We start from the raw sequence: 57466 nt of genomic DNA, 5'->3' as shown, positions 1-57466 counted from the left end.
CGGCTCTGCGCCAACAGGTCCAGATCGGCGCGGTCATAGGCGATATGCTGAAGGCGGATGCCCTGATCGGCGGCCAGTGCATAAAGGCGCGGTGCCAGATCCGGATCGCGCGCGATCTCGCGTAGCGAGACGCTGGCCCAGGCCGGGCGCAGCGCGTTAAGGCAGGCGAACTGCTCGGCCGGGCCGTAGATGCCCGCCGCTTCGGTGGTGATCTGCACTGCCATGGTCGGCACCGTGCGCGCCAGTTCACCCAGCGCCTCGCGATAGCGACCCGCATCCAGCGAATGCGCGCCATCGACGTCACGGATATGCAGATGCAGCGCGCCTGCCCCTGCAGCATGGCAGAGGATGGCCTCTGCTACGATATCTGCCAGGTCGAGCGGCAGTCGGGCATGATCGGCCTTGCCGCGCCGCGCCCCATTGGGGGCGACCATTATCAGGGGGTGGGTCATTTAGCCTCCGCGTGTATCAAAGACAAACTAGACCAATCGTCCAAACCTCACTTGATCCTTTACGACACATCAATTGACCTAATTCGACGATCTGTCCTGCGACGGCAGCAGACCGAACACCCGCTTGTAGGCACGCCCGAACCCCGCGGGACCATATCCGTAATCGAGCGCGATCTCGGTCAGGCTGCGCCGCCCGGTTTGCACCTCGGCCCGCGCCTCGGTCAGCCGGAGTTCCGTGTAAAGCTCATTGGGCGTTTTGCCGAACTGCCGTGCAAATACGCGCTCCAGCTTGCGCTCTGTCACCCCCTGAACACGCGCGATGTCGGCGACCCGCATCGGCGAATACAGGTTGGCCCGCATCAGGCGCAAGGCGGCAAAAGCTATCGGATCATCCGTTTCGAACCGCATTTCAAGCGCGCGCCTTTGCTGGACCTGACCGCCGCGGACCGCGTCGATTACCAACCGGGCGGCGATTTCGTCGGCAACCTCGGCGCCCAGATCACGCCGCAACACACTCAGCATCATGTCGGTCGCAGCGCCCCCTCCCGCACAGGTCATCACCGCCCCGTCTACCAGAAATAAAGAGGCACTGACTTTAACCTCTGGGTGGCAATCGCGAAGATAGGCCACGTCTTCCCAATGGGCGGCCACACGGCGACCGTCCAGAATGCCCGCCTGTGCCAGCCGCACCACGCCCGACGAGATGCCCCAGACCGGATGTCCCCGGCGCACCCATCCCCGGATCAGTGCCGCCAGCGCCGGTTCCTCGCTGCGATTGGCGCGGACGCCCGCCACCACCACAACAACAGACCGGTGCGGCACCTGCGCGGCCCCAAAATCGGGGATCAGCCGGAACCCGTTCGAGGCCGCCACAGGCTCACCCGACAAGCTGGCGGCACTGTAAGCATAGCCCGAGCCCGGCCGAACCCGCTCGACCAGGCGCAGCACCTCGACCGCCGACGAAAACGCCTGCATCGTGAAACCGTCGTCGAGGACAAAGACGAAATGCTTGCCTTCTTCGGGTCTTGTCATGGCGGTTTCCCGGTTTCTTTCGATCCGTTCAAACTAGACCCGGCCACTGCGGGGTGAAAGCCCGCATGAAGCCTCCGTTGGCAAGGCTACGGTTTGCTTGAGAAATCCGGCCTTTGCCGTCATTGTCGTTTCAAACCCGGATCGACTCGGACCGCATCCCGGCGGACCAGGTCGATAGCGGCCCAGACACTTTTGAAGAGGTTCTCTGATGCAAGGCAATTTTACCTTATTCGGTTTCTCCGGCCCGGGTGCGGGGGTTCGAGCGGCAGCCCTCTCGCTGGCATTGGGCCTTGGTTTTTCCTGTTCCGCAGCGGCGCAATCGACCGAGCAGCCCGCGCCAAAGGTATCGGTGGCCGCCGCATACTCGCAGGACATCACGCAAGAAGCGGTTTTCATCGGACGGGGCGATGCGATCGACAAGGTCGATATTGTCGCCCGCGTGAACGGCTTTTTGCAAGAGCGCATGGTCGAGGACGGTAGTGTTGTGGCCGAGAATGACCTGCTGTTCCGCATCGAGCCCGACCTCTACCAGGCGACCCTCGATGCTCGCAAGGCGGACCTGGACAAGGCCCAGGCGAACCTGGAATTGGCAAAGGTGGAATTGGCCCGCAAGGAAGAATTGTTGCGGCGCGAGGCAACCCCGGCTTCCGAGGTCGATATCGCCCGCGCCAACGAACTGGTGGCCGAAGCGGCTGTGAAATCGGCGCATGCGGCGGTCCAGCAGGCCGAGCTTGACCTCAGCTATACCGAGATCCGCGCGCCTTTCTCCGGTCGTATGGGCCGGGTCACCACATCCCAAGGTGATGTGGTTGGCCCGAGCAATCCGCCGCTTGTGACCCTGGTGCGCGAGGCACCGATCTATGTCAGTTTTGCCCTGAATGAAAAACAGCTGGTCAATGTCCTTCAGGAACTGGGGGAAACCACCGACAGCCTGGCCCAAAGCAAGCGCAGCCCGGACGTGCATGTCACCCTGCCCAACGGCACCAGCCTGGACGAAACCGGACGCATCGTGTTCATCGACAACCGGATCGACCCGCTGACCGGCGCGATCGTCCTGCGGGCCGAATTTGCCAATGAGAAACGGCTGATCGTCGACGGGTCCTTTGTGCATGTGCGCATTTCGGCGCTGGAGCCGACAAGACAGGTCCTGATCCCCCAGGCGGCATTGCAGCGCGACCAGCGCGGCGAATTCGTTCTGGTGGTCAACGACAAGCAGATGGTCGAACAACGTTATGTCACCACCGGCGACACGGTCGGCAACGCCGTCATCGTGCTGGACGGCATGCGCGAGGGTGAAAGCGTCATCGTGGAGGGCCTGCAACGCGTGCGGCCCGGCGTGGCCGTCGACGCGGTCGTCGCCGCCGAACAACCCAAGGATTAAGCCATGTTCTCGGCGCTTTTCATCAGCAGGCCGAAACTGGCCTTTGTCATCTCTCTGGTTCTGACCATCATGGGGGCCATCGGGTACATGGCCTTGCCGGTCGCCCAGTTTCCCGACATCACGCCGCCGGTGGTCAGTGTCTCGGCCAACTATACCGGCGCTAACGCGGAAACGGTTGAAAACGCGGTGGCCGCTCCGATCGAGGCACAGGTCAACGGCGTCGACGACATGCTGTACATGACATCCAGCTCGGCCGACAACGGATCGTATTCGCTGAGCGTGACCTTCGAGGTGGGAACCGACCCCGACATCGCCTCGGTCAACGTGCAGAACCGGGTGGCACAGGCGCTGTCGGCGCTGCCGACCGAGGTGACGAACTCGGGCGTTGTGACCCAGAAATCCTCGACCAACATGCTGATGGTGGTCACCCTCACCTCGCCCAATGACACATATGACAGCGTATTTCTGTCGAACTATGCCTCGATCAATCTAAAGGACGCGCTGGCGCGGGTTCAGGGGGTGGGCAAGGCCGATGTGCTGACCGACCTCAAGTATGCCATGCGCATGTGGATGGACGCCGACAAGATGGCGGCACTGGGGATCACGCCCGGCGATCTGATCGCCGCCATCCGGGAACAGAATCTCGAAGTGTCGGCGGGCCAGATCGGCGCACCACCCGCGCCCGAGGGCCAGACCTTTCAATACACGATCAAGTCCAAGGGCCGTTTGAGTTCGGTCCAAGAGTTCCAGAACATCGTGGTGCGGACCGGCAACGCCGGGGCCATTGTGCGGGTCGGTGATATCGCCCGGGTCGAGCTGGGGGCCCAGTTCTATAACGCGTCCGGGTATTTCCAGGGCAAACAGGCGACAATCCTGGCGATCTACCAGGCGCCGGGCGCAAACGCGCTGGCGGTGTCCGAGCGTGTCACGGCCGAGCTGGAACGGCTCTCGCGCGCCTTCCCCGCCGATGTCGAATACGAAATCCCGTTCAACACCACGGACTTTGTCGAACAATCGCTGAATGACGTGGTCACAACGCTGATGCTGACCTTTGTTCTTGTGGTGTCGGTGGTGTTCGTCTTCCTGGGAAGCTGGCGGGCCACGCTGGTTCCGGCGGTGGCGATCCCGGTCTCTCTGATCGGGACCTTCGCTTTCCTTCTGGCCTTTGGCATGTCGCTGAACACCATTTCGCTCTTTGCGCTGGTGCTGGCCATCGGCATCGTGGTGGACGATGCGATCGTGGTGGTCGAGAACGTCGAACGTATCATCGCCGAAGAGGGGCTGAGCCCGCCCGAGGCGACGCGCAAGGCGATGGGACAGATCACCGGCCCGGTGATTGCCACCACGCTGGTGCTGCTGGCGGTGTTCGTGCCGGTCACCTTCATGCCCGGTATCACCGGGCGGCTCTACTCTCAGTTCGCTGTTACGATCTCGACCGCGGTCGTGATCTCCTCGATCAACGCGCTGACCCTGTCGCCCGCCCTGTGCGGAATGGTGCTCAAGGCTCGCTCAGGCCCGCCCAAAGGTCTGTTGGCGCTGTTCGAAGGCGTCATCGGCAAGACCCGCGACGGCTATGTCGCCATCGTGCGCAAGCTGCTGATCTTGCCGGTCGTCTCGCTCGGCATCATCGCGGCGCTGGGTGTGGGTACCGGGACCTTGTTCGGCAATACCTCTAAAGGGTTCCTGCCGCTGGAGGACAACGGCTATCTCTTTGTCGACGTGCAACTGCCGGATGCGGCCACGCTGGCACGGACCGAAACGGTCACCGACCGGCTGAACGAGCAGTTCCGGGCCATCGACGGTGTTGCCAATACCGTTCTGGTCAACGGGTTTTCGATGCTGAACGGCGTGACGCCCAATGGCGCGATGATCATCGTCAACCTCAATAACTGGAGCGAACGGCAAGAGGAGCATCTGAGCGCAAACGCCATTCTGGACCAAATCCTCACCATCGCCTGGGGCGAAAGTGCGGCCTCGATCGTGGCCTTCAACCCACCCCCGATCCAGGGTCTGGGCATGTCGGCAGGGGTTGAAATGGAGGTGCAGCAAACCGGCGGTGGCTCGGCCCAGGATCTGGCCTCGGCCGTCGGTTCGCTGGTCTATGCCGCCAACCAGCGCCCCGAGATTGCGCAAAGCTACACCACGTTCCGCGCGAACGTGCCGCAGCTCTTTGTCGATCTGGACCGGGAAAAGGCGAAGACACTGGAAGTCTCCGTGGCCGAGGTTTTCCAGACCATGCAGGCGCATCTGGGGTCGTATTACGTGAACGACTTCAACCTGTTCGGACGAGTCTACCGGGTGATGATCCAGGCCGAGGGCAGCTATCGCGACAAGGTCGAGGATATCGGCAACCTCTACGTCCGCTCGACCAAGGGCGAGATGGTGCCGCTGGGCACGCTTGTCGATGTCGAAAACGTGCTCGGGCCCGTGCTGTTGAAACGGCACAACCTGTTCCGGTCCGCGACCGTGACGGCAGTTCCCACCCCTGGTCTGTCCACGGGCGACGCGATCCGGGTGATGACCGAGGAAACGGCCAATGCCCTGCCGCCCGGATATGCCTTTGAATGGACCGGCACCGCGCAGCAACAGTTGAGTTCGAGCGGAATGGTCCAGGTGATCCTGGGTCTGGCGGTGCTGTTCGGCTACCTGTTCCTGGTCGGGCAATACGAAAGCTGGTCGATGCCGGTCTCGATCCTGCTGTCGGTCATCGTCGCGATGTTCGGCGCGGTGCTGGCGGTCGCCATCGTCGGTTCGGACATCAACCTTTATACCCAGATCGGCATGATCATGCTGGTCGGCATGGCGTCAAAGAACGGTATCCTGATCGTGGAATTCGCGATGGAACAGCGTGCCAAGGGGATGAGCATCCGAGAGGCAGCCGCCGAGGCCGCGCACCAGCGCTTTCGTGCGGTGATGATGACGGCGCTGTCCTTCCTGCTGGGCGTGGTGCCGTTGCTGACGGCGAACAGCGCCGGAGCCGCCAGCCAGAAAGCTATCGGCACCGCCGTCTTTGGCGGCATGCTGGCCGCGACGGTGATCGGCGTTGTTCTGGTGCCGGTGCTTTATGCGGTGATGCAGGGCGCCCGTGAATGGGTGAAAGGCAGCAAGGACCCCGAACCGCCCACCGATACGCCGACCCCGGCCGAGTGACCCCGATGCCCCGCTTTACGGCGGGGCATCCTCCATCAGGACAACGTTTCGCGCCATAGACCCATGATCGACGTTCTGCGCCACCGCGCCTATCGCCACCTCTTCGCTGCTCAGGTGGTGGCGCTGACCGGAACCGGACTCACCACCGTCGCGCTGGGGCTTCTGGCCTATGACATGGCCGGAGACGAGGCCGGCCTTGTGCTGGGCACCGCCCTGACCATCAAGATGCTGGCCTATGTCTTTCTGTCCCCCGTCGCAGCGGCGGTGACCGAGGCCATGGACCGGCGTCGCGTTCTTGTGACGCTTGACCTGATGCGCGCCGCCGCAGCGCTGAGCCTGCCGTTCGTGACCGAGATTTGGCAGGTCTATGTGCTGATCTTCGTGCTTCAGGCGGCCTCGGCCGGGTTTACGCCGACCTTTCAAGCCACCATTCCAACCCTTCTGACCGACGAAGAGGATTATACCAAGGCGCTTTCCCTGTCGCGGCTGGCCTATGACCTGGAAAGCCTGGTCAGCCCGGCCCTGGCGGCCGCCCTGCTGAGCGTGGTGACCTTTGACACGCTGTTTGTGGGAACCACATTGGGGTTTTGCGGCTCGGCCCTGTTGGTGGCCAGCGTTTCCCTGCCCAGAATCGTCGCGAGCAAGCGCCGCGGCATCTGGGACCGCACCACCCGTGGCCTACGGTTGTACCTTGCCACACCCCGCCTGCGGGGGCTGCTGGCGCTGAATTTCGCCGTGGCCATGCCGGGCGCAATGGTGCTCGTCAACACGGTACTGATGGTAAAAAGCGGGCTGGGCGGGTCGGACCGGATGGTCGCGCTGGCGCTCGGCGCCTTTGGCGGCGGCTCGATGCTGGCCGCGATTGCCCTGCCCCGGCTGCTGACGCGCCTCAGCGACCGTTGGGTTATGCTGGCGGGAGGGGTGGCAATGGCTGTGACCGGACTGGCGCTGGCGCTCTGGGTGAGGCTGTTTGACCTGTCCTTCCCGCCGCTTTTGCTGGCCTGGTTCGTCAGTGGCATCGGGTTTGCGACCGCGCTGACCCCTTCGGGTCGGCTCTTGCGCCGCTCTGCCGGACCCGAGGATCTGCCCGCACTCTTTGCCGCCCAGTTTGCGCTGTCGCATGCCTGCTGGCTGCTCGCCTATCCATTGGCCGGTTGGCTGGCCACCGTCACCACGCCCGAGTTCACGCTGGCGGTTCTGGCCCTTTTCGGCCTGGCGGGATGCCTGTCAGCGGCCCGTCTTTGGCCCCGCGCTGATCCCCGCCATAAGCGATCATGACAACCTGTGTTCTCGGCACAGCACGAGTACCAACGCAATCCGCGTCTCAGACCACAACGACCCCCTACCCTCAGCGCTGTTTGTCCTGGATAAACCCACCCACCGCGCGCATGTTCTCGGGACCAATCTCGGCCCGGGCATCCGCCATCAGGTCGGCCAGGCTCTGCCCCCGCAGCGACGCGCGCCAGGCCTCTTCGGCGGTCATCATGCGGCGCTTGATGAAACAGTCCCGACGATAGGCGCAGGGGTCGTTGCTGGTCACATCGCCCTTGCGCCGGATTTCACGACAGACAAAGGCCGGTCCGGGACCATCCACCGCCTCGACCACGTCGAGCAGCGAGATCTGCCCCGGCGCGCGGGCCAGACGGAACCCGCCGCGTGGCCCCGGCACCGCCTCGGTCACACCTGCGGCGGTCAACGCGCGCATATGCTTGAGCAGGTAGCTTTCCGACAGGCCGTGCAAGGCGGCCAGATCACGGCCGGATAGGACCTTGTCCTCGGGAAGCTCCGCCAGAACCGCCACACAATGCAGCGCCGCCTCAACCCCATCTCCCAATCGTCGCATGCCGTCCCTCCGCCCTGTCTTGCCGATACCTGCTTGCCCTTGCCAATCATAGATATAAACTATCGATGATTTTTCTGCAACACATGACCCGAAAGGACATCCGCCCATGCGCTTTGACTTCAGCAAGCAGACACCACAGATTTACGAGGCCATGCTGGCCCTGAACACCGCCATCTCCCAGGCCAATCCCGACAGCCGCCTGGTCCACCTGACCAAGATCCGGGTGTCGCAGATCAACGGCTGCGCCTATTGCGTCAACATGCATGTGAAAGAGGCGCAGCGGGACGGTCTGCCGGATATGCTGCTGCATCTGATCGCGGTCTGGCCGAAAACAAGCGCCTTCACTGCCCGAGACCGGGCGGCGCTGGCCTGGGCCGAGACGCTGACGCGGCTGGAGCGGTCCGAGGTTTCAGATGCCGATTATGCGGCGGTGCACGCAGAACTGTCGGAACAGGAAGTGGCAGCGCTCACCGCTTCGGTCGCAATGATGAACCTGTGGAACCGCATGGGCACCGGCGCCCGCCTTCCGGTCTGATCCTTATCCACCGGCATTCGCCTGTCAACGCGGGCGCTGCCGCGAAAAAATCTGATCCAAAGGGATGAATGGTGCGGTCGAGACGCATATATGTTTGCAAACACCACCCCACACTATCACACACAATATATTGATATATAATCTTTTATATGCAATATTCACCCAAGACTCGCCGATTTTGATCCGGTTTGAGCGTGGGGCAAGTGTGGGGCAAAATGTGGGGAAACTGACAGCGCAGACGATCAAGGGATTGGGCGACGGAACGCATCAGGATGGCAGCGGTCTCTTCTTGAAGATACGCGGCAAAAGCAAAACTTGGACATACCGTTATCAGTTGGAAGGGCGGCGGCGCGACATGGTCTTGGGGAAATATCCAGACATGTCCCTTAAGGAGGCCCGAATGGCCCGTAACGATGCTTACAGAGCGAAGGAAAACGGGGTCGATCCGATTGATGCCCGCTCATCGCATCGTGAAATCGCCACGGTCTCGGAGATGGTGTCCGAAGCGTTCAATGCAATCCGGGGCGATCTGAAGCGTGGCGGCAAGGCAGGTCGCTGGATGTCACCCATGAACACACACATCATTCCGAAGCTGGGTGACAAGGATGTCACGTCGATCACAGGAGCCGATATCCATGCGACCCTTGCGCCGATCTGGCGAACGAAGACCAGCGCTGCTGAAAAGGCGCTGCAACGCCTCGGGATTGTTCTTCGTCATGCTGCTGCGAAGTATCCCGGACAGATTGACATGTCCGCCACGGTCAACGCGCGAACCTTGCTGGGTTCTCAGGCCCACAGGGTCGAGCATATCCCGGCCATGCCTTGGGCGGACGTGCCAGCCTTCTATGCGCGCCTTGGCACCACCGGCGCGGGACTGGCCCTGCGAATGTTGATCCTGACAGCGGCCCGATCCACGCCGGTCAGGCTGGCCACGGTCGATCAGTTCGATGCGGATGTATGGACGGTGCCGGGCGAAAACATGAAATCGGGCGACCCGTTCCGCATACCGTTGTCGAGCGAAGCGCAGCGGATCGTGACACATGCTGCTCCATTGGCGCGGGGCGGGTATCTGTTCGTCGGCCACCGGGGGAAGCCTCTAAGTGACATGAGCATGACGCAAGTCATGAAGCGCGCCGGGTTACCATATCGCCCCCATGGCTTCCGCAGCAGTTTTCGGGACTGGTGCGCCGATCACGGTGAGGACTGGAACCTTGCCGAGGTGGCACTCGACCACAGAGTCGGCGGCAAGGTCCAGCGCAGCTATCAGCGCTCGGACCTGCTCGACCGTCGTCGCCCTCTGATGGAACGCTGGGGAGCGTGGGTAGCGGGTGAGCAATCACCCCATCAGCATCGCAACCGCCAGCCAACCGACCAACGCACCGCCGACGATCTGTGAAAGAAGAATCACCACCCGTAACGGTGTGGACGGTGTGGCGATCACCACCGTCACGGCCTTTGAAGGCGCGAAACAGCAATCGTCCGCAAAACCATTGCCAAGGACCGCCAAGAACAGCACGATGTCTGGTACAGGCAGTCACTTGGGGCTAATCCGTTGAACCCGCGAAACTCATTCCAATCGAGGGTACGCCGTTCATATTGGATTTGGCTCGTGGGATTGGCGTTCCCTTTCTTGGTGGCAACGATTTGGGTACTACTGCCATTTCCGGTTTTCATCCTTCCCGATAAAGCCACCCTTTGGTTAGTGAATGTCACCGGTTTGAATTTCTTGGGGGGGCGCCTGCCGTATGTTCCCGGACTAATGCTGTCTTTGCCCGCAATCATATTCTTTGCACTTTATTCCCAAGGCACCAAATGGCACCGTTTAGCATTGTTGATGTTGTATTTGGCTGCGCTTGTATTGATTTGGATTCCTTTGAGGTTTTGGATGTTCTTTATAGCGACCAACTTTTAGCGAGCAGTCGCGCGATCCGTCTTATCGAAACCTTATAACACTCAATTATTTGATTTTTTTCAGGGGTCACTGGGAAGCGTGATCTGTACGCTGCTTCGTCACCCCATCGCCCAAGCAATCGTCAACCAACCGACCAACGCACCGCCGACGATCTGTGAAAGAAGAATCACTGCCCGCAACGGTGCGGACGGTGCGACGATGACCGTCACGGCCAGTTGCGGGTTTTGGCGGTTTCGGATCGTCACGTGTTGTGAAAGATAATGAACGTAGGCTACGTTTTTTGCGAGATGCCGACTTTCGCTGAATTTAACCAATCACTTTGCCAAGAACCAAACTAAGGATTTGCTTTCAAAAAAATTTAGGCTCTGGACCTATAAATCGATCCCTGCGCCAACGGCAGCTTCAACCGAGAGCCGACACTGGCGAAATACACGGCTATGACCGAGTTGCGGACGCAGCGGACGTGAGCACGCCGACAGTTGCGCGACATGCAATCACAAAATTGCTAAGGTGCCTCAGGTACGATGGTTAAGGCTTTAGGATGTCGGTCGCCCAATTTCTGGAGAGTGTTGGCCTGGGACAATACGCGGACGTCTTCGAAAAGGAGGCGATCGACGCCGATACTCTCGCGGATCTGGATGACGGGGATCTGCGCCATCTTGGCCTGCCGCTAGGGCATCGAAAAAAGCTGCTGCAAGCGCTTGCCTCCGATCCGGCAGCGCCAGAGTTCGGTCAAAGCGCATCAGAATTTCGGCGCGTATCGGTGCTGTTTTGTGATCTGGTCGGGTCCACGGAACTCTCCCAGAAAATGACCGCTGAGGAATTTCGCGACCTGCTGGCAGCGTTTCAGCGGGCCAGCGTCAGAGCGGTCGAAGCCCGCGGTGGTCATGTCGCCAAATATCTTGGCGACGGTTTGATGGCCTATTTTGGTTATCCGCGCGCCTACGAAGATGACGCGGTCAGGGCCGTTGAGGCTGCGTTCGACATGCTGGAAGGCGTTCACCGCATCGACACGCCAACGGGCAGCGTTCTTCGAGCGCGAATTGGAATCCATTCAGGCCCGGCCATTGTCGGCGAGATGGGCGCCGGGCTCTCGCGTGAGAAACTGTCCGTTGTGGGGGAAGCGCCGATCATAGCATCAAGACTGGAACAAATGGCCGAGGCGGATGAAATCCTCATTAGTGGCGAGGTCTGCCGTCTAGTCGAAGGATTCGTATTATCTGACGCACTGGGCGAGCGTCGGCTCAAGGGGGTCGACAGACCGATCATGGTCCATCGGCCGTTAGGCCGGACGGAGGCCAGAAGCCGGTTCGAAGCGACGCGAGGTCGAGGTCTCACGAGAATTACTGGGCGATCCGAAGAGATCGCCCTCATTCGCTCCCGTTGGAACCGGGTGCGTCAAGGCGATGGACAGGTATTCGTGCTGAGCGGGGAACCCGGCATTGGTAAATCGCGGATCGTGACCGATCTCCACGATCATGTTCTGGAGAGTGGCTGCAAGCCGATTGTTGTCCAATGCTCCGAGCAGCATGGCGGCAGCGCTCTCTACCCATTCATAGATGCGCTGGACCGGGCCGCAGGCGTCATCATGAGAGACGACGCAGCGACGCGACTTGCGAAGCTTTTGGATTTTGTCGGCTCGCTCCTGGGTTCAGACGCCGCGGAGCTCATGCAGGACTACCTTTCGGCCTCCGGCGAAGGGGCGACCGGAGAGGACGCCGCCAGGAGGCGGCGTGGCGCCATCGAGGTCTTGCTGAAATGGATGTGCTCAGGAACCGTCGACGGTTTTGCGTGTATCATCGTCGAAGATGTTCATTGGTCGGACCCCAGTTCGCGCGAACTGATTGGTGAACTGGCAGGCCGTTCCCGCGAATCCCCGATACTCCTTGTCGTCACTACCAGGCTGGCGTTTGCGGCGGACTGGGCGTCCCAGCATAACGCAACGATGCTGTCGCTGAACCGGCTCGGTCGCTCGGAGAGCCAGCTCATTGTCGATGAGCAGTTCCGCGGCCTTCAGGGTAAGTCGGAACAGATGCGTGACATAATTGATCGAGCCGAAGGCGTACCGCTGTTCCTGGAGGAACTGAGCCGCGCCGCGAAGGACATGGAACACAGCGGCAAAGAAAATACCGTACCGGCAACATTGCATGGGTCCCTGACCACTCGCCTGGACGGACTTGGAAAGGCAAAGCATATCGCCCAGGTCGGCTCGGTTCTCGGCCGGCGTTTTCCAGGCTTCATCCTTTCCGAGATATCCTGCGTCGAGGGCGTCGAACTTGAAGAATTGGCTTCGCGATTGGTTGGGGCGGACATCTTAGTTAGGCACGGCGCGTCGGCGGATGCGGAATACAGCTTTACCCATGCGCTTGTGCAGGACGCGGCCTACGCCAGCCTGCTGAACCGCGATCGCAGACGGCTGCATGGTAAGGTCGCGGACCACCTCTCCAGTCTACCTGCCGCCAGATACTTCCCGGTTGAAACGATTGCGGGTCATCTCTTCCGCGCCGAGCGTTTCGGTGAGGCCGCCAAACAGTGGCTTCTCGCCGGACGCGACGCCCAGAAGAGATCGGCTGACCATGAGGCTGTCGAGCATTTTTACGATGGCCTTCGCGCGTTAGAGGCAGTCCCGCCCTCTCGCCAGCGTGATGAGAGCGAGCTTGAGATCGTACGGGCGCTCGCGCCGCTCGTACTTGTCGTCAAAGGCTGGAGCTCGACCGAAACATCCGAGATCTACGCAAGGGCGCGGGTCCTGAGCCAGAAGCTTGATGAACCGGCGGCGCTCCTGCCCATACTCTATGGCGAATATCTCATCCACGTGTCCCGGGCGGAGTTCAACCCGGCGCTGAAACTTGCCCGCGAGCTGTTGAAACTTGCTGAAGACCTGGCCGACGATGCCGGATTGCTTCAGGGCCATCGCGTGATCGCTTGGTGCTCGCTCTATTTAGGCCGCCTGGCAGACGCCGAAAAGCACGCGTCCCGATTGCTGGCACTATATCGGAGTGACCATCACAGCCACGTCAAACTGGAATATGGCTACGATCCGAGGGTTGCAGGGCTCTCAATCCAGGCCATTATCTCCGCTCTCGGTGGCGATGCGGAGGCGTCGAAGAGGTCCGGAGAGAAGGCTGTCGCACATGCGCGGGCTATCAATCACGCCAGCAGTCTCGCCTACGCCTTGATGTTCGCCTGTGCGATACCGGCGGCGATGCGCTCCGACATGTTGATGGCCGGCGCGTTCGCCCAGGAACTCAGGCGTTTGGCGGATGATCAGCGCAGTGAACTCTGGGCCGCATATGCGGATATCATTCAGGGTTGGGCCGGAGACGACGGCGCGGAACTCATAAAATCCTCGATCAATCGCCTGTCTGTCACGGCCCGCAATCCCTGGCGTCCATTTTTTCTTGCGCTGTGCGCCGATAGCTTCCTGCGTTCTGGTCATACACGCGAAGCCCTGGCGATGTTGAATGAAGCTGCAAGTTCAGTCAAAAAGACCGATGAACGAAGCTGGGAGGCGGGGATCTATCGCCTGTTGGGGCGAGCGGAACATCAGCGTAACGGCGGCGCCTCGGACAGTGAACGCGACTGGATAATGAAAGCGATCGATGCAGCTCGACGGGACGGCTCTGTCATGGTCGAAGAGAGAGCGCGCGTTGATCTGGCAAGGATCTGACATGGCGTTGCGATGGACATGTTGTGATGGCCGCTTCGGGCTCTCCTGAGACATCTGAGCGTTTCGTTCAGGTGTCTGCAACGCCGCGTACAGAAGCCATTCAAGACGATGGGACGGCGCGGCGCGGCGATGGGAGTTCAACTTCTGTAAGCCTTGTACGTATAGATCGGCTCTGAAACACCTTTCAAATGTTTCCGCCCACGCTCTTCAAATCCGAGGTCGGAACCAGCAGCCAAATCTCGCACGGTCCTAGAGACCATACACTCGCTCGAACCCGCCTCTGACATAACCCGCGCCGCAATGTGAACGGCTAGCCCCGAAACATCATTTTGGCTCATCTGAACCTCGCCAGTATGCACGCCACTTCGGATTTCAAATCCCAGTTTGACTGCCCTTTCAGCGAGAGCCAAGGCGGCATAGACGGCGCGCGCAGGGCCGTCAAATGTGGCCAGGTGGCCGTCGCCCAAGGATTTGACCTTAACCCCTCGGAACCGCGACAGTTCCGTGTCAGCCATGGCTTCATATCGCTGCATGAGTTGGTTCCATGCCTCGTCGCCCATGCGCGTTGCGTGCTCCGTCGACCCAACGATGTCCGTGAATAAAACCGTCGCCAAGGTTCTATCGATCGCGGGCGCAGGTTTTGCGCCGGTCAAGAACTCTTCGATATGATCAGCGATCGTCTCCAGATCATCGCCGACCCACGGCAGATGATCATCCCCCGAAAGTTCAAGCATCTTGGCGTTTGGGATCAGTCGCGCCAGTTCCCGGCCGCCTTCCACGTCCACGATCATGTCGCTTTTGCGGTGAATGACCAATGTGGGGCATTGCACAGTGGGTAAGATCTCCGCGATGCTGATCTGGCGGTTTAAGTTCATCAGATCGACCACAGCGCTGGGACTTGCACCACCGCGTTCACGGCGTGCCCACCAACCCTGGTAGTCAGTGTCCCCGGCCATGGAAGGCGCATAACGCAAATAACCAGCACCTGTCCCCCAGAAGTCGCGAACATAACCGAGAAAGGCATCAAAGGCACTTTCGTCTTCGATCCATTGTTCAAATCGCGCCAGTGCCCCCTGAAGGACCAGAGCCCTGCACCGGTCAGGATGCGATGCTGCGAAGAGGGCAGCGAGGGTTCCCCCTTCCGACAAGCCAAATAAGGCTGCATCTTCGATACCCGCGTGATCCATGACCGCACGAATGTCGTCCATACGATCATCCATGCCGGGCATACCTTTGCCCCGATCGGACAGGCCGGTCCCGCGTTTGTCGAACATCACCACATTAGCGTATTCACCAAACCGTTCGAGCCAGGAGACGGAAGTGGGATGATCCCAGCAACAATCAAGGTTCGATATCCAGCCAGGCACGATCACGAGGTTCAGCTTACCGCGGCCGAATTTCTGATAGGCGACGTGCACATCTCCTGATTTCGCGTATCGTGTCGGCTGGGCCTTCATCCTCACCAAAATCCGGTCAATTTCGTTGGCTGTCTCTAATAAGTTGAGGCACATGAGCCTCGCGATCAACGATAGATACTAAACCGAGACCCGGCTAGACGATGTCTTCGCGGACCAACCCAGTCCTGCGAACGGCCGATGGTTCGGAGTTGCCTCAGGCCCAACCCAATTGCTTCAGGGAGTGTGCATCGTTCCAGATCTTTGTCATATGGCGGATCTTGTCGCCATCGAACTCCATAGCATAAACGTAATCAGCCGCGGCTGTCTTGCCGGTAGCTGGTACCGGGCCGTCGACAGTGTTAGTGCCATGAAAGACGGCAAAGGCTGTAACAACTCCACGGTCCGCATCTGTCGAGAAAGCCTTGAGTTCATAGTGCCCGTCCGGGATCGGGGTCAAAAGGCCCTTCATCCATTCGGCATAACCTTCCAGCGTGGTCACGTCCGCCAAGGCATCGGCCTGCGCGGAAAACGTAGCGCCGTCGTGGCAATAGCCTTTGCACCCTTCCCAGCCCTTACCGGTCTCGCAGGCTTCAAAGAATTCCCGTGCGGTGGTTTCGATTGACATAGTACATCCCCCCAGAAATCTGACTGTATTCAGCCTCTCGATGCAGTTCTAAGACAAGCTTACACCGAGGTTAGTCTTTTTCAAAATGTCGCCCACCGTCTTCCGAGGCTTCTTCAAGGTCTGCCTTGGGCTCTTCTGAGACATCTGACCGCTTTTGTCAGATGTCTGCAAAGCCGCGTTCAGAAGCCATTCGACGCGACGGGTCCGCGCGGCCACGTCCGCTTTGGTGCCTGAACGACCGCTCCTGCAGGCAGCTGCCGTTCGGCACTGATGCCTCCGACGTCCCAGATGCGGACTTAGCCGCTGTTCGCCGCAGAGCGCCACTAGCTTGCTAGCTGAATGACCGCTGTGCAGACAAGCGCCGCGGTCAAGGTCTTTGGGTTTAGTTTTCGCATTGGACTTCTCCTGTTGCCGATGCAACGGGTTCGGTGGAGAGTTCAATCTACGCTGTGCAGGATCGCCCCTCCACCGAACCCGTGGCTCTTACTCAGCCGGTTTGTCGAATGCAGTTCCAGAGAGCGAGAATTCGTCGACCGCCCCGTCGCCCCGAATGAAGATCCGGTGGTTGAATCGCACGAAGTTGAGTTCGCCAGACGGATCTTCGAGCAATTCGCCGAGAGCGCCCTCGTTCGGGCCTTCTGTGATGATGAAATAACCCTCGGCCGTGTTGGCCACATTGGCAGGCGCGGGATCTGCTCCGCTGGTCAATGCGGAGAACTGGACAAACACATATTTGTCGCCCTCTTTGCGGATCTCGATGTTTTGGGAATTCCCCTTGAAGACGCCGACGAAGGGATCGAGCACAGACGGATCAACGCCCGCTGCGACCGGAGAGTCGGCCTCGATTCCCGTGAAGGCTTTGACCATTGCGTCCGAAATTTTACTGTAGGCTTCGACTCCGCGATCGCTGTGGACCATGATCACCACCGCAAAGTCGTGTTCCGGTATCAGCTTCAGAAAAGACCGCGTGCCGGGCCAATTCCCCCCGTGGAAGGGGCTGGTGACGCCGTCGTAGTCATGGACGAACCATGTCAGTCCGGTAAACTCGCCGGCCGCAGCATCGACTGCCGGCGCATGGGCATAGTCCAGCGATTCCATGGACAACAGCTGGTTCCCGGTGGCGTCCTTGCCGTCCAGCTGAAAGCGGGCGTATTTCAGCATGTCGGTAACCGTAGACCGGATTCCGCCGGAGGCAGCGGACTCTCTTATCAACGGAATGTAGTACGGCTTTAGATCACTGACGCTGCCTTCCCCGTAGATCGGCGGATGACCCCACGCGTAATCTTTGGTCGGCGGGGTGGCGTCGTAGTTGAACGATGTCGAATCCATGCCGAGCGGAGTCAACAGGTTCTCTTCGATCAGGGTCTCGATCGGCTTTCCGCCGACATGCGACACCACATGGGTCGCGAAGGTGATACTGGTGTTGTTGTACATCCAGGTTTGACCGAACGGATAGATCTGCTCGACGTAAGCCGCCTGGAGCATGACCTTCTCGCTGATCGACCCACCCGGAGGCACAGTAAGGAACCCATGGTCGCCATACCAGCCAGCGTGATGGTGGAACAGGTCGACGACCCGCGCTTTCGACGTTGCATCGGGATCCGCGACCCTCCACCACGGCAGGATGTCGACGACACGCGCGTCCAAATCCAGAATGCCCCGTTCGGACAGCTGCATGGCCAGAGTCGAAAGGAAGGTTTTTGTCACAGAGCCAATTTGAAATTGCGTATCAGTGGTAACGGGCTCTCCGGTAGTTACGTTCGTGACACCGAGTCCGGCGCCGTAGGCGTTGGGCCCATGGATGACCCCGATACCAAGTCCCGGGATTTTCAGTTCCTTGATCAGTTCAGAGGCTTCGGCGAGGACCGCATCAAAGGTCGCCTGGCCCTCTTCCTGTGTCATGGCCTGCTGTGCGAGTGCCGGTGTGACGCACAGTAGCGACGAAACAAGCAGGGCAGGTATTGGTTTCATTCGGTTCTTCACTGGGTTTTTCCTTTGCATTGGAGTCTTCGCCAGATTTCCCCTGGCGGGAAAACGATGGCTCTTCCCGGAAGGTTCTGTCTTCGCAGTGCAGGATCGCACAGGCAGAGCGTGCACGGCGAAGTTTCCCCTTTTACTGCTTCGCCATCTGCCCGAGGTAGAAGTAGTCGAACAGCGACCGGGCGACCTCGGCGATGGCACGATCCCTGTCCGCCTCGGATGTCTCGCTGCTCTTGGTGAACACGGCGATGGCAAACCGACGACCGTCGGGGAGCGTGATATAGCCGACGTCATTGGCCACGCCCCCGATGGTCCCGGTCTTGTGCGCCACGGGCGTTCCTCTCGGCAGCAGCCCCTTGAGCCGGCCAGCGCCGGTGCGCGTGCGCGACATGACATCAATCAGGAAGTCGCGGCTCTCGGCGCTCATCGCCGTGCCACTGTCGATGGCAAGCAGGAGTTGCAGCATCGCAAGCGGCGTTGCATGGTCGCGGGGATCCGCCTCGAAGTCCAGATTGCGGTCACTGACGATCGTTGCAAGCTCCGGGTTGGTCTTGAAGGCCTCTGTGGCGACCTTCATCGTGGCCGGTCCCGGCAGACCATAGAATTCGCCGATGATCTCGCCAGTCGTCCGATCGACCCTGAAATCGGCGATCCCGAGCCTGCGCAGGTTTTCGGTCACGGCCGCGGCGCCGCCAGCCAGCCCGATCAAGGTGTCGGTCGCCGTGTTGTCGCTCTCCGTGATCATGATCTCCATCAGGTTCGCCACCGAAAGCTGAAGCCCGGGGTGCACGAAGGTGTCGCTCAGCGCAGCGTCGCCGATCATCATCATGTCGGGTGTGATTTCGACCATCTGGTCGAGGCTGAGTTCCCGCCTGTCCACGCGGTCCATTATCGCAACGGCGATCGCAACCTTATAGGTGCTGGCCATGGCGAAGGTTTCATCGCCATTGAACGCGATGACGTCGACGCCGCCGATTTCCTGCGCCGCAAAGCCGATGCGCCCGGCAAGCCCCGTAGCGACCCGCTCGATCGCGGCCCCAACGTACTGGCCTTCTGTTGTCTGGCTGTATGCCGGGCCGAAGGTGGCCGCCGAAACAGTCATCAGCACGGCAATAAGTGTTTCGGTCAAAAGGGATTTTCTGGCTTTTGCGGTGTTTTCCTTCGACATTTGATGGCTCCAACTCTTTCCGAGATCGCCAGGGCCGCGTGGCCATCGCCCGGGTCTCATCGTTTAGGGCTTGTTGATTAACATGCACGAAGCCCAACCTGTTTGCGGCTCATGCCGCCTGTGTCATAAACTTGTCCCACAAGGTTAACCTCAGGGCGTTGAGGGAGCAGCAAGAATGAGCAAGAAATCTGGCCCGAGATTCACGCGCGGGATGTTGCTTTTGTCCCCCTTCGCAAGGGCCTTCACCTCGCGGGGCGGCGATATTGAAGCGCTCCTGGTCCGAAACGGTATTCCCGTCGACGCGCTGACCGATCCTGCGATGCTGTTTGACGCGTCCGCCTGTTATTCCGCGATGGAGGATATGGCGGAAACTCTCGGTGATCCGTATTTTGGCGCAAAGGTGGCAATCGAAACAGCGAAGAAGGGAACGCCAGCGTTTCGGGATTCGGCGACCCATGCTCTCAACTTGGGTGATTTTCTGTCCCGGGTGGTGGTGGAAGTCTCAAAACAGGTTGATAACGTGCGGTACTCCGTTTCCATCACACCCGACATTGTAAGCTTCGACATTCGCCGCACCGTCAAGGTGACTAGGCCGTCAACACAGTTGGATGCAGTCGGCATCGCACTCTATGTGACTCTGATAAAGAAAGGGATCGGAGAAACCTTCGACCCCAAAGACATCCTGATCACTGCACCGACCACCCAGGGGCTTCCGCCGGGTTTTCTTCCGAAACAAGCGCTCATCACATCCCAGATCGACGGTTTACGGATTTCATTTCCGCCGCACTGGCTTTGGGCACCATTCTCGCTGGACTGGGACTTAGTGAAGGCGTCACGAGGGGAGTTTGCCACAGATGGCGCCAGCGAAGCGACCCTTTCCTATCTTCGCGGAATGCTGAGGGACAACATCGCTTATCAGGATCTGACACTGAATGACTTTGCCTCGATCTGCCGCATGCATCCACGTCGCATCCAGCGCATCCTGTGGGCACAGGGCACCTCCTACAGTCAGATGAAGGACGACGAGCGCAAGAGCATCACCGAAGACCTCTTGTCGAACACGACCCTACCCATCGCGCAAATCGCTCTCGAGGTGGGTCTCTCCAGCTCTGCCGCCCTAGACCGGGCATTCCGGCGATGGACCGGTAAGACGCCGTCAGATTTCCGGGGTGATCTCCCCCGCTATCAGGCCTATCCGGGGCCGGTGACGGGGTCACGCTAGCAGACTTCGGATGCTGAAGGATCCACCAACGTGCCCGATCGCAGCGTGATATGGGAACGAACAAGCGTCTGCCCTGGAGCACTTCCGGTATGGGCTCTCCTGAGACATCTGAGGTTATTGCTCAGATGACCGTTCTGTTGCGTTGAGCTGCCATTGGACGGGAAATTCGGCGGTTCCCATGCCCAAGGTCTGCTTCCTAAACACTCAGGTGACTGGTTGACGCGCATAGCCGACGTTCAGGGCTAAACTTATGAAAAACCGGCCATGAATGGCTGCTGCACCTAAAAACAGAAGCTGGCGGAAAAAGGGTTATGTCCGAGTCGCGGGACGTAGCAACCCTCGAACTATCCTCTGCAATTCGGATAAGCTGCGCTGTCCGCGCCGGGGCGCGCGAGGGCCATTATAACCCTAAACGTCAAAACGTTCCAGTAGCTGGAATCCCTAGGTCATTTTGTGCTTTGGATGACAAGGTGCAGACCCCTGCGCGGTGGGCGGTCCCCGGCAAAGGTTACGACCCACCCCGCCCCTGGGGGGACGGTTCGGGCGGCGCGTGTTGGCAACCTGCTGAACTGAAACAGCCTCGCTGGCAGTTATTTTTACACTGATTGTTGATCTACCTAATGCCTCTCCAGACTGAAGAATACGGGGAAATGGTTACCCTCTTCGGTGAGCAGAAAGACCAAGCCGTTTCTCCGCAGGAAGACGTCGCACCGTTGCCTTTCGCTTTGGAAGAAATCTACACAGACCCTGCCATCGTCTCGGATTTCAAATACGCCAAAACGAACAGTCGGTTCCGCCTCGTCAGTAAAGCTGTAAATGCCATTTTCGCTGTAATTTGAAAGCCCAAGACCTGGGATCGTCAGCAGTCCTGCCGAAGTGAGTTTACTGGCGTCATCATAGCCCAAGACTTCCCAGTCTCTTTCTGTGTTTTCGTCTTGAGCTTCACCATATTTCGGCAATAGATTCACACTTGCCAAAATTATTAAGCCGAACAAAAAGTGTTTGGATTTTCTCAAATTCAGCACTGTAATCACATCTCGCTCGGTCGGACATCTGAAGCAAGCCACGGGTGGCAAGGGATGCTCGTTCCATGCTTGCGAAGCATGTGCTTTTTCAGGTCGGCCAGTCAAACGGTTTTATGTGCGCGCCAAGCGGGTGCTTGTTGGTTGAAAGTCCCCATCGGAGAGGGGCGCAATGGGCGGATTGTGTTGAAAAATTTCGGTGTCCGCCCAGCGTTAGTCGATTTCGGAGAAAGCCTTTCTCGAAAAGCTCCCCCAAGAAATCATGTTCCCCAACCGATGCACGAACCGACGAACGTTCGCCCCCCACACACCCAGCGCCATCAATAAATCGGAGGGTCGTCTTCGTCCGGGTCGCGGGTTGGCAACGGATGCTCGGGCGGTTCTACACCATGACTGATCAGCCAGTCGCAAAAAGCAATGAGCGCCCTTTAGGTTTTCCTTGGGTCTTCGAACACAATCCGCCTTGGCGCTTTTGTCACTAAATGGTCATCGACGGATTCTTCGGGCACAAACCGCATTACTCCCCTAGCAAGCACCCACCACGCATAAAGAGGGCCAATCGCTGCCGCCATAACGACACGTCGAGCGAGATTAACCCCTCCTTGTGGAAGGACTCTCTGAGTGGCAACGATTAATTGATCTTGGGTAATTCGACCTCGAATGAATGCTGCGACAAACGGCCAAATCGCAGCTACGGTTGTTGCTGCTCCCCCGACCAAAGCCGCGCCACCCATTTCTGCGACAGAGATGGGTGCGACTTTTTCCAGTAACTCCTCAAAGTTCTCGAACGTGACTTCCTTCAAGTCATCGTTGCTGATCATGCTGGCCTGAACCAACTCGACGCCGTCAAATTGCTCGCCTACTTCGTTGGTCACAATTATCGGGATGTCAGGATAGCGGATTAAGGTTTCCTCAATGTATCCGGCGCTTCCCGTTGCTTTGATTTGGACCTCGATCATCTCTCCCGTCTCGATATTCTGGAAGACAATGTCTGAGCCAGGGTGGTTGAAGTCCTCGTGCAGGAAGCCCCTCTGAGGTTTGTCCTCCCAGCCCTCGCCGTTCCAGCTTTCGCTTTCTTGAACAAGCAGTTCAAACATTCGCCCGCGAACCAAACTCTCCATTCCTTGGTAGGCTTCTGCATCAATCTGATACGGTAATTCACCTAGCCGGTCTCGCATGTAAGTGGCGACGTCTTGGTCTCTCAAACCTGCCAACTCAAGATTGGTGTCGCGGATCGCCTGCATGAATATCTGACCAAGCGGACCTTGTAGTTGGTCAACACGACCTGCCAGCATATGGGCAAATGCAGCCATAGGGAAAATGTCGCCACGAAGTCTAACCGGGCTGTAAATGTTGCTACCCGTCAACCAATCGTAGAGCCTTCGGCCCGTCTCGGCATAGGTCTGCTTTGAAAAGCCTTTCTTGACGACGCCCCATTGAAATTTAACGAGTTCTCTGGTGCGAGACCAAACCGTATTAAACAGCCTGACCGGCACCAGAAACGCACCATTTTCGCGGGCTTCTTGGAAGCCGACCCAAAAAATGACGCCGACCAGACTTGTGGCGAACAATTCAGCCATTGCCGTGGCGGGCAGCAAACCCACCAAAGAAAAGAAGGAAAAGAAGAAACCTAGAATATGCTTGAGCGCCAACAAGATGGTGAATGCAACGCCAGTAGCGAGGCCGAAATATTTCAGCAGGTCGGTAAGTCCATCGACATGGACCCCGACCCGACGGGCAATCTGGATCGCCATGTAGAACTCAAGAGCAATCGCGACGAAAACGCCGATACCTAGCTGGCCCGGCAAGCCTGCAATGACCGCGTTGGCGACAGCAATCTGTGAAATAACCCGACGGATCTGCGCATCTGTGCCCGGTTCAGTTTCATTCCAGAGTCTTGCGGCTGGCTCGAAGATATAGGTCGCAAGACGCCTGTTCCGGAATAGCGCATCCACTTTAGCCCAGTTGCGTTCAAGAAAACTTGCCGCCCGGTTTCTGACGTTGTCGTCCCTGCGTGGTTTGAATACGGAGGACAGTGTAATGAAGAGGTTCAACTCGTTTTGCCTCTGCATAAGTGATGTTAGCTGCCGGGACAGCTTGTCACGCGCGGATCAACCCGGTCCATATAAAGTTCGATATAACACTGCATCCCTGACCGAACAGCAGCAGGGGCGATGCGGGGGATGGTGGTCAGCCCTCAATAGATCGGACGGTCGTCTTCGTCCGGGTCGCGGGTCGGCAGCGGATGGTCGGGCGGTTCTACACCATGACTGATCAGCCAATCGCGCACTTCGGTCCAACGGTCAGCATCAGTGGTCGGCGCGCGCCGACCTTCAAGCCGTTCCCAAGCGCGGCGCAAGTCGTAGGGGATCGAAGCGGGCCAAGTCATATATCGTTCCTTATAAGTAGACGGGTAGACACGGTAGACAGGTTTTCTTACACGTTCAAAAAAACCTGCTGTGCTATCTACTACAGTAGAAATTATCCTTTAATATCAACACTTCTACTACCTTATTTTCAGTGTGTAAGAAAAGCTATCTACCTATCTACCGTAGATATCTAGCTTGTCCCTTGAGGCTTCCAGACGTGAACTGCCCGTCACGTTTCCAACCATTGGCCTTGAGGATTCCAGCCACGCGATCACTGTCGGAGCGGGATATATCCTTCGGTTTATCGAAGCCCAGAGCGCAGAACAGAATTTCCCGGATCGAAACTTCCGCCCTCTCATCAACGTACCCCAGAACCGGTCCCGTCCACGGATCGTCTTGGTTCCGCTTCCGCTGTTCAGCGGTCGCAAGGGTCTCCACGATCCCTGAAAGCCACCACTGCTCACCAGCCTTGTATGCCGCGTAGGCTTCGGCCCAAAGCTGATCGCGGTCACGCTTCAGCGCGGCCAGATCAATGGTCTTCACTTCGACCGGCCAGAACCGACGCGATCCGGTTTCGTCGCGCAGATAATTGTCTTGGTTCGTTGTGCCAATGAAGATGCAACGGCGCGGACGTTTGACCTTTGTCCGACCGTAGGCGGGCCGATAACGGTCGTCTTGGCGCGACAGGAACGCTTTGGTCGTTTCCATTTCTGCCCGACGGACCATTTCCAGTTCGGCCATTTCGATGATCCAGACGCCTTGCAGATAGTCGGCAGCGTCCTTCGTTTTCAGATCGGGCACGCTGTCCGCAAACCAATCCGGCGACGCCAGCACCCGCAGCGCCTGCGATTTCCGAATTCCCTGCCGCCCTTCCAGAATTGTCATCGTGTCCACCTTGCAGCCGGGATCGACAGCACGAGCAACCGCGCCGATCAAGGTCCGCTTGCCGACTTCGGACACATAAAGGTCGGACGACGCGCCCATGTAGACTGATAGCCAAGTCGCAAGCCGTGGCGTGCCGTCCCACGTCAGCGCCTCAAGGTAAAACCGCACCGGATCGACCGTGTTCTGATTTGCTGCTGCAAGCATTGCCTTGGCAACGACATTCTCCGTTGCCCTCGGGAAGCCCTGACGGTTGAACCAGATTTCAGCAGCGGCAACGTCTTCGGCAGCCATCGCGTGCGGCTTGAACCGTCGCGGATCGGTGCCGGGGATCGGCTGGCAAATCTGGACTTCGCCAAGAAACTCGTCGAACGCCAAAACATCGGCCCATGCATCATGAGTTTCTAATAGCGCCAGCGCGGTCGAAGTACACCAGATCAGCTTGGTTCCATCGCTGATGAACTCGCCTTCGATTAGTTCCCGACGCGCTTCCGTCACGGACCCCAGCGGCATCGCACCAACCGGCACCACGCCGGACGCGGGCGGCAGCTTGGCGACGTCCCGCTCGAACCGGCGTTGACCCAGATCGGCCCGTCGACGGGCTTCAAGGTCAGGGGGCAGCACGACACCGGCCCGACGCAGTTCGTTCATGATCGTTCCCCATGTGACCGAACCGTTCGGGCGGGAACATTTACGCCACTGGCGGCGGATCGTTCCTTCGTCGTCCTTGCCGCCCTGCCAGCGTTGCGAGAACTCCAGAAACAGCGGCCAACCCGCATCGCCAAATTCCCAGTACAAAGCGTATGCAATGCGGAACCAGGTACCGCCATCGACGGTATTCGGGATCGCACGCAGGATGTCAGCGGCAAGTTCGATGTCGGGCGGATGATCGGCCAATTCGCTGGTGCCTTGTTCCTCGCCGGTCCGACTCGACCGACCGCGTGCCCAACCCAGACTGCGCGCCGCAGTGGCCAGTTCTTCGACGATGGTAGCAACATCATCCGCCGACACCGTCGGGCATCGGGCCGCCGACGGCGCGACGGGCTGGTCCGGTACGCCCGGCAATCCGCCCGGCCCGAACCACTGGTACGGTTGCCCGGTGATCGGATGCGTGCCCAATAGGACCATTTGCCGACCGGTGCCGATGATCTCGATTTGCTGTTTCTCGCGACCTTCAGCGTTGAACTCGACCTTCGACGCCGAGACCGGATCACCCGCCACGCGGGCCACGATCAGCATCTTCGGCCATTGCCCGACGCGGTATTGCAAGTCGGGCCACCTGCGGCGCAGGGCGGACAGCCACGCGGCGGCGAGTTCGGGGTCGGTTGCGTCCAGATCGAACCCGACGAACCGGTCTCCGCCCAGCAGGCCACAGGACGCACCAGCGGCGTCGTGAAGGGCGATGTCCTCGGGGGTGATCTGGTAGCCGACCCAGCCCGACCTCGGGTGCCAACAGCCGTTGCGAACGTAGCCGGGCACCTTGCCCATGTGCTTGGGATCGACGTCGGCTGGTTGCATCCACGATCCGTCGGCGGCGTAACCACCTTGGAATAGCACACCGTCGACGGGGATCAGCGGCACGAGACGGTCGAAACCTGCGGTGAATGCGGTCGCTAGATTGCCTTGCGATGCGACTTGAGTGGATGACGGGTTGGCTGTATCTTTCGCCATGAACAAACGCCTCATTTCTCGGGGTATAACGGACCGTCCGGCACGTAGCGGGGCACGGACGGTCCGAGCATCAGACGGGCGGCCATTGGTCGCTCGTTTGCTTGGGCGGTGGTCAGAGGCGCGTTGGAACCTGCCGCACCCCCAAGAGTATCAGCCCTGATTCAATGGTACTTGCCGAATTGTTGTTCATGAGCCGACCTCGTTCAGCGCTTTCAGAAAAAGCTGAATCGCCACGGGCGATGCCTTGTCGAGGATCTTCGGCGAGACAATGGCGCAAAGACGATTGTAGTCATCTGTGCGAAGGCCATTGATCATCACGTCACTGTGCTTCTCGGGATAGTAACGGACGACGCCTCCATATTTGACGTAGGCCGGTCCCGTACCAGCCAGACGCCAGCGACGGAGTGACTCTGGTGTGGTGCCGAGTTCCACCGCCTTTTCGGCAATGGTCAGCATCGGGGTGGTGGTGATTACAGTCATGAATTCCTCGCGCACAAAAGCAGACCACCGTTTGGTGGTTGCGGGTTGGCGCGTGCGATAGGAATGTCACGCTGTACGACAATAGACAACACGAATCGAAATCGCGGTCAACAGCGAATTATTGCAACGTGGGGCAATAAGTGGGGGCAAATACGACATGCCAAGATCAAGGTATTGATTTTATTAATTTATTATGGAAAATTTGGTGCGGTCGAGAAGACTCGAACTTCCACGGGTGTTACCCCACAGCGACCTCAACGCTGCGCGTCTACCAATTCCGCCACGACCGCACTGCCAGTGACTTGGTAGAGCGGCGTATAGACGAGGGTCGCAGGGATGTGAAGAGGCAAAAATCACCTCTGCTTGAATTCTCTTCCCCCGCCCTTACCCTTGGGCTTAGAACGGGATGCAACAGACAAGCAAGGAAGAGACATGACCGCGACCGATACCCGCCCTGTGCTGCAAATCGACATCGTATCGGATGTGGTCTGCCCCTGGTGCATCGTTGGCTTTCTGCAACTGGATCAGGCGCTTGCACAGACGGGCGCATTGGCGAAACTGCGGTGGCACCCGTTTGAGCTGAACCCGCAGATGGGGCCCGAAGGCCAGAACCTGCGCGAACATATCATGGAGAAATACGGCTCCACGCCCGCACAGAGCGCCGAGGCTCGCGCCCGCCTGACCGGAATCGGGGCCGATCTGGGCTTCGCTTTCAATTTCACCGACGACAGCCGCATCGTGAACACCTTTGCCGCCCATCAACTGCTCGACTGGGCCGAGGGCCAGGGCCGTCAGCATCCGCTGAAACTGGCGCTGTTCGCGGCCTATTTCACCCAAGGCGTCGATGTATCCGACGCGGCGGTTCTGCTCGATGTGGTGAAGTCGGCCGGGCTGGACAGGGCGGCCGCCGAAGCGGCGCTGGCCTCGGGCGCCCATCAGGCCGCCGTGCGCGAGAAACAGAAGTTCTGGACACAGCACGGCATTTCCGGTGTCCCCTCGATGGTGTTTGGCGGCAAATACCTGCTGACCGGCGCGCAAGGGGCCGACACTTACGCCCAGGTGATCCAGAGGTGCCTGGCCGAGGCGGCCTAGCCCCCTTCCCCTGCCCCGACTCGCGCGCTAAGACGACGCCATGGAATGGAAGACCACAGACGGGCTGACCGATTACGACGAGGCCGTCGCCTTTATGGAGGCGCGCGCCGCCGCCATTGCAGCGGGCGAGGCCGAGGAATGTATCTGGCTGCTGGAACACCCGCCGCTCTACACTGCCGGCACCTCGGCCCGGCGCGAGGATCTGACCGACCCCGACCGATTTCCGGTATACGACAGCAAGCGTGGCGGGCAGTATACCTATCACGGCCCCGGTCAGCGGGTGATCTATGTCATGCTCGACGTGGGCAAGCGCGGCCATGACGTGCGCCGCTTTGTCCAACAGCTTGAGGAATGGGTGATCGCGGCGCTGGCCGAGTTCAACGTCCGCGGCGAAATCCGCGAGGGCCGCGTCGGCGTCTGGGTCCGCCGCGACGACAAGCCCCGGACGGCCACCGGTAAACCGGCCGAGGACAAAATCGCGGCGATCGGAGTACGGATCCGCAAATGGGTCAGTTTCCACGGCATCTCGATCAACGTGGAACCGGATCTGAACCATTTCTCGGGTATCGTGCCCTGTGGCATCACCGAATTTGGGGTCACGTCCCTGGTCGATCTGGGTCTACCGGTCACCATGGCGGATGTCGATGTTGCCCTGCGACGCAGTTTCGATCTGGTGTTCGGAGACGATCAGCCCGATTGACCCTTTGGCTGGCAACTCGTCGAGCGCATCCAGAACAACATCCGGGCGCTAGTAGATCAGGAACTGGCCAACATCCTCGAGCACGTGGAAAGTGGTATTGGAGCTGGTCCCGGCAAACTCCTCTGCCGCACAGATGGTCACCACTGGATCCAGCGCGCCATGCAGATAGATCACCGGTCGGACCTTGAGATCACCGGGCTGATAGCGCTGCATCTTGAGCCCTGTGGGTTTCTCCAGCACCTCGTCGTTGAGATTGACAGAACCGGGGTACCCGTTGCTCCGCAGCGGATTCCCCCGCGAGATCGGAAAAGCCACTAGCCGGATCAGGCCTGCCTGCTCTGGGGCGCCTGTCTTGGCCAAAACGGATTTTGCCTGACTGCGGACCACATTCTCAGATCGGCACGAGCATTCGGCAATCACGCGCAGGCTGTGCCCCTCCATCAGGTTGCGCACGAAATCTATTTCGTCGAGGACAGGCCAAAGGACGAGACCAGAATCCATTCAGCGGCGGGTTTCCATTGATAGTCGAGGCTTTCGATCATGATCTGCCCCAAACCCTCGTCACAGGGGGCCATGCGCACGATCAGGTGCCGGGGCCGCATGCCCGTACCCAGAACTACGGTCTGCACCAGATCCGCTTCCTCACGCACCACCTCTAACAGGTTGTCGAGCGTCCGCGCGCTCGGAACAGAAAAATGCGCCCTCAGCGTCTCAAAATCGCGCGGATTATCAAGTTATTGGGGCGTCGTCTGTCCGGCTGCCCGGACAGGTTCATCTACACCGATCAGAAACGAAACCCGGCGCGCCAATGATGCTTCGCTCCAGCTAGGATTGCGGTGCCTTGCACCCAGCTGTTCCAAAGGCACATTTGGCCGGCTGAAATGGTCCTGCAATAAGGGAGCAACCTGCGACTCCGCGACCGAAGTCTATTTGTCAGCCATAGGGAAAACGCCCATGTCCCGCAACAAATCCGACAGGTGGTCGCCCCAAACCGATACAACATGCTCATAGTGTTCCGGCCGCAAAACGATCTCGTAGATTGCAGCGATATCTTGCTCTCTGCTGGGAGTTACATGAGTTCCGAAAACGTCGCGAATAGTTGACCTCCCAAACGCAACGACGGGACCATTTTTGACATGGTGACAAATCCGGCCACAGCCTGCACAAACGCCGTAACGAACTAGTGATCAGATTAACCCAAATGGGTCATGCGACGAGCTACCAACACATGTCAAAACCGCATGTACTGTTCAGTGAGTGAGTGGTGTTTTCATCAAGTCGCGTTTGCCTGCCGGTCTTGACAGGTGGCAGCAGACCATTGTTTCCGATCCGCCGCCCCGTGTTGAACGGGGCGGCAAATTCATCGCGGCCCGTCAGGCAAAACCGCTGCCGATCCGGGCCGGGTGGACACAGGCATGGATCGCGCATTCTACTTCTAACGTTGTGTGCTCAATGGAAAATTCCTGCTCAAGCCCGGATTTTACCCGATCTTTGATCGCATCCGCCTGCGACCAGGCGCCTGGCGCGATTACCAGATGAGCGGTCAAGGCAGTCGCGTTTTCCTGAAGGCTCCACAGATGGACATGATGCACCGCCTGCACCCCTTCCACGCCTTCTACATAGCTGGCCACGCGTTCGGGTTCCAGCCCCGGGGGGGTGCCGAGCATCAGGACTTGGATCGCGGCACCGGCTTCGGCCCGGACATGCCACAAAATGTACAAAGCGATCATCAGGGTGACCAGGGGATCCACCCAGGTCCAGCCGAACCAGATAACCGCTGCCCCCGCGAAGATTACCGCGACCGAGCCCAGCGCATCGGCCACGTTGTGCAGGAACGCGGCTCGGATGTTCATCGAGTTCTTCGACAATGACCAGGTCAGCGCCGCCGTCACTAGGTCGACGACCAATGCGACGACGGCAATCCAGACCACCAGCCAACCGTCGATCGGCTGCGGTTCGAAGAACCGCATAACCCCCTCGTAAATCAGGTAAAAAGCAAGAACCACAAGGGTCGTGTAATTGACCAGGGCGGCCACCACCTCGACCCGCCCATAGCCGAAACTCATCCTGTCATCGGCGGGTCTGCGGGCGATCTTGCGGGCAAAGAAGGCGATGATCAGCGCCACGGCATCGGAGAAGTTATGGAGCGCGTCGGCGATGAGGGCGAGGGAGCCGGAGAGCAGGCCGCCTGCGATTTGTACAAAGGTCAGCGCCATGTTGACGGCAATGGCCCAGGCGACGCGGGCGTCGCCTGCGGCGGCTTCGATGTGGTTGTGGTGATGGTGGTGGTGATGGTGGTGGTGATCGTGTGGCATGTGGATGCGGTCCCAATTGCGGTTCGCATCCACAGCTAGGGGCTACAGCCGCTATAGGTTCAAGGGGCAGGCCCCAATTTTCTTAATCCAGCGCGGCGCGAATCCTCTCGGCCTGTTCGGCGATCAGCGCCATGTCGCCCATCTGTCCGGGCGGGCGAAGGCGGACGCCTTCGTGCCGGGGCAGCACGTGGAAATGCAGGTGAAACACCTCCTGCCCGCCCACTGCCTCGTTGAACTGTTGCAGGGTAACCCCTTGGGCATCAAAGGCTTTCATCACCGCATGGCTGAGTTTCTGTACCGTGCTCATGACCGCGGCCAGCTGCGCGGGACTGGCGTCCAGCACGTTGCGGCACGGCGTCTTGGGGATCACCAGCAGGTGCCCGTCGGCCCGAGGCATGATGTCCATGAAAGCAAGGGTGTCTTCATCTTCGTAAACGCGGGTCGCGGGGATCTCGCCGCGCAGGATACGGGCAAAGATGTTGTCGGGATCATAGGCCATGTCGGGTATCCGTTCTGTCAAACCGTTGGCGAGAGTTGTGGGCGAGGCGCCCGGCAGGGTCAAGCCGCAGGTTTGTACGGCAAACTGACAGTTTTGTACCCGGGTTTGAGGCGGGATTGACCGTTTTGTACGCAGCCGAAAGCCACCGGCCAGCGCCTTCCCTGCCTTGAAGCCGGTCACGCGGCGGGGCGGTTTCCCGCCGGTCATCGGACAAGGTGATCACCTGTCTTCCGATCCCTCTTGCGCGCGCCCGGTGGCGGCCCTACTTATGTCGACGGCGGGTTCTGCCCTTCTCGTGACAGGTAGCATTCCGGTGGCCTTAAACATTTCCGAGGGGGCTGGCTCTGTTCAGGTCCTGGCCTGATTACCTGGCGCCCACCTGTATATACAGGTCCTCGGGAATCGAACCGCACGGTCGAACCCTGGTGGTTCCCGCCGCACCTCTGATCAGCCGCGCCGCGCCGCCTCTTGCCGGACGGGTGCGGGGCGCAGATCGGAGACGGCGCTGCCGCCGCGCGGCCCCTCGTCGGTTTCGGCCAGGCTCATGATTTTCCAAGCGAATTGCACCCCGGCAAAGACGATGCCGTTCATGAACCACAGCATGAACACCGCCAAGAGCGCCGAATCGGAGCGCGCGATCAGCCCCTTCAGTCCGGCAATATCCAGCCAGATCAGCCCGGCGACAAACACCGCGGACAGTGCAAAACCGACAAGAACCTGGGTGACGTAGAGACGGATCAGCTGTGGCATGGCCAAACTCCCTGTTTTCCAAAAAAATTCTAGCGCAGAATGATCCGGAATACAGGGTCATGCGTAACTGCTGCGACAATATATGCCGGGACCGGAATGCGAAATATCACAAAGTTTGCGCTCGATCTGTTGGAAAGCCTTTCCCATATCTTTGACGATGCTGCCCGATGGGACCACACGGTAGAGCGGCTGGGCGCGTTTGGCTTTCGGGCCGTGAACATGGGGCAGTTCACGCCAAAGACGGGCATACTGCACTGGGCGCGCAGCTCGATGACGCCGCAGTGGCTGAAGATCTATGCCGAGAGCGGCTATGCCGATGCCGACCTGGTCCTGGCGCAAACCGTGCAGGGGCCCGACAGCCTGTATATCGATTCGGGCCGGCGCCTGTTGCAGTCCAACTCGGCCACGGCCGCGGGCCTGTATTCCGGGCTGGTCGAGCACGGCTATCAGCATGTGTTCAGCCTGGTGGTCCCCTGCCCCGGCAATACCGCGATGCTGGTGGCCCTGTTCACCGACCACCCCGAGGCCGAAGCCTGGATGACCGAACAGGAAAGCGGCATGCGCATCCTGGCCACCGTCATCGCCACCAACCTCGGCCCCGGGGTCGAAGGCGACCAGAACGCGGGCCAGGATCTGGCACCGATTCTGGGGACAACCGCGCCGCTGTCGCGGCGCGAGCGCGAGGTGCTGCATCTGCTGGCCAACGGTCTGCGCAACGAGCAGATTTCGGAGACACTGGGGATCAGCGAAATCACCGTGCGCACGCATCTGAAATCGGCCCGCGACAAGCTGCGCGCGCCGACCCGCGAAGCAGCGCTGGTACGGGCGGTAAAAATGGGGCTGCTGAATTAAGCCACCTATCGGAAGAGATAGGTTTCGCGGTCACCTTTGATCCGCTAGCGTCTGGGTACCGGGTTTCTGCTGTGAGTGGTGGCGCCTGGCTTTTTCATCTAGGCATTTGTCAATCAAGGCGCGGCGCAATCCGAGGATTGATGCCGCGTCTTTTTTGGCAACGTCCGGGGGGCGGCAGATCGCGAATCAGAACGCCTCGGGCCGGGCCTCGCGCGCCATGTGGTCCAGAACGGCATTGACGAAACTGGTCTCGCGCCCCTCGGGGAAGAATGCGCGCGCGATATCCACGAATTCGGTGATCACCACCTTGGGCGGCGTGTCGCTTTGCGTCAGTTCGGTGGCAGCGGCGCGGAACAGCGCGCGCAGTGTCGGGTCGATGCGTGAGATCGGCCATTTCGCCACCAACGCCCGGTCGGTCATCTGGTCGATCAGGGCCTGGTTGTTGACCGCGCCATCGACCAGCTTGCGGAACAGGTCGGTGTCGCCCTCGGCCATCTCGTCGCCGTCATAGACCGCACCAAAGCGGTGATCGAGAAACTCGTTCACCACCGTCTCGACGGTCTGGCTGGAATGCTCCATCTGGAACAGGGCCTGCACCGCATAGAGCCGGGCCGCCGATTTCATCTGCCGTTTGGTGTTCATGCGGAAGCGGTTCCGTTGCCTTTGTCTGCCAGGAGGATCGACTCGGACATCGGTTTGAAGCCCACGCCCTTGGTCGAAGCGCCCCACTTACGGCTGAGCGCGATCAGATGCAAGGCCGCAGCGGCGGCGCCGCCGCCCTTGTTCATCGCCGCCGGATCGGCGCGCACCTCGGCCTGGGGGCGGTTCTCGACCGTCAGGATGCCGTTGCCGATGCAGGCGCCCTGAAGGCCCATCAGTTGGATCGCGCGGGAGCTGTCGTTGCAGACGGTGTCGTAATGCGTGGTCTCGCCCCGGATCACGCAGCCCAGCGCAACGTAGCCGTCGAAATTGCACATCCGGTCGGCCATGGCGATGGCGGTGGGCACCTCGAGCGCGCCGGGGACCTCGACCAGCTCCCAGCTGCCGCCCACGGCCTCGATCTCGGCCTGGGCGCCGGCGACCAGATTGTCGGCGATGTCCTTGTAATAGGGCGCCACCACGATCAGCAGTTTCACCGGCTTGTCGAATTCGGGGCGCGGCAGGATGTAGTGGGTCTCGTGTCCGGCCATGTCAGGCGTCCTTCAGAATGGGGCGGGTGCCAACGATGGACAGGCCATAGGCGTCGAGCCCGAGATATTTGGTTTGCGGCGAGTCGGTGAGCAGGATCAGCTCGTGCAGGCCCATCTTGGACAGGATCTGGGCACCCAGACCGGTCTGCTTGATGGTGCGCACGCCGTCCTCGTCGCTGGCATAAAGCGCGTTGCGTGGCTGCCGGAACAGGCAGACGACGCCGCGGCCTTCGGCGGCGATCTTCTCCATCGCGCGCGGCAGTTCCTGGGTCGGCTTGGGGCCAAGCCCCAGCACGTCCGATGCCTCGTGCAGCGCATGGGTGCGGGTCAGCACCGGTTCGGGGGTCGAGACATCGCCCTTGACCAGCACCACATGTTCGATACCGTGGGTCTGGTCGGTAAAGATGCGCATCTCCCAGTCACCGCCATATTCCGAGGTGACGGTGCTGCGGGCGGTCTCGTCCACCAGATTGTCGTTGCGGGCGCGATAGGAGATCAGGTCGCTGATGGTGCCGATCTTCATCCCGTGGGTGGCGGCGAACTCCACCAGATCGGGCAGCCGCGCCATGGTGCCGTCTTCCTTCATGATCTCGCAAATCACGCCCGCGGGTTTCAGCCCGGCCAGACGAGAGATGTCGACCACCGCCTCGGTATGGCCGGCGCGCACCAGCACCCCGCCCCGCTTGGCCCTGAGCGGAAAGACATGGCCCGGCGTTGCCAGGCTTGCCATGGTGTTTTGTTCGTTGATCGCGGTGGCCACGGTCAGCGCCCGGTCGGCGGCGGAAATGCCGGTCGACACCCCCTCGCGCGCCTCGATCGAGACGGTAAAGGCGGTCTCGTGCCGCGACGAGTTGTTCACCGCCATCATCGGCAGGCCCAGACGGTCGATCCGCTCGGCGGTCATCGGCAGGCATATCAGCCCGCGGCCATGGGTGGCCATGAAGTTGATCGCGGCAGCATCGGCGAATTCGGCGGCGATGCACAGGTCGCCCTCGTTCTCGCGATCTTCGTGATCGACCAGGATATACATCCGGCCCTTGCGCGCCTCCTCGATGATCTCCTCGATCGGACTGATCGCGTCGCGCAGGCGGGCCTCGACGGGTCCGGGCGTTTCAAAGCTCATGGGGCGGCCTTTCAGCTGTCTTGGTCTGTTTGCGCAGATAGACCACCCGGCGCGCGAATGCCAGTACACAAACGGCAGACAGGGGGTCGGACGCGGCGTTGCGCGCGGCGAGGCGGGCGTCCTCGCGCCCGGGGCGGCTCCGCGCCCGGCCCAACGCCTGGGGGCGCATCTGCGATGCGGCATCAGGGGGCGGGAGCGCCACCCTGATCCGGTGGGCAGGTCAGAGGGGGCGCTGCCCCCGTCGCGCCTTGCGCGACTCCCCCGGAGTATTTTGGGCGAAATGAAGAGGCGGGGTTGGAGCTCTAGACGGCCTGGTGGCGGAAGTATTCGGCCGAGGACAAATAGCCCGCGGCACGGCCTGCGGCGACCCACTCGGTTTCGAGCGGCGCGTCGCCGATCACCAACACCGCCGAGCCCGGCAAGCGCTGCGCCTGGATCAGCCCCTGCACGCGGGCGCGCATCTCGGACCAGCTGTCGACGAGGCGCGGCGCGCGGGCGGCATCCTCCAGCGCCTTTGTGGCGGCCAGCACGGTGGCCGGGGCGGCGGGCGGATGCACCAGCGCCAGCCGATGGGCATTGCGTACCTCTGACAGCGTTCGAGCCTCGGCCTCGGGCATCTCGCCGCCCGAGCCGAAGATGCGCAGCGCATTCGATGAGAACAGCAGACCCATGATATCCTGACCGGAATACTGGCGCACCTTGGCATAGGTGCGGTAATCCATGCCCAGTTCGGCGGCGCGGCTCATCCGCATCTTCAGCACCAGCATCGGGATGGCATTGGGCATCAGCGCCTTTTGCGCCTGCCGCCAGGCATGGGTGCGCCAGACCTGCCCCGGCTCCATCGACGGCCCGCCGTTGTGCCCGAGCCCCGCCATGGTCCTAACCCGCCTCGGCGAGGCGCGCCACATAGCGAGCCAGAGTGTCGATCTCGAGGTTCACAAGGTCGCCCGCGCGGATATCGCCCCAGGTGGTAGCCTCTTTCGTATGCGGAATCAGGTTGATGCCAAATTCATCACCCTCGACCTCGTTCACCGTCAGCGAGGTGCCGTTCAGCGCCACCGAACCCTTGGGCGCGATGAAGCGCGCCAGCGCGTGCGGGGTGCGGAACCGGACCCGCGTGCTGTCGCCCTCTTGCGTGACCGAAATCACCTCGGCCACGCCATCGACATGGCCCGACACGATATGGCCGCCCAGCTCGTCGCCCACCTTGAGAGCGCGTTCCAGGTTCAGCCGCTTGCCGACCGTCCATCCGCCGAGGTTGGTCTTGGACACGGTCTCGGCGCTGACCTCGACATCGTACCAGTCCGCGCCCAGCGCGATCACCGTCAGACAGACGCCGTCGCTGGCGATCGAGGCGCCAATGTCGATGCGCCCGGTATCATAGGCAGTGCGGATGCGCGCCCGCAGGTCGCCGCGCTGCTCCAGCTCGACCACGGTGCCGATGTCGGTGACGATGCCGGTGAACATGTTTTTACCCCGCGCTTGTATGCCTGTCCCTGACGTAACGCTGTGTTTCGCGGCGGACAAGCCCCGATGCTTGCCCGCCCGCCCTGTCCGGGTCATAGTTTGGCCCGAATGACCATGCAGGATACCGGGAATGCCGCGAATTTGGGCAGGCGCAGCTGGAAAAGGACCGCAGATGCCGAACAAGACCCAGGCCAGGCGGGTCTTTCTATTCCTGCAGGGGCCGCATGGCCCCTTCTTTGACGCGCTTGGCCGGATGTTGCGTGCGGCAGGGGCCGAGGTTTGGCGCGTGGGCTTCAATTCGGGTGACCGGGCCTTCTGGTTCCACACCCAGAGCTATGTTCCCTACAAGGGCGCGCATGAGGATTGGCCAGCGGCGCTGGACGATCTACTGGACACTCGGGGCGTGACCGACATCGTGCTTTATGGCGATACCCGGCCCATACATGCTGCCGCCGTTGCCGCCGCGCGGGCCAGGGGCCTGGGCATTCATGTGTTCGAGGAAGGTTATCTGCGGCCCTATTGGGTCACCTATGAACGCGGCGGGTCGAACGGCAATTCACGCCTGATGGAAATGACGATCGAGGATATGCGCGAAGCACTGGCGCTGTCGGACATGGAAACGCCACTGCCGCCCGCCCATTGGGGAGACATGCGCCAGCACATCTTTTACGGCGCGCTCTATCACTGGTTCGTCATGTTCACCAACCAGGGGTACCGCCGGTTCAAGCCGCATCGCGACCTGCCGGTGACCAAGGAATTTCAGCTCTACCTGCAACGCCTGCTGTTGATGCCGGTGCTGGCGGTCGAAAGGATGATCGCCACCGCCCGCATTCGCAACGGCGGGTTCCCTTATCATCTGGCGCTACTACAGCTGGAACATGACAGTTCGTTCCGGATGCACTCGCCCTTTGCCACGATGACCGATTTCCTTGCCGAGATCTTTGACGGGTTCGCCTCCGGCGCCCCACGCCATCACCATCTGGTGGTCAAGGCGCACCCGCTGGAAAACGGCCGCGTGCCGCTCCGGCGCGAGGTGCGGCGGCTGGCGCGTCAACACGGGTTGCATGGTCGGGTGCATTACGTGCGTGGCGGCAAGCTGGCGCAGCTGTTGAACGACGCGCGCAGCGCCGTGACCGTGAACTCGACCGCCGGACAACAGGTGCTGTGGCGCGGCATTCCGCTCAAGGTGTTTGGCCGCGCGGTATATGACAAGCCCGAGTTCGTCTCGACCCAGCCGGTGGCCGACTTTTTCGCGGCCGCCGACCGCCCCGACAGCCGCGCCTACAAGGAGTACCGCCGCTACCTGCTGGAAACCAGTCAGTTGCCCGGTGGTTTCTATTCTCGCAAGGGGCGCCGACAGCTTCTGCGCCAGGTGGTCGACATGATGTTGTCGCGCGACGACCCTTATGATGCGCTCAAGTCCGGGAAAGCGGCGCCGAGGCAACAGTTGCGATTGGTCAACTGAACGGCACAACTCCAGGTACTGGATTTTTCATCCGGATTCCGATAGTTTGAGCAAAAAACCGAGGCAGAAACATATAAGGTCGAGGAGACCGAGCAGTGAAACTTAACCCCGTCCGCTGGGCGAAGCCCGTTGCCGTGCTGGCCGCGATGTCTGTCGCGGCCTCATGTTCGTTGCCGAAAGTCGGGCCCAACAAGCGGGAAATCTTTGCTGGTTCTGTACAGAAGGAAGGCGATGCCTTTATCGTCGCAGTAAACGACCGCGTGACACGCGCAACCGCTGTCGTGCCTGCACTTGGATTCTCGGACGCGTTCAGGAATGCCTCGACTTTGACTTCGGACACGATCCGGCCCGGCGACGTTCTGGGCCTGACCGTCTGGGAAAACGTCGATGACGGGCTCTTGGCCAGCGAAGGTACCAATGCCACGATTCTGGAAGAGGTGCAGGTTGACAGCGCCGGCTTCATCTTTGTGCCCTATGCCGGACGCTTGCGCGCCTCGGGCAATACGCCGGACCAATTGCGCGAAGCGATCACCGCCAAGCTTGAGGAACAGACCCCCGACCCGCAAGTTCAGGTGCGCCGTCTTGCGGGCGACGGCGCGACCGTGTCGCTGACCGGCGCGGTGGGCGGCCAGGGCATCTATCCGATCGAACGACCAACCCGCACGCTGGCGACCATGCTGGCGCAGGCTGGCGGCGTTACCATCCAACCCGACATCGCCGAAGTCACCGTGATCCGTGGCAACCAGCAGGGAAAGGTCTGGTACCAGGACCTGTTCAATCACCCCGAGCTGGACATCGCCCTGCGCGGCGGCGACCGGATCCTGGTCGAGGAGGACACCCGCTCGTTCACCGCGCTTGGGGCCACCAGCACTCAGGCGCGCGTGCCCTTCGAGACCCAGGACCTGTCCGCGCTTGAGGCGATCGCCCAGATCGGCGGCCTGATTTCTGCCGCCTCCGACCCGACCGGGGTCTTTGTGTTCCGCAACGAACCGGCCGAGATCGCCGGTCAGGTGCTGGGCCGCGACGACCTGCAAGGCGCACAGCGCATGGTCTACGTGCTGAACCTAACCGAACCCAACGGCCTCTTCATCGCCCGCGATTTCGTGATCCGGGACGAGGATACGCTCTACGTGACCGAGGCGCCGTATACCCAGTGGACCAAGGCAATCTCGCTGATTTCCGGTGGGCTGACACCCTTTGCCAACGTGGCAACACTGTCCAGCAGCTTCTGATGCCGCCCAGAAATGAAACGACAGCCGGGGGTGACCGCTCCCGGCTGTTCGTTTACAACGGCGGTTTCCTGACGCAGGCCCGCCTGCGCCGCATCCTGTCGCTGGCGGGCTATGACATCCGGCTGGGCCTGCCCTCCGAAGGCGATCAGGTCGGCATCTGGGGTAATAGTCCCACTGCCCATCGAGGTCTGGAGGTCGCCGCGCGGCGCTCGGCGCCTCTGCTCCGGGTCGAGGACGCGTTCTTGCGCTCGCTCTTTCCCGGCCGGGCGGGCGAGCCGCCCCTGGGCCTGCTTTTGGACCAGGCGGGCGTGTACTTCGACCCTGCCACGCCCAGCGATCTGGAACAGATGCTGGCGAGCCACCCACTGGACGATACCGCGCTGTTGAACCGGGCACGCGATGCCATCGTGCGGATCCGCGACAGCCACCTGAGCAAATACTCAGCCACCGACCCCGGCCTGACACCCCCAGAACCGGGCTATGTGCTGGTGGTCGACCAGACGCGCGGCGATGCCTCGGTCACCGCCAGCAAGGGCACGGATGCGCTGTTCCGAGAGATGCTGGTTTTTGCGCAAGAGGAGCATCCCGGCGCGCGGGTGCTGATCAAGACCCACCCCGAAACCGCTGCCGGATTCCGCCCGGGCTATTACGGCGCGAGTGATATCACCGCGCGGGTCAGCCTCTATGACGCGCCTGTCAGCCCCTGGGTGCTGCTCGACGGCGCGGTGGGGGTCTATACGCTGTCCTCGCAACTGGGGTTCGAGGCGATCCTGGCCGGACACAAGCCGCGCGTCTTTGGCCAGCCCTTTTACGCGGGCTGGGGGCTGAGCCTGGACGAACACCCGGTGCCGCGCCGCGAACGCCGCCTGACGCGCGCGCAGCTCTTTGCCGCCGCGATGATCCTCTATCCCACCTGGTACGATCAGCACCGCGATTGCTTATGCGAGCTGGAGACCGTGCTCGACACGCTTGAGGCGGACGTGCGGGCCTGGCGACAGGACCGCGCCGGCTGGACCGCGGGCGGCATGCGGCTATGGAAGCGCAAGCCGCTCCGGCGGATGTTCGGGCGGTATGGCAAGGTGAGTTTCACCGACACCCCCGCCCGGGACGATGCGCGCCCGCATATGGTCTGGGCGGCCAAGGCCGATCCCGACCGCCCCGCCGTGCGGGTCGAGGACGGGTTCCTGCGCTCGCGCGGTCTGGGTGCCGAACTGGTACCGCCGCTGTCGCTGGTGACCGACGATCTGGGCATCTATTACGATCCGACCCGGCCCAGCCGGATGGAGCACCTAATCGCCGCTCGCGCGACCCTGCGCGACGACCAGCGCCGCCGCGCCGAACGGCTGATCGACCGCCTGACCCGGGCGGGTGTAAGCAAGTACAATCTGGGCGGCGCCCTGCCCGAGCTCCCGCCCGGTCATCGCATCCTGGTTCCGGGACAGGTGGAGGACGATGCCTCTATCCGCACCGGCGCGGGCGAGGTGCGCACCAACCTGGAGCTGTTGCGCGCGGTGCGCGCCGCAAATCCGCAGGTGGTGATCGTCTACAAGCCGCACCCCGATGTCGAGGCCGGATTACGCAGCGGCCGGATCGAGGCCGAGGGGCTGGCCGATGTGGTGGCGAACGCGGCCGATCCGGCCGCGCTCCTCGCGCATGTGAACGAGGTCTGGACGATGACCTCACTTCTGGGGTTCGAGGCGCTGTTGCGCGGCGTGCCGGTGACCACGCTGGGCGGACCATTCTACGCGGGCTGGGGCCTGACCCGCGATCTGGGCCCGGTGCCCGCCCGCCGCCAGGCGCACCCCGATCTGGCCGGGTTGGTGCATGCGGCGCTGATCGACTATCCCCGCTACTGGGATCCACAGAACGGTCGCCCCTGTCCGGTCGAACTGGCGGTCGAGCGGCTGTCCTCCGGCGAGATCCGCCACCCCGGCGCCGCCAACCGGCTGTTGAGCAAGCTTCAGGGCGTTTTTTCCACCTATGCGCACTTGTGGCGTTGACGCGGTGCCTGCCCCACTGGACGCCCCCTTCTATTTTCCTATATAAACACTCAGGAAACGGCGAGAGAAACTGATGACCCACGCGACAGAACCCATGGAAGGCGCGCCGCTAATTGCGCCGTCGACCGTAAGTCACCCGCTCTATGACCCGGTGGTCGAGGCCTGCCGCACCGTCTATGACCCTGAAATTCCGGTCAATATCTTTGAACTTGGCCTGATTTACACCGTCGAGATCTCGCCCGAGAGCGACGTGCGGATCATCATGACGCTGACCGCGCCGGGCTGTCCGGTGGCGGGCGAGATGCCCGGATGGGTGGTCGCGGCGGTCGAGTCCGTGCCCGGCGTCAAATCGGTCGACGTGGAAATGACCTGGGATCCGCCCTGGGGCATGGAGATGATGTCGGACGAGGCGCGGCTGGAACTGGGATTCATGTGACGGATCCGGGCAGGACTGTCGGAAAATGTTCTCACCCCTGTCATGTGCCCGTTACAAGATTGGGTCAGCCTGACCGCGCCGGCCGGGCCTATCCCCCATCCCCAAAACACCCGGCCCGGATCGCAGCCAACCCCAAGCCCCGATCCTTCCGGCCGGGCCGTTCCTTTGCAGGAACGGCCCTTTCCACCGGCCAAGCCCCTTGAGCCGACGTGACCCCAGCCCTAGATTAAAGACAACGCGCGACAACGGAGACCCCCATGTTCGGCATTCCCGGCAAACAGGCCGTGACGATGACCCCCAGGGCAGCCGCCCAGATCGCCCGCCTGATGGCAAAGGGCGGTCATTCCGGCCTGCGCATCGGCGTCAAGAAAGGCGGCTGTGCCGGCATGGAATACACCATGGACTATGTCGACCAGACCGATCCGCATGACGAGGTGGTCGAACAGGATGGCGCCCGGGTATTGATCGCGCCCATGGCGCAGATGTTCCTTTTCGGCACCGAGATCGATTACGAGGTCTCGCTTTTGGAGGCCGGGTTCAAGTTCAAGAACCCCAATGTGGTCGATGCCTGCGGCTGCGGCGAATCGATCAAGTTCGACGAAAGCCTCGGCAAGGCCTGATCCCTTTTGCCCCCGCCAGATTGTCTTGTCCGCATACCGGTGTTATCCGGTTGCGACATTTGAACAATGGATGGGCAGGAGGCAGGACATGCGGCGGAAACTGGCGGCAGGCAACTGGAAGATGAACGGCACCGGCGCCGCTTTGGACGCGCTTGACGCCATCGCCACCGCCCACCCCGCCCCGACCGTCGATATCCTGATCTGCCCGCCCGCCACGCTCTTGTCGCGCGCCTCTCAGGCGATCTTGGGCAGCGCCGTGACCCTGGGCGGGCAGGATTGCCATGCCGAAGCCTCGGGCGCGCATACCGGCGACATCAGCGCCGCGATGCTGGCCGATGCGGGTGCCGGCGCCGTGATCCTGGGCCATTCCGAACGCCGCGCCGATCACGCAGAGACCGACGCGCAGGTCTGCGCCAAGACCCGCGCCGCGCTGGAGGCCGGGCTGATCGCCGTGGTCTGCATCGGCGAGACGCTGGCCGAACGCGAAGCGGGCCAGACGCTGGATGTGGTCTGCGGCCAGCTTGCAGGCTCGCTGCCCGACGGGATCACCGGCAACCAGATCGTCGTCGCCTATGAGCCGGTCTGGGCCATCGGCACCGGCAAGGTGCCGACGCTGGAACAGATCGCCGAGGTGCATGACGCGCTGCGCGGCCAACTGGTGGGCCGCTATGGCGCCGAGACAGGTCATGGCATCCGCCTGCTCTATGGCGGCTCGGTGAAACCCGGCAACGCGGCCGAGATCTTTGCCGTGTCCAATGTCGACGGCGCGCTGGTGGGCGGCGCAAGCCTGAGCGCCGCCGATTTCTCGCCCATCGTCACGGCGCTGGAATTGGCGGCCGGCTGACACCGCCGCTTTGCCGCTTGCCCACGCCGGGCAGGTCCGGGATCATGCACACATGACATCACCAACGCTTGCGGTCCGGCAGGCCTCGGATCAGGACCTGCCGCAACTCTTCGACCTCTACCGGCACCTCGACCCCGAGGACGCGCCGCCGCCCGCGCCGGATGCGGCGCGGGGCATCCTGAAGCAACTGAGCCGCTACGAAGGCAGCGGTGTTTTCGTCGGAGAGGTCGCGGGTACTCTGGTTGCATCCTGCACCCTGATCGTCATTCCCAACCTGACGCGAGGCGGCAGCCCCTATGGGCTGATCGAGAATGTGGTGACCCATACCGATTTCAGGCAACACGGGTTTGGCCGGCGGTTGCTCGATCATGCTGCCGAGGCGGCCTGGGAGGCGGGCTGCTACAAGCTCATGCTGATGACAGGCTCGCACCGGCCCGAGGTTTTGCGGTTCTATCAGGATGCCGGGTTCGAACAGTCCAAGACCGGGTTCCAGAAGCGGCGCGTTCCGCCACGACCCGAGGGCTGAGCCGACGAACAGAAAGGCATCGGGACAGAAACAAAAACGCCGGGCAGGTTCCCCAGCCCGGCGTTCTCTTTTATCTGATCCGACCGCTACTTGATGATGATCTCCGGCCCCATCAGCGAATTGGGCAGGAAGGTCGAGAGCGGCGGAATATACGTCACCATGATCAGGAAGACGAAGAGGACCGCCAGGAAGGGCAGCGCCGCGCGCACCACCGACATCATCGGCATTCCCGCCACGCCCGAGGTCACGAACAGGTTCAAACCGACCGGCGGCGTGATCATGCCGATCTCCATGTTCACCACCATGATGATGCCCAGGTGGATCGGGTCGATGCCCAGCTCGATGGCAATCGGGAACACCAGCGGCGCCACGATCACGATGAGGCCCGAGGGTTCCATGAACTGACCTCCGATCAGCAGGATCACGTTGACGATCACCAGGAACATCACCGGACCAAAACCCGCGTCCAGCATCGCGCCTGCGATATGTTGCGGGATCTGCTCGTCGGTCAGCACATGCTTGAGGATCAGCGCGTTGGCGATGATGAACATCAGCGTGATGGTCAGCTTGCCCGCATCGAACAGCGTGTCGCGGGTGTCGCGGTGAAAGAACGCGGTGATCAGCGCCTGCGGCTTGTCCAACAGCGACAGCGGCCGCGGTTCGACCGAGCCGTCGGTGACGGCGGCCGCCGAAAGGCTGCGCGCCTCGCGGGGACGCAGCGGACCGATGTCGCGATAGACGAACATGGCGATGATGAAGGCATAGATCGACGCCACGGCCGCCGCCTCGGTCGGGGTAAAGATCGCCCCCGTGATCCCCGGGATGCCGTAGATCCCGACCATGATGATCACGATCAGCATCAGCCCCCAGAACGCGTCGCGGAACGAGGCGCCAACTTCACCCCAGCCCTGCCACTCGCCCTTGGGCATGCCGCGCATCACCGCCATCACGTAGATGGTGATCATCAGCATGAGGCCCGCCAGGATACCCGGAATGACGCCCGCCAGGAACATCCGGCCGACGCTGACATCGGTGGCCGAGGCATAGACCACCATCACGATGGACGGCGGGATCAGAATGCCCAGGGTGCCTGCGTTACAGATCACGCCAGCGGCGAAATCGCGGGTATAACCCGCCTGCCGCATCGCCGCGATGACGATGGTGCCGATGGCGACTACGGTCGCGGGCGAGGAGCCCGACAGCGCCGCGAACAGCATGCAGGCAAAGACGCCCGCAATCGCCAGACCGCCGCGCAGGTGGCCGACGCAGGCGATGGAGAAGCGGATGATCCGCTTGGCCACGCCCCCGGTGGACATGAAGCTGGAGGCCAGGATGAAGAACGGAATGGCCAGGAGCGTATAGTGCCCTGCCATCGCCTGGTAAAAGCTCTGCGCGATCGAGGCCAGCGAGGTGTCCGAGAAGGCCAGCAGGAAGATGATCGAGCTGAGGCCCAGCGACACCGCAATCGGCACGCCGATCAGCAGAAAGCCCACGACCATCGTGAAAAGAATGACGACATCCATCGGATCAGTCCTTGTTCAGGGCGGCGGCTTCGGCCACCGCGTCTTCGGCCTCGTGGCTCACGATCAGGCTTTCGCGGGACCCGCGCAGCACGCCCAGCGTGGCCTGTACAAAGCGGAACAGCAGCAGCGCCGAGCCGGCCGGCAGGATGAAATAGGGGATCACCCGCGGCAGTTTCTCGTATTCCTCGCCGTAGTTGATCAGCGGTTCCAGCCAGCGGAAGATTTCGAGCATCGGCACCTGGTCGGTGACATAGAAGGCCCGGTCGCGCACCCCTTCGGTAAAGCCCAGCGGGAACCAGCGGCCCTCGGTCGGTTGCAGCGCGGCAAAGGGCGCCCAATAGTCCCACGACCCCTTGAACAGCATGATGCCATAGAGGATGCAGCACAGGCCCGATACCAGCGCCATCATCTTGCGGCCGCCGGGATTGAGCAGGTTGATGACCACGTCGACCCCCAGATGGGCCGTCACCTTCACACAGTAGCTGACCCCGAAGATCACCAGCCAGGCGAACAGGATCAGCACCACTTCGAGTCCCCAGATCAGCGAGCTGTTGAAGACATAGCGCAGAACCACGTTGATGAAGGTGAGCAGGGTCATCAGGCCGAGGATGACGGCGATGGCGGTCTCCTCGATATTGTTTATCACGCGACCGAAGGCGGACTCCGACTGGCCGGTCACGTCATGCGACGGACGAGACATGATCATTCTCCGAAAGATGGGATGATGTCCGTAGGGACAGGGAACGGGCGGCCCGGGACCCGGGCCGCCCCGCCAAGCTTATCAGCTGGCGTTGTTGAACTCTTGCGCCTTGGCGATGTTGTCGGCGCCGATACCGTCCTCGAACTTCTCCCAGACCGGTTTCATCGCATCGACCCACATCTGGCGCTGTTCCGGCGTCAGTTCGCGGATCACGCCGCCAGCATCCAGCACCGACTGGCGGGCGGCGGCGTCGACATCGCCCACGGCGGCGTTCCGCGCGTCGGTCACCTCGCTCAGGATGGTGGTGAACTGCTCGCGCACCGCCGGATCCAGGCTGTCCATCCAGTCGACCGAGGTCACCACGAGATAGTCGATGATGCCATGGTTGGTCTCGGTGATGCCGTCCTGCACCTCAAAGAACTTCTGGCCGTAGATGTTGGACCAGGTGTTTTCCTGACCGTCGACAACGCCGGTCTGGAGCGCGCCATAGACCTCGGAGAAGGCCATCGGCTGCGGGCTGGCGCCCAGTGCTTCCATCTGTGCCACGATCACGTCGGACGGCTGCACGCGGAATTTCAGACCCTTGGCATCATCCGGCGTCATCAGCGGCTTTTTGGCCGACATCTGCTTCATGCCGTTGTGCCAGAATTCGAGACCCAGCAGGCCGCGGCGCACCATCGATTCCTTCATCGCCTGACCGGTTTCCGATTTCTGGAAAGCGTCGACCGCCGCGATGTCCTTGAACATGAAGGGCAGGTCGAAAATCTGGAACTGCTTGGTGAAGGTCTCGAACTTGGACAGCGAGGGCGCGGCCAACTGGACGTTGCCCTGCAACATCGCCTCAAGCACCTGGTCATCGTTGTAAAGCGTGGAGTTCGGATAGATCTCGACGCACATCGTTCCGTTCATCTCGGCATTCACCCGCTCGGCCAGCAGCGAGGCGGCAATACCCTTGGGGTGCTTGTCGGTGTTGGTCACATGCGCGAACTTGACGACGATCTCGCCCTCTTCGCAGCTGGCCAGGGCGGCCCCTGCGGTCACACTCAGCGCCAGCGCGGTTGCAGCGGTGGTCAGGAATTTCATATCGGTCTCCTCCCGAAATTCTTGGTGATGCTCCTCTGGGCTCCTTCCTCAAGAAGCCGCATGGCGGGCAGTGAAGCGATTCGCGACGCCGCACTCAACAGATAGTCACACCGGGGCCGCAGAGGGTATTTTATGTCATAATTTCATATATTTGAGGAAAGATTAGCCAGGAACTCATCAAGTCCGGTCGCGCACCTGTGCGGAAATCCGCACAGGCCGATCAGGCCCTGTGCGGAATTCCGCACAAGCAGCGCGAATCGCGTGGGCTCAGTGAGTCGGGCGCCGAAGAAAATTCGTCGAATGTTCTTCGGCACGCCCCAGCCCGATCCGTCAGCGCCGGTAGGTCTCGGGCTTGATGCCATAGCGGGCGAGCTTGTCGTAAAACGTCTTTCGCGGCAGTTTCAGCGCCTGCGCCGCCTCCGAGGCATGACCGTTATGCCGCCCCAGCGCCGCGATCAGAAGCGAGCGTTCGACCCGCGCCATCTGCTCGCTCAGCCCAAGTTCGGCGGCCTCGGCCACCTCCTCGGGCATACCCAGAACGAACCGCATCGCCGCCGACATCAGTGACCGCGCATTGCCCGGCCAGCTTTGCGCCATCAGCGCCGCCAGCAGATCGGGCGTGACCTCGGGCACCGGGATGCCCGCCTGCTCCGCCGCCTGCACCACATAGTGGCGGAAGATCACCGGGATATCCTCGGGCCGCTCGGCCAGCGAGGGGATGCGCACCCGCATCCCTTCGAGACGATAGAACAGATCGGCGTTGAACCGCTCCTGCTCGACCAGCGCGGCCAGATCGGCGGTGGTGCCCGCCAACAGCCGCACACCCCTGCCCTGTTCGATCTGCTCCAGCGCGGCGTATTGGGTGGCCTGCGACAGGGCCGAGACCTCGTCGAGGAACACCGATCCCTCGGCCGCGTCCTTGCACAGGCGTGTGAACTCGGCCGCGTCCAACCCTGCGGCGGGCCGTTTCAGGAACGGCCCCTGCGCGCGCGGCGACATCAGATGAATGACCTCGGCCACCTTGGAGATGCCGCTACCCGCAGGCCCGGTCACCAGCACCTCGGCCAGCGTCGGGGCCACCGTACGCACCCGCTCGCGCAGCGCCTCGGATTGCGGCGAGCTGCCGAAGAGCAGCCGCGCCGCCGGATCGCCGCGTTCCAGCTGCCGTTTCAGCGCGCGGGTCTCCAGCACCTGCGCCCGCGCCCCGATGCCGCGCCCGATCACCGCCAGCAGATCGGCGGCGGCACAGGGTTTTTCCAGGAAATCAAACGCGCCATCGCCCATCGCCTTGACCGCCATCGGGATATCGCCCTCGCCGGTCAACAGGATCACCGGCAGTTCCGGGTCGGTCTCGCGCGCGTAGTTCAAGAGGTGAAAACCGTCCCGCCCGGGCATCCGGATGTCGGACACGATGACGCCCTCGAACCGGGGCGTGATATGATCCTTGGCCGCCACGAAGGACCCCGCCGTCACCGCCTCGTACTCCGCCAGTTCCAGCGTCTGGCTCAGCGCCTCGCGCACGGCGGCATCGTCATCGACCAACAGAACCTTGCGGATCATGCCGCCTCATCCTCTCTGTAACGTTCCAGTTCCACGGTGAAGGTCGCGCCCTCGCCCGTGTTCTCGCCCCGGATATTGCCGCCAAAGCTCTGCACCAGCCCGTAAGAGATCGACAGGCCCAGCCCCATCCCCTCGGAACTGCCCACCGCCTTGGTGGAATAGAAGGGCTCGAAAATCTTCTCGGGGTCGGCGATGCCCGGCCCGCTATCGGATACGGTGACCATCAGCCGCGCGCCCTCGACCACGCGGATACGGATGCGCCGGTCCCGGGTTGCCGTCATGGCGTCGGCGGCATTGGTGATCAGGTTGACGAACACCTGTACCAGCCGCACCTCGCCGCCCCAGGCCAGCGCCGGGCTTTCGGGCGGTTGCCAGTCCATCGTGATCCCGTCCGCCGCGATCCGGGTTTCGGTCAGCTCAATCGCGGTCGCGATCACTTGCGCCAGGTCAACCCGGTTCATCGGCTCGCTTTCGTTGCGGGCAAAGGCGCGCAGGTTCTTGATGATCCGCGCCATCCGTGCGGCCATGTCCGAGATCCGGGTCAGGTTCTCGCCCGCCTTGTCCTGACGCCCGCGCGACAGGAAGGCCGCGCCATTGTCGGCGAACTGGCGGATCGCCATCAGCGGCTGGTTCAGCTCGTGGCTGATCCCCGCCGACATCTGCCCCAGCGCGCTCAGCTTGCCGGCCTGCACCAGCTCGGCCTGTGCCCGTTTCAGCGCCGCCTCCGCCTCCTGCCGCTCGGCCACCTCGCGACGCAGTGCGCTGTTGGCCGCCGTCAGCGCCCGTGTCCGCTGCGCCACCCGGCTTTCCAGCACCTGATTGGCCTCGGCCAGGGTGCGGCGGCGCTCGGTCGCGAGATAGAGCATGGCGCCAAAGGCTAGGCAGATCGCCGCCACCGCCGCCGCCTGCAACCAGGCGATCCGCTGCGCCGGGGCGATATCGACCACGACCTCGCCGGTCATGCCGATCACCGGCAGCGCCCGCGACAGGTGCAGCGCCCGCTTGGGCAGGTACGGCCCCCAGTCCAGACGCCAGATCTCGTGCCCGGCCACCCAGCGCGCCTGGAACGGCCGCGACGGCCCCTTGGCCGGGACCAGCCCCGGCTGGCCCGCCGGGCGGGTCCACCACAACAGCTCGCTGCGGTTCGAGATAAAGACCACGCCTGAGGCATCGGTAAAGAACACCGCAGGCGTATTGCCGCGCCAATCCCATTCCAGATGCGCGATATCCACCGCCACAATCATTGCGCCGCGCACCTTGCCATCGCGGCCGAATGCGGGCGCGGCATAGTAAAAGGCGCGCTGGTCCAGCGGATGCTGGACCCCGTGTTCACTGCCGAGCGCCCCATGCAGCGCGCGCCGGAAGTAGCCGGTCTGCGACACATCCCCAAACGACGTGCCGCGCGCCGAGACCCGCACCGCCCCGCGGGTATCGGCATAGAGGATCTCCAGCGCCGATGTCTTGTCCGCGATATCCAGAAACAGCGCCTGTGCCCGCCGCTGTCCCTCTCTGGTGCCCAGATCGTCCAGCGCCGGGTGATCGGCCAGGAGAACGGCGGTTTCCTGGTACCGCTGCAACTGCGCCGTCAGCCGGTCGGTGGCCAGCTCCAGATCGGCCTCGGCCCGCTGCGACAGCTGCCCCAGCGCCTGGCGCAGCCCATAGGACCAGACGCCGGTCGCCATCAGGCCGACCGCCGCCAGAAATCCGAGGATGATCCACCAGCGCCGCATATCCTAGGGTCTTGCATCCGCGCGCGGCCAAGGCAAGGGTGCAGTGCCATGAAGATCCTGCACCAGTCCCCCACCGACCCGGATTTTGTCCAGAACCCCTATCCGCTCTACGCCCGCGCCCGCGCGGCGGGGCCGCTGCACCTGTGGGCCGAGTACGGCATGGTCGCGGCCTTTGACCACGCCAGCGTGGCCGCACTCTTGCGCGACCGCCGCTTCGGGCGCGAGCCGCTGACCCCGCTCACCGGCCCCGATCACCTCGCCCCCTGGCTGATGGTCGAACGCCACTCGCTGCTCGAGGCAGAACCGCCCCGCCACACCCGGCTGCGCGCGCTGGTGATGCGCGCCTTCACCTCGCGCGCCATCGCCGATCTGGCCCCGGGGATCGAGGCGCTGTGCCACCGCCTGATCGACGATTTCCCGGCGGGCGAGGTCGACCTGCTGACAGCCTATTGCACCCAGGTGCCGGTGATCACCATCTGCCGCCTGCTGGGCGTGCCCGAGACGATGGCACCGCAGCTTCTGGACTGGTCGCACGCGATGGTGGCGATGTACCAGGCCGGCCGCTCGCGCGTCACCGAAGAGGCCGCCGCCCGCGCCAGCGCCGAATTCTCTGCCTTCCTGCGCGGCTATATCGACAGCCGCCGCCGCGCCCCGGGCGACGATCTCATCACCCAGCTGATCGCGGCCGAGGAACAGGGCGACCGGCTGTCGCCCGACGAGCTGATCGCCACCTGCATCCTGCTCCTGAACGCCGGGCACGAGGCCACGGTGCATGCGCTCGGCAACGGGCTCCGCACGGTGCTTGACACCGGCACCGGGCCCGAATGGCTGACCCCCGCCCGTATCGACACCACCATCGAGGAACTGTTGCGCTTCGACCCGCCCCTGCACATGTTCACCCGCTATGCCTATGCCGAGGCCGAGATCGCGGGCCATACCTTTCGCCGCGGGGACCAAGTGGCATTGCTGCTCGGCGCCGCCAATCGTGATCCGTCGCTCTGGCCCGATCCCGACCGGTTCGACCCGGCCCGCCCGATCCAGACCAACACCAGCTTTGGCGGCGGGCTGCATTTCTGCGTCGGCGCGCCGCTCGCGCGGCTGGAAATGCGCCTCGCCCTGCCGATCCTGTTCGACCGCTGCCCGCATCTGCGCCTGGCCGAACCGCCCGCCTTCTCAAACAGTTACCACTTCCACGGGCTCGGCGCACTCCGCGTCCATCCCGCCTGACCCGCCCCTTCATTTCGCCTGAAATACTCCGGGGGGAGGCGCCGCAGGCGACGGGGGGCAGCGCCCCCCAACCCGCCTATAGTGGCAGCATGGTTGTCGACTTGATCTCCTCCATCGACAACAGGGCTGTCACGTTATGCACCCGCACCTCCGAGATCAGCGCCTGATAGAACGCGTCATAGGCGCGCGCATTCTTCACCCGCACCTTGAGGATATAGTCGATATCGCCCGCCAGCCGGTGCGCCTCCTGCACCTCGGGTCGGCCCTGCAACGCCTTGAGGAAGTCGCGCTGCCATTCCGCTTCGTGCTCCGACGTGCGGATCAGGACAAAGAAACAGGCCTCGAACCCCAGCGCCTCGGAGTCCAGAATCACCGTCTGCTGGCCGATCACCCCGGCCGATTTCAGCTTGCGGATTCGATTCCAGACCGGCGTCTTGGAACTGCCCACCCGGCTGGCGATATCGTCCAGCGACTGGCTGGCGTCGCGTTGCAGCTCCACCAGAATTTTCCGATCGGTTTCATCGATGCGCACCGACATTCCTGTTTTCCTTCCAGTTCGAAACAGATGTTCTTATTCGCCGATGAAGCAGAACAACTTTCCTTATTTGCTCCGACATCTGGCCTTGATTGGGAAATATTCCCTATATTGAAACCCAAGTCAAACAGGAGCGAAACCGATGGCCCGCGCATTCACACCCAAGGTGGTCACAGCCAATGACCTGATCGAAGGCGACGTGATCTATCAGACCGCAGATGACCGCTGGTCGCGCGATCTGACCGAGGCCGAGCTGATCACCGACGAGGCGCATGCCCAACTGCGCCTGCTCGACGCCGCCCGGCAGGTGTCGAAAGTGGTCGGCGCCTACCTGGCCGACGTCCGGTCCGGCCCGAACGGGCCCGAGCCGGTTCATTTCCGAGAGGATTTCCGCCGCACCGGGCCATCGAATTACGCCCATGGCAAACAGGAAACCTCTCCGCAGCCCCGGGCCTGAGCGCCAGTCCCACCCCTCTAAAAGGCCCCGGTTCCGGGGCTGCACCAAGGACAGCCAGACATGTATCGCTACTCCGAATTCGACACCGCCTTTCTCGCCGCGCGCAACGCCCAGTTCCGCGCCCAGGTCGAGCGCCGCATTGACGGTTCGCTGACCGAGGACGAATTCAAGCCGCTGCGCCTGATGAACGGGCTCTATCTGCAACTGCACGCCTATATGCTGCGGGTGGCGATCCCCTATGGCACGCTGAACAGCGCCCAGATGCGAAAACTGGCCTATCTGGCCGAGACCTGGGACAAGGGATACGGCCATTTCACCACCCGCCAGAACATCCAGTATAACTGGCCCAAGCTGAGCGACGTGCCCGACATGCTCGACGCGCTGGCCGAGGTCGGGCTGCATGCGATCCAGACCAGCGGCAACACCATCCGCAACGTGACCGCCGACCATTTCGCCGGGGCCGCCGCCGACGAGGTGGCCGACCCCCGGCCCTATGCCGAACTGCTCCGCCAGTGGTCGACCGACCACCCCGAGTTCCAGTTCATGCCGCGCAAGTTCAAGATTGCCATCACCGGGTCCGCCAATGACCGCGCGGTGATCAAGGCGCATGACATCGGCCTGCAACTGGTGACGCGCGACGGCGTGCTTGGAGCCCGCGTCATCGTCGGTGGCGGCCTGGGCCGAACGCCGATGATCGGGCAGGAGCTGAGCCCCTTTGTCGCCTTTGACGATCTGCTCGCCTATCTCGAAGCCACCGTTTCGGTCTGGAACCAGATCGGGCGGCGCGACAACAAGCACAAGGCGCGCATCAAGATCACCGTTTTCGAACATGGCATCGACGCGATCCGGGCCAAGGTGAACGAGAGGTTCATCAAGGTGCGCGGTCAGTTCAAGGGCGCCGACATGGCGCTGCTGGACCGGATCAAGGCGCATTTCGCGCCGCCGGAATTTGTACAAAACGGTCAATCCGGCTTTGAAGAGGCGTACAAAACAGACAATATCTTCCGTTCCTGGGTCGATACCAACATCGCCGCGCACAAGCGCGCGGACCACGCCATCGTCACCATCTCGCTCAAGGCGCATGGCGCCACACCGGGCGACGCCACCGCTGAACAGATGCGGGTGATGGCGGATCTGGCCGAGCGCTATGCCTATGACGAGCTGCGCATCAGCCACGAGCAGAACGTGATCCTGCCGCATGTGCCGCGCGCGCATCTGCACGCGATCTTCAAGAAACTTCAGGAAAACGGTCTAAGTACGGCAAATATCGGCCTTATCAGCGATATCATCGCCTGCCCCGGCATGGATTACTGCGCCCTGGCGACGGCCCGCTCGATCCCCGTGGCGCAGGAGATTGCGACCCGGTTCGAAGAGCTGAAGCTGGAGCACGAGATCGGCGCGCTGAAGATCAAGATCTCGGGCTGCATCAACGCCTGCGGCCACCACCATGTGGGCCATATCGGGATCCTGGGCCTCGACCGCGCAGGTGTCGAGAACTACCAGATCACCCTTGGCGGCGACGCCACCGAAACCGCAGCCATCGGCGCGCGGACCGGCCCAGGCTTTGCCTATGACCAGATCGTGCCCGCCATCGAGCGGATCGTGGAAACCTATCTGGATCAACGAGTTGACCGCAAGGAGAGCTTTATCGACACCTATCGCCGGGTTGGCATGGCGCCGTTCAAGGCGGCGCTGTATCCCGAGGCCCGCGCCGATGCCGCTTGACGAGATCCAGACCGAACTGGGCCGCGACCGAAGTGTTCTGACGCAGAAGGTCGCGGCGCTCAACGCCCGCTACAAGCATCACAGCGCCACTGATGTCATGCACGGGGCGCTGCGCGAGGCGGGCAATATCGCGCTGGTGTCCAGCTTTGGCGCGGAATCGGTGGTGCTGTTGCACATGGCGGCGGTGATCGACCGGCAGGTGCCGGTATTGTTCATTGATACCATGATGTTGTTCGCGGAAACCCTTGTTTATCAACAGGAAGTCAGCGAACGACTGGGGCTGCGCAATGTCCATGTAATCCGCGCCGATGCCGATGACGTGGCCCGCGACGACCCTTATGGCGCGCTGCGCCTCCGCGATACCGATGCCTGCTGCACCCTGCGCAAGACGATCCCGCTGCAACGGGCGCTGTCGGGCTATGACGGCTGGATCACCGGGCGCAAGCGGTTCCAGGCCGGCACCCGCGCCGCGGTCGACTTCTTTGAGGTCGAGGACGGCACCGGCCGGATCAAGGTCAACCCGCTGGCCCATTGGGCCCCCGAAGACGTGCGCGCCTATATGGAGGAAAACCGCCTGCCCCGGCATCCGCTGGTGGCACAGGGATACCCCTCGATCGGCTGCGCGCCGTGCACCTCGCCGGTGGCGCCCGGAGAAGACCCGCGCGCCGGACGCTGGCGCAATCAGACAAAGGAAGAATGCGGCATCCATTTCATCGACGGAAAGATGGTCCGCAGCGGAGAAAAGACATGACTGTACTCGTGACCGACCAGGGCTTTCAGCCCGACGACTGGACCGACGGATTCACCGCCCTGGGCGATGTGGCCAATGATGTGGTGGCGCTGGACGTGCCCGCCGATGCCGACCCCGATACGCTGGCCACACGGCTGGCACGGGTGCGCATGGTGAGGGTGGACTTCCCGTCCTTCGCCGACGGGCGCGGGTTCACCATCGCGCGCACCCTGCGCCTGCACGGCTATACCGGGCGGCTGCGGGCCAAGGGCCATGTGCTGGCCGATCAATACGCCATGGCCCGCCGCGCCGGTTTTGACGAGGTCGAGATCGACGCGGCGCTGGCCGCGCGCCAGCCCGAGGAACAGTGGCAGGCCCGCGCCGACTGGCAGGCGCATGACTATCAGGCCCGGTTGCGCGGCTGATTACCCCATTTCATTCGTGTACTAACAAAAAGGGGAGACAATCCCCTTTTCATGATGTATGTCAAAGACTAGAGAGAGGCGCCGGATTACCGCACCGGTGACGTAACAATGACCGAGATGAGACCCGTGACCGAAGCCGCCGCCATCAAGGCCCCCACCCTGCCCGACGCCCAGACCGTAACGCAAGTGAAACACTGGACCGACCGGCTGTTCTCGTTCCGTGTCACGCGCCCCGCCAGCTTGCGGTTCCGTTCGGGCGAGTTCGTGATGATCGGCCTTCTGGGGGACAACGGAAAGCCGCTTTTGCGCGCCTATTCCATCGCCTCGCCCGCCTGGGACGAGGAGCTGGAATTCTACTCGATCAAGGTGCAGGACGGGCCGCTGACCTCGAAGCTTCAGCATATCCAACCCGGCGACCAGATCATCCTGCGGCCCAAGCCCGTTGGTACACTGGTGCATGACGCGCTGTTGCCCGGCAAGCGCATCTGGTTCTTTGCCACCGGCACCGGCTTTGCCCCCTTTGCCTCGCTGCTGCGCGAGCCGCAGACCTATGAGGACTATGACGAGGTCATCATCACCCATACCTGCCGCGAGGTGGCGGAACTGGAATACGGCCGCCAGCTGATCGAAGAGGTCCGCCAGGACGAGCTCCTGGCCGAACTGATGGGCGAAGGCTTTGCCGAAAAGATCCGCTATTACCCCACCACCACCCGCGAAGAGAGCCCGCGCATGGGCCGCATCACCGAACTGCTCAAGAACGGCACCGTCTTTGCCGATCTGGGCATCGATGGTGGGATCAAGCCGGAAACCGACCGGGCCATGGTCTGCGGCAGCCTGGCCTTTAACCATGACATCAAGGCAATCCTCGAAGAGTTCGGCCTGACCGAAGGCGCCAATTCCGACCCGCGCGAGTTCGTGATCGAAAAAGCCTTTGTCGGGTGACCTAGGGGCCGGGCCACAGGCCCCGGTTCCGATTGATGCGCTGTTTTACCGGGTTCCATGGAGGAAGCCGCTTGAAAGACTGTGCAGGCCAGTCTATTTTCCGGCTTCGAATTTCTGCTAACAACAAAGGAATGTTCCCATAGCCCGCAGACCGCATAATGCGCCGCCGCAACGAGACACCGGCCCGCGCATCAACGACAAGATCCGCGCCCCTGAAATTCGTCTGATTGGCGCGGATGGAGAAAATGTGGGGGTGGTACACCCCGCCAAAGCCATGACCATGGCCCAAGAAGCCGGTCTCGACCTTGTCGAGATCTCGCCGAACGCGACGCCGCCGGTCTGCAAGATCATGGACTACGGCAAGTACAAGTACGAACAGCAGAAACGCGAAAGCGAAGCCCGCAAGAAACAGAAGATCATCGAGGTGAAGGAGATCAAGTTCCGTCCCGGCACCGATTCGCATGATTACGACGTAAAGATGAAAAGCGTCGCCAAGTTCCTGGAGAATGGTGACAAGGTAAAGATCACGTTGCGGTTCCGGGGCCGCGAAATGGCCCACCAGAACCTTGGCCGGGACCTGCTCGAACGCGTGGCCGAGGACATCAAGGAACTGGGCAAGATCGAAAACATGCCCAAGATGGAAGGCCGCCAGATGGTCATGATGATCGGCCCGCTACCCAACAAGTGAGCCGTCTCAACTGAACATGCCGAAACCCTGCCCGATGGGCAGGGTTTCCTTTTTTTTGCGAGTGGCAAAGAAAAACGTTCTGCACATCCAAATTTTCAGATGAAATTTTGTGACCAGAGTTTGCGACTGCAAACTCTGGGGTCGGTGCATTTGTAGTCGGCTGCGCTTTACGCCGCCGCTATTACGGCGCGTTTTGTCATGACGTTGACGAGGTGTGCGCGGTATGGTTTTGAGCCGTG

54 protein-coding genes and 1 tRNA gene (1 of these 55 cut by a window edge) are annotated in these 57466 nt (G+C 61.7%); 24 read left to right on the top strand and 31 right to left on the bottom strand.

Going from position 1 to position 57466, the window contains the following annotated elements:
* Positions 1 to 452: the 5' portion of a 3-keto-5-aminohexanoate cleavage protein gene (locus OEZ49_RS15435; RefSeq protein WP_263389157.1), read on the bottom strand. The gene continues 307 nt to the left of window position 1, outside the view; the window shows 452 of its 759 coding nt (coding positions 1-452); the start codon lies at positions 450 to 452; the stop codon falls past the left edge of the window.
* A 78-nt stretch (positions 453 to 530) separates the two neighbouring features.
* Positions 531 to 1484, bottom strand: a complete 954-nt coding sequence (locus OEZ49_RS15430) for a GlxA family transcriptional regulator (protein WP_263389156.1) — start codon at positions 1482 to 1484, stop codon at positions 531 to 533.
* 208 nt (positions 1485 to 1692) lie between these two features.
* Here OEZ49_RS15430 and OEZ49_RS15425 point away from each other — a divergent pair, with 208 nt between their 5' ends.
* The 3 genes from OEZ49_RS15425 (at position 1693) to OEZ49_RS15415 (ending at position 7293) form a co-directional block, all read left to right on the top strand.
* Positions 1693 to 2865 (top strand): efflux RND transporter periplasmic adaptor subunit, encoded by a 1173-nt coding sequence (locus OEZ49_RS15425; RefSeq protein WP_263389155.1) that lies wholly within the window; start codon positions 1693 to 1695, stop codon positions 2863 to 2865.
* A gap of 3 nt (positions 2866 to 2868) precedes the next feature.
* Positions 2869 to 6015: an efflux RND transporter permease subunit gene (locus OEZ49_RS15420; RefSeq protein WP_263389154.1), complete on the top strand. Its 3147-nt coding sequence runs from the start codon at positions 2869 to 2871 to the stop codon at positions 6013 to 6015.
* 63 nt (positions 6016 to 6078) lie between these two features.
* Complete coding sequence (locus OEZ49_RS15415; RefSeq protein WP_317853178.1) at positions 6079 to 7293, top strand: MFS transporter; 1215 nt, start codon at positions 6079 to 6081, stop codon at positions 7291 to 7293.
* Positions 7294 to 7363: 70 nt separating this feature from the next.
* Here the strand turns inward: OEZ49_RS15415 and OEZ49_RS15410 are convergent, their stop codons facing one another.
* Positions 7364 to 7858: an RrF2 family transcriptional regulator gene (locus OEZ49_RS15410; protein ID WP_263389153.1), complete on the bottom strand. Its 495-nt coding sequence runs from the start codon at positions 7856 to 7858 to the stop codon at positions 7364 to 7366.
* Between the two features lie 106 nt (positions 7859 to 7964).
* On the opposite strand from OEZ49_RS15410, the gene OEZ49_RS15405 reads away from it, so the two are divergent.
* Entirely contained in the window at positions 7965 to 8393 is a 429-nt protein-coding gene (locus tag OEZ49_RS15405) for a carboxymuconolactone decarboxylase family protein (protein ID WP_263389152.1), read from the top strand.
* Between the two features lie 64 nt (positions 8394 to 8457).
* Positions 8458 to 9789 (top strand): tyrosine-type recombinase/integrase, encoded by a 1332-nt coding sequence (locus OEZ49_RS15400; RefSeq protein WP_263389151.1) that lies wholly within the window; start codon positions 8458 to 8460, stop codon positions 9787 to 9789.
* Between the two features lie 614 nt (positions 9790 to 10403).
* Here the strand turns inward: OEZ49_RS15400 and OEZ49_RS15395 are convergent.
* Positions 10404 to 10619 (bottom strand): hypothetical protein, encoded by a 216-nt coding sequence (locus tag OEZ49_RS15395; RefSeq protein ID WP_263389150.1) that lies wholly within the window; start codon positions 10617 to 10619, stop codon positions 10404 to 10406.
* 227 nt (positions 10620 to 10846) lie between these two features.
* Between OEZ49_RS15395 and OEZ49_RS15390 the strand changes: the two genes are divergently transcribed.
* Positions 10847 to 13975: an adenylate/guanylate cyclase domain-containing protein gene (locus OEZ49_RS15390; RefSeq protein ID WP_263389149.1), complete on the top strand. Its 3129-nt coding sequence runs from the start codon at positions 10847 to 10849 to the stop codon at positions 13973 to 13975.
* A gap of 137 nt (positions 13976 to 14112) precedes the next feature.
* Here OEZ49_RS15390 and OEZ49_RS15385 read toward each other — a convergent pair whose 3' ends face one another.
* The 4 genes from OEZ49_RS15385 to bla all read right to left on the bottom strand — a co-directional run bounded on the left by OEZ49_RS15385 (position 14113) and on the right by bla (position 19145).
* Positions 14113 to 15501 (bottom strand): adenylate/guanylate cyclase domain-containing protein, encoded by a 1389-nt coding sequence (locus OEZ49_RS15385; RefSeq protein WP_263389148.1) that lies wholly within the window; start codon positions 15499 to 15501, stop codon positions 14113 to 14115.
* 85 nt (positions 15502 to 15586) lie between these two features.
* A complete protein-coding gene (locus OEZ49_RS15380) occupies positions 15587 to 15997 on the bottom strand; it encodes an ester cyclase (RefSeq protein ID WP_263389147.1) in 411 nt (136 codons plus the stop codon).
* Positions 15998 to 16480: 483 nt separating this feature from the next.
* Positions 16481 to 17980: a serine hydrolase domain-containing protein gene (locus OEZ49_RS15375; protein ID WP_263389146.1), complete on the bottom strand. Its 1500-nt coding sequence runs from the start codon at positions 17978 to 17980 to the stop codon at positions 16481 to 16483.
* A 130-nt stretch (positions 17981 to 18110) separates the two neighbouring features.
* Positions 18111 to 19145: a class A beta-lactamase gene (bla, locus tag OEZ49_RS15370; RefSeq protein ID WP_263389145.1), complete on the bottom strand. Its 1035-nt coding sequence runs from the start codon at positions 19143 to 19145 to the stop codon at positions 18111 to 18113.
* 175 nt (positions 19146 to 19320) lie between these two features.
* Here bla and OEZ49_RS15365 point away from each other — a divergent pair, with 175 nt between their 5' ends.
* Positions 19321 to 20367, top strand: a complete 1047-nt coding sequence (locus OEZ49_RS15365) for an AraC family transcriptional regulator (protein WP_239059667.1) — start codon at positions 19321 to 19323, stop codon at positions 20365 to 20367.
* Between the two features lie 617 nt (positions 20368 to 20984).
* Here the strand turns inward: OEZ49_RS15365 and OEZ49_RS15360 are convergent.
* The 6 genes from OEZ49_RS15360 to OEZ49_RS15335 form a co-directional block, all read right to left on the bottom strand.
* Entirely contained in the window at positions 20985 to 21392 is a 408-nt protein-coding gene (locus OEZ49_RS15360) for a hypothetical protein (protein WP_263389144.1), read from the bottom strand.
* Positions 21393 to 21817: 425 nt separating this feature from the next.
* Entirely contained in the window at positions 21818 to 23443 is a 1626-nt protein-coding gene (locus OEZ49_RS15355) for a hypothetical protein (protein ID WP_263389143.1), read from the bottom strand.
* Positions 23444 to 23586: 143 nt separating this feature from the next.
* Positions 23587 to 23778, bottom strand: a complete 192-nt coding sequence (locus OEZ49_RS15350; protein WP_263389142.1) for a hypothetical protein — start codon at positions 23776 to 23778, stop codon at positions 23587 to 23589.
* Between the two features lie 157 nt (positions 23779 to 23935).
* Positions 23936 to 26311: a VapE domain-containing protein gene (locus OEZ49_RS15345; RefSeq protein ID WP_263389141.1), complete on the bottom strand. Its 2376-nt coding sequence runs from the start codon at positions 26309 to 26311 to the stop codon at positions 23936 to 23938.
* A 186-nt stretch (positions 26312 to 26497) separates the two neighbouring features.
* Positions 26498 to 26791 carry a hypothetical protein gene (locus OEZ49_RS15340; protein WP_263389140.1) on the bottom strand — a complete coding sequence of 98 codons (294 nt, stop codon included), beginning with the start codon at positions 26789 to 26791 and terminating at the stop codon, positions 26498 to 26500.
* A gap of 203 nt (positions 26792 to 26994) precedes the next feature.
* A tRNA-Leu gene (locus OEZ49_RS15335) sits at positions 26995 to 27081 on the bottom strand.
* 142 nt (positions 27082 to 27223) lie between these two features.
* Between OEZ49_RS15335 and OEZ49_RS15330 the strand changes: the two genes are divergently transcribed.
* Positions 27224 to 27883: a DsbA family oxidoreductase gene (locus OEZ49_RS15330; RefSeq protein ID WP_263389139.1), complete on the top strand. Its 660-nt coding sequence runs from the start codon at positions 27224 to 27226 to the stop codon at positions 27881 to 27883.
* A 40-nt stretch (positions 27884 to 27923) separates the two neighbouring features.
* On the top strand, positions 27924 to 28583 hold the full coding sequence (gene lipB, locus OEZ49_RS15325; protein ID WP_263389138.1) for a lipoyl(octanoyl) transferase LipB: 660 nt from the start codon (positions 27924 to 27926) through the stop codon (positions 28581 to 28583).
* A gap of 48 nt (positions 28584 to 28631) precedes the next feature.
* Here the strand turns inward: lipB and OEZ49_RS15320 are convergent, their stop codons facing one another.
* The 5 genes from OEZ49_RS15320 to OEZ49_RS15300 form a co-directional block, all read right to left on the bottom strand.
* Positions 28632 to 29036, bottom strand: a complete 405-nt coding sequence (locus tag OEZ49_RS15320) for a helix-turn-helix transcriptional regulator (RefSeq protein WP_263389137.1) — start codon at positions 29034 to 29036, stop codon at positions 28632 to 28634.
* 5 nt (positions 29037 to 29041) lie between these two features.
* Complete coding sequence (locus OEZ49_RS15315; RefSeq protein ID WP_263389136.1) at positions 29042 to 29212, bottom strand: hypothetical protein; 171 nt, start codon at positions 29210 to 29212, stop codon at positions 29042 to 29044.
* Positions 29213 to 29956: 744 nt separating this feature from the next.
* Positions 29957 to 30898 (bottom strand): cation diffusion facilitator family transporter, encoded by a 942-nt coding sequence (locus tag OEZ49_RS15310; protein WP_263389135.1) that lies wholly within the window; start codon positions 30896 to 30898, stop codon positions 29957 to 29959.
* 82 nt (positions 30899 to 30980) lie between these two features.
* Complete coding sequence (locus tag OEZ49_RS15305) at positions 30981 to 31397, bottom strand: HIT family protein (protein WP_263389134.1); 417 nt, start codon at positions 31395 to 31397, stop codon at positions 30981 to 30983.
* Positions 31398 to 31844: 447 nt separating this feature from the next.
* A complete protein-coding gene (locus OEZ49_RS15300; RefSeq protein WP_263389133.1) occupies positions 31845 to 32147 on the bottom strand; it encodes a hypothetical protein in 303 nt (100 codons plus the stop codon).
* A gap of 96 nt (positions 32148 to 32243) precedes the next feature.
* On the opposite strand from OEZ49_RS15300, the gene OEZ49_RS15295 reads away from it, so the two are divergent.
* The gene (locus tag OEZ49_RS15295; RefSeq protein ID WP_203583083.1) at positions 32244 to 32999 is read left to right on the top strand and encodes a response regulator transcription factor; all 756 of its coding nucleotides are present in this window, start codon (positions 32244 to 32246) and stop codon (positions 32997 to 32999) included.
* A gap of 186 nt (positions 33000 to 33185) precedes the next feature.
* On the opposite strand, the gene nusB is transcribed toward OEZ49_RS15295, so the two are convergent.
* The 5 genes from nusB to OEZ49_RS15270 form a co-directional block, all read right to left on the bottom strand.
* Complete coding sequence (gene nusB / locus OEZ49_RS15290) at positions 33186 to 33641, bottom strand: transcription antitermination factor NusB (RefSeq protein ID WP_263389132.1); 456 nt, start codon at positions 33639 to 33641, stop codon at positions 33186 to 33188.
* Positions 33638 to 34189 carry a 6,7-dimethyl-8-ribityllumazine synthase gene (locus OEZ49_RS15285; RefSeq protein ID WP_263389131.1) on the bottom strand — a complete coding sequence of 184 codons (552 nt, stop codon included), beginning with the start codon at positions 34187 to 34189 and terminating at the stop codon, positions 33638 to 33640. Before OEZ49_RS15285 ends, nusB begins: the two co-directional genes overlap by 4 nt.
* A gap of 1 nt (position 34190) precedes the next feature.
* On the bottom strand, positions 34191 to 35312 hold the full coding sequence (ribB, locus tag OEZ49_RS15280) for a 3,4-dihydroxy-2-butanone-4-phosphate synthase (protein WP_263389130.1): 1122 nt from the start codon (positions 35310 to 35312) through the stop codon (positions 34191 to 34193).
* A gap of 302 nt (positions 35313 to 35614) precedes the next feature.
* Positions 35615 to 36187, bottom strand: a complete 573-nt coding sequence (locus OEZ49_RS15275; RefSeq protein ID WP_263389129.1) for a hypothetical protein — start codon at positions 36185 to 36187, stop codon at positions 35615 to 35617.
* 4 nt (positions 36188 to 36191) lie between these two features.
* Positions 36192 to 36779 carry a riboflavin synthase gene (locus OEZ49_RS15270; RefSeq protein WP_263389128.1) on the bottom strand — a complete coding sequence of 196 codons (588 nt, stop codon included), beginning with the start codon at positions 36777 to 36779 and terminating at the stop codon, positions 36192 to 36194.
* Between the two features lie 172 nt (positions 36780 to 36951).
* Here OEZ49_RS15270 and OEZ49_RS15265 point away from each other — a divergent pair, with 172 nt between their 5' ends.
* The 7 genes from OEZ49_RS15265 to OEZ49_RS15235 all read left to right on the top strand — a co-directional run bounded on the left by OEZ49_RS15265 (position 36952) and on the right by OEZ49_RS15235 (position 43902).
* Complete coding sequence (locus OEZ49_RS15265) at positions 36952 to 38244, top strand: capsule biosynthesis protein (RefSeq protein ID WP_263389127.1); 1293 nt, start codon at positions 36952 to 36954, stop codon at positions 38242 to 38244.
* A gap of 146 nt (positions 38245 to 38390) precedes the next feature.
* Positions 38391 to 39476 (top strand): polysaccharide biosynthesis/export family protein, encoded by a 1086-nt coding sequence (locus tag OEZ49_RS15260; protein WP_397545677.1) that lies wholly within the window; start codon positions 38391 to 38393, stop codon positions 39474 to 39476.
* Positions 39476 to 41476, top strand: a complete 2001-nt coding sequence (locus tag OEZ49_RS15255) for a capsular polysaccharide biosynthesis protein (RefSeq protein WP_263389125.1) — start codon at positions 39476 to 39478, stop codon at positions 41474 to 41476. Before OEZ49_RS15260 ends, OEZ49_RS15255 begins: the two co-directional genes overlap by 1 nt.
* Before the next feature lie 73 nt (positions 41477 to 41549).
* Positions 41550 to 41912, top strand: a complete 363-nt coding sequence (locus tag OEZ49_RS15250; RefSeq protein ID WP_263389124.1) for an SUF system Fe-S cluster assembly protein — start codon at positions 41550 to 41552, stop codon at positions 41910 to 41912.
* Between the two features lie 257 nt (positions 41913 to 42169).
* Positions 42170 to 42532, top strand: coding sequence for a HesB/IscA family protein (locus tag OEZ49_RS15245; protein ID WP_263389123.1), 363 nt, complete (start codon positions 42170 to 42172; stop codon positions 42530 to 42532).
* Positions 42533 to 42620: 88 nt separating this feature from the next.
* On the top strand, positions 42621 to 43376 hold the full coding sequence (gene tpiA, locus OEZ49_RS15240) for a triose-phosphate isomerase (protein WP_263389122.1): 756 nt from the start codon (positions 42621 to 42623) through the stop codon (positions 43374 to 43376).
* A gap of 52 nt (positions 43377 to 43428) precedes the next feature.
* Entirely contained in the window at positions 43429 to 43902 is a 474-nt protein-coding gene (locus tag OEZ49_RS15235; protein ID WP_263389121.1) for a GNAT family N-acetyltransferase, read from the top strand.
* Positions 43903 to 43988: 86 nt separating this feature from the next.
* On the opposite strand, the gene OEZ49_RS15230 is transcribed toward OEZ49_RS15235, so the two are convergent.
* The 5 genes from OEZ49_RS15230 to OEZ49_RS15210 form a co-directional block, all read right to left on the bottom strand.
* Positions 43989 to 45425 carry a TRAP transporter large permease gene (locus OEZ49_RS15230; protein WP_164130133.1) on the bottom strand — a complete coding sequence of 479 codons (1437 nt, stop codon included), beginning with the start codon at positions 45423 to 45425 and terminating at the stop codon, positions 43989 to 43991.
* 4 nt (positions 45426 to 45429) lie between these two features.
* On the bottom strand, positions 45430 to 46125 hold the full coding sequence (locus OEZ49_RS15225; RefSeq protein ID WP_164130135.1) for a TRAP transporter small permease: 696 nt from the start codon (positions 46123 to 46125) through the stop codon (positions 45430 to 45432).
* A gap of 81 nt (positions 46126 to 46206) precedes the next feature.
* Entirely contained in the window at positions 46207 to 47208 is a 1002-nt protein-coding gene (locus OEZ49_RS15220; protein WP_263389120.1) for a DctP family TRAP transporter solute-binding subunit, read from the bottom strand.
* A 330-nt stretch (positions 47209 to 47538) separates the two neighbouring features.
* Entirely contained in the window at positions 47539 to 48768 is a 1230-nt protein-coding gene (locus OEZ49_RS15215; RefSeq protein ID WP_263389119.1) for a sigma-54-dependent transcriptional regulator, read from the bottom strand.
* On the bottom strand, positions 48765 to 50498 hold the full coding sequence (locus OEZ49_RS15210; protein WP_263389118.1) for a sensor histidine kinase: 1734 nt from the start codon (positions 50496 to 50498) through the stop codon (positions 48765 to 48767). Before OEZ49_RS15210 ends, OEZ49_RS15215 begins: the two co-directional genes overlap by 4 nt.
* A gap of 48 nt (positions 50499 to 50546) precedes the next feature.
* Here OEZ49_RS15210 and OEZ49_RS15205 point away from each other — a divergent pair, with 48 nt between their 5' ends.
* Entirely contained in the window at positions 50547 to 51725 is a 1179-nt protein-coding gene (locus tag OEZ49_RS15205) for a cytochrome P450 (protein ID WP_263389117.1), read from the top strand.
* A gap of 76 nt (positions 51726 to 51801) precedes the next feature.
* Here OEZ49_RS15205 and OEZ49_RS15200 read toward each other — a convergent pair whose 3' ends face one another.
* Positions 51802 to 52263: an Lrp/AsnC family transcriptional regulator gene (locus OEZ49_RS15200; RefSeq protein WP_263389116.1), complete on the bottom strand. Its 462-nt coding sequence runs from the start codon at positions 52261 to 52263 to the stop codon at positions 51802 to 51804.
* Between the two features lie 139 nt (positions 52264 to 52402).
* Between OEZ49_RS15200 and OEZ49_RS15195 the strand changes: the two genes are divergently transcribed.
* The 6 genes from OEZ49_RS15195 to infC all read left to right on the top strand — a co-directional run bounded on the left by OEZ49_RS15195 (position 52403) and on the right by infC (position 57227).
* On the top strand, positions 52403 to 52717 hold the full coding sequence (locus OEZ49_RS15195) for a DUF2849 domain-containing protein (RefSeq protein ID WP_263389115.1): 315 nt from the start codon (positions 52403 to 52405) through the stop codon (positions 52715 to 52717).
* Between the two features lie 60 nt (positions 52718 to 52777).
* A complete protein-coding gene (locus OEZ49_RS15190) occupies positions 52778 to 54442 on the top strand; it encodes a nitrite/sulfite reductase (RefSeq protein WP_263389114.1) in 1665 nt (554 codons plus the stop codon).
* Positions 54432 to 55193, top strand: coding sequence for a phosphoadenylyl-sulfate reductase (locus OEZ49_RS15185; RefSeq protein WP_263389113.1), 762 nt, complete (start codon positions 54432 to 54434; stop codon positions 55191 to 55193). Before OEZ49_RS15190 ends, OEZ49_RS15185 begins: the two co-directional genes overlap by 11 nt.
* The gene (locus OEZ49_RS15180; RefSeq protein WP_263389112.1) at positions 55190 to 55597 is read left to right on the top strand and encodes a DUF934 domain-containing protein; all 408 of its coding nucleotides are present in this window, start codon (positions 55190 to 55192) and stop codon (positions 55595 to 55597) included. Before OEZ49_RS15185 ends, OEZ49_RS15180 begins: the two co-directional genes overlap by 4 nt.
* Before the next feature lie 108 nt (positions 55598 to 55705).
* Positions 55706 to 56539: a ferredoxin--NADP reductase gene (locus OEZ49_RS15175; protein WP_263389111.1), complete on the top strand. Its 834-nt coding sequence runs from the start codon at positions 55706 to 55708 to the stop codon at positions 56537 to 56539.
* A 139-nt stretch (positions 56540 to 56678) separates the two neighbouring features.
* A complete protein-coding gene (gene infC, locus OEZ49_RS15170) occupies positions 56679 to 57227 on the top strand; it encodes a translation initiation factor IF-3 (RefSeq protein ID WP_317853179.1) in 549 nt (182 codons plus the stop codon).
* A 6-nt stretch (positions 57228 to 57233) separates the two neighbouring features.
* On the opposite strand, the gene OEZ49_RS15165 is transcribed toward infC, so the two are convergent.
* Positions 57234 to 57466, bottom strand: a 233-nt coding sequence (locus OEZ49_RS15165; RefSeq protein ID WP_263389110.1) for a hypothetical protein, incomplete at its 5' end; no start/stop codon positions are given.

It is taken from the genome of Ruegeria marisflavi, assembly GCF_025673445.1.
Taxonomy (GTDB): domain Bacteria; phylum Pseudomonadota; class Alphaproteobacteria; order Rhodobacterales; family Rhodobacteraceae; genus Ruegeria_B; species Ruegeria_B marisflavi.
The sequence above is the reverse complement of the archived record's forward strand: the minus strand, read 5'-3'. Positions and strand labels throughout refer to the sequence as shown.

Bases quoted from the DNA above. Each gene is read 5' to 3' on its own strand.
- OEZ49_RS15180 (WP_263389112.1), top strand. From the start codon at position 55,190: ATGACTGTACTCGTGACCGACCAGGGCTTTCAGCCCGACGACTGGACC.
- OEZ49_RS15350 (WP_263389142.1), bottom strand. From the start codon at position 23,778: ATGACTTGGCCCGCTTCGATCCCCTACGACTTGCGCCGCGCTTGGGAA.
- OEZ49_RS15225 (WP_164130135.1), bottom strand. From the start codon at position 46,125: ATGTCTCGTCCGTCGCATGACGTGACCGGCCAGTCGGAGTCCGCCTTC.
- OEZ49_RS15410 (WP_263389153.1), bottom strand. From the start codon at position 7,858: ATGCGACGATTGGGAGATGGGGTTGAGGCGGCGCTGCATTGTGTGGCG.
- OEZ49_RS15330 (WP_263389139.1), top strand. From the start codon at position 27,224: ATGACCGCGACCGATACCCGCCCTGTGCTGCAAATCGACATCGTATCG.
- OEZ49_RS15430 (WP_263389156.1), bottom strand. From the start codon at position 1,484: ATGACAAGACCCGAAGAAGGCAAGCATTTCGTCTTTGTCCTCGACGAC.
- lipB (WP_263389138.1), top strand. From the start codon at position 27,924: ATGGAATGGAAGACCACAGACGGGCTGACCGATTACGACGAGGCCGTC.
- OEZ49_RS15260 (WP_397545677.1), top strand. From the start codon at position 38,391: ATGTCTGTCGCGGCCTCATGTTCGTTGCCGAAAGTCGGGCCCAACAAG.
- bla (WP_263389145.1), bottom strand. From the start codon at position 19,145: ATGTCGAAGGAAAACACCGCAAAAGCCAGAAAATCCCTTTTGACCGAA.
- OEZ49_RS15365 (WP_239059667.1), top strand. From the start codon at position 19,321: ATGAGCAAGAAATCTGGCCCGAGATTCACGCGCGGGATGTTGCTTTTG.
- OEZ49_RS15405 (WP_263389152.1), top strand. From the start codon at position 7,965: ATGCGCTTTGACTTCAGCAAGCAGACACCACAGATTTACGAGGCCATG.
- OEZ49_RS15175 (WP_263389111.1), top strand. From the start codon at position 55,706: ATGACCGAGATGAGACCCGTGACCGAAGCCGCCGCCATCAAGGCCCCC.
- OEZ49_RS15390 (WP_263389149.1), top strand. From the start codon at position 10,847: ATGTCGGTCGCCCAATTTCTGGAGAGTGTTGGCCTGGGACAATACGCG.
- OEZ49_RS15220 (WP_263389120.1), bottom strand. From the start codon at position 47,208: ATGAAATTCCTGACCACCGCTGCAACCGCGCTGGCGCTGAGTGTGACC.
- OEZ49_RS15420 (WP_263389154.1), top strand. From the start codon at position 2,869: ATGTTCTCGGCGCTTTTCATCAGCAGGCCGAAACTGGCCTTTGTCATC.
- OEZ49_RS15275 (WP_263389129.1), bottom strand. From the start codon at position 36,187: ATGGCGGGGCTCGGGCACAACGGCGGGCCGTCGATGGAGCCGGGGCAG.
- OEZ49_RS15255 (WP_263389125.1), top strand. From the start codon at position 39,476: ATGCCGCCCAGAAATGAAACGACAGCCGGGGGTGACCGCTCCCGGCTG.
- OEZ49_RS15250 (WP_263389124.1), top strand. From the start codon at position 41,550: ATGACCCACGCGACAGAACCCATGGAAGGCGCGCCGCTAATTGCGCCG.
- OEZ49_RS15310 (WP_263389135.1), bottom strand. From the start codon at position 30,898: ATGCCACACGATCACCACCACCATCACCACCACCATCACCACAACCAC.
- OEZ49_RS15215 (WP_263389119.1), bottom strand. From the start codon at position 48,768: ATGATCCGCAAGGTTCTGTTGGTCGATGACGATGCCGCCGTGCGCGAG.
- OEZ49_RS15270 (WP_263389128.1), bottom strand. From the start codon at position 36,779: ATGTTCACCGGCATCGTCACCGACATCGGCACCGTGGTCGAGCTGGAG.
- ribB (WP_263389130.1), bottom strand. From the start codon at position 35,312: ATGAGCTTTGAAACGCCCGGACCCGTCGAGGCCCGCCTGCGCGACGCG.
- OEZ49_RS15425 (WP_263389155.1), top strand. From the start codon at position 1,693: ATGCAAGGCAATTTTACCTTATTCGGTTTCTCCGGCCCGGGTGCGGGG.
- OEZ49_RS15380 (WP_263389147.1), bottom strand. From the start codon at position 15,997: ATGTCAATCGAAACCACCGCACGGGAATTCTTTGAAGCCTGCGAGACC.
- OEZ49_RS15210 (WP_263389118.1), bottom strand. From the start codon at position 50,498: ATGCGGCGCTGGTGGATCATCCTCGGATTTCTGGCGGCGGTCGGCCTG.
- OEZ49_RS15195 (WP_263389115.1), top strand. From the start codon at position 52,403: ATGGCCCGCGCATTCACACCCAAGGTGGTCACAGCCAATGACCTGATC.
- OEZ49_RS15235 (WP_263389121.1), top strand. From the start codon at position 43,429: ATGACATCACCAACGCTTGCGGTCCGGCAGGCCTCGGATCAGGACCTG.
- OEZ49_RS15265 (WP_263389127.1), top strand. From the start codon at position 36,952: ATGCCGAACAAGACCCAGGCCAGGCGGGTCTTTCTATTCCTGCAGGGG.
- OEZ49_RS15190 (WP_263389114.1), top strand. From the start codon at position 52,778: ATGTATCGCTACTCCGAATTCGACACCGCCTTTCTCGCCGCGCGCAAC.
- OEZ49_RS15245 (WP_263389123.1), top strand. From the start codon at position 42,170: ATGTTCGGCATTCCCGGCAAACAGGCCGTGACGATGACCCCCAGGGCA.
- OEZ49_RS15345 (WP_263389141.1), bottom strand. From the start codon at position 26,311: ATGGCGAAAGATACAGCCAACCCGTCATCCACTCAAGTCGCATCGCAA.
- OEZ49_RS15295 (WP_203583083.1), top strand. From the start codon at position 32,244: ATGCGAAATATCACAAAGTTTGCGCTCGATCTGTTGGAAAGCCTTTCC.
- tpiA (WP_263389122.1), top strand. From the start codon at position 42,621: ATGCGGCGGAAACTGGCGGCAGGCAACTGGAAGATGAACGGCACCGGC.
- OEZ49_RS15200 (WP_263389116.1), bottom strand. From the start codon at position 52,263: ATGTCGGTGCGCATCGATGAAACCGATCGGAAAATTCTGGTGGAGCTG.
- OEZ49_RS15415 (WP_317853178.1), top strand. From the start codon at position 6,079: ATGATCGACGTTCTGCGCCACCGCGCCTATCGCCACCTCTTCGCTGCT.
- OEZ49_RS15285 (WP_263389131.1), bottom strand. From the start codon at position 34,189: ATGGCCGGACACGAGACCCACTACATCCTGCCGCGCCCCGAATTCGAC.
- OEZ49_RS15300 (WP_263389133.1), bottom strand. From the start codon at position 32,147: ATGCCACAGCTGATCCGTCTCTACGTCACCCAGGTTCTTGTCGGTTTT.
- OEZ49_RS15205 (WP_263389117.1), top strand. From the start codon at position 50,547: ATGAAGATCCTGCACCAGTCCCCCACCGACCCGGATTTTGTCCAGAAC.
- OEZ49_RS15400 (WP_263389151.1), top strand. From the start codon at position 8,458: ATGAATGGTGCGGTCGAGACGCATATATGTTTGCAAACACCACCCCAC.
- OEZ49_RS15305 (WP_263389134.1), bottom strand. From the start codon at position 31,397: ATGGCCTATGATCCCGACAACATCTTTGCCCGTATCCTGCGCGGCGAG.
- OEZ49_RS15185 (WP_263389113.1), top strand. From the start codon at position 54,432: ATGCCGCTTGACGAGATCCAGACCGAACTGGGCCGCGACCGAAGTGTT.
- OEZ49_RS15340 (WP_263389140.1), bottom strand. From the start codon at position 26,791: ATGACTGTAATCACCACCACCCCGATGCTGACCATTGCCGAAAAGGCG.
- OEZ49_RS15230 (WP_164130133.1), bottom strand. From the start codon at position 45,425: ATGGATGTCGTCATTCTTTTCACGATGGTCGTGGGCTTTCTGCTGATC.
- nusB (WP_263389132.1), bottom strand. From the start codon at position 33,641: ATGAACACCAAACGGCAGATGAAATCGGCGGCCCGGCTCTATGCGGTG.